This window comes from Saccharothrix sp. HUAS TT1 (assembly GCF_040744945.1).
Taxonomy (GTDB): domain Bacteria; phylum Actinomycetota; class Actinomycetes; order Mycobacteriales; family Pseudonocardiaceae; genus Actinosynnema.
Genome location: NZ_CP160453.1, coordinates 7,063,199 through 7,120,869, shown reverse-complemented (window position 1 = coordinate 7,120,869; position 57,671 = coordinate 7,063,199). Strand labels below are relative to the sequence as shown.

33 protein-coding genes (2 of these 33 running past the window's edge) are annotated in these 57,671 nt (G+C 73.8%); 15 read left to right on the top strand and 18 right to left on the bottom strand.

Features of this window, described 5'->3' with window-relative positions; translation table 11 throughout:
- On the bottom strand, positions 1–75 hold the start of the coding sequence (locus AB0F89_RS31365) for a calcium:proton antiporter (RefSeq protein WP_367139059.1). 966 nt of this gene lie to the left of the window's left edge; 75 of the gene's 1,041 nt are visible here — the first part of the coding sequence; its start codon is at positions 73–75; its stop codon lies beyond the left edge, outside the window.
- A 513-nt stretch (positions 76–588) separates the two neighbouring features.
- Between AB0F89_RS31365 and AB0F89_RS31360 the strand changes: the two genes are divergently transcribed.
- Positions 589–1,608 (top strand): NAD-dependent epimerase/dehydratase family protein, encoded by a 1,020-nt coding sequence (locus tag AB0F89_RS31360; protein ID WP_367129269.1) that lies wholly within the window; start codon positions 589–591, stop codon positions 1,606–1,608.
- Positions 1,608–3,179, top strand: a complete 1,572-nt coding sequence (locus AB0F89_RS31355; protein ID WP_367129268.1) for an AMP-binding protein — start codon at positions 1,608–1,610, stop codon at positions 3,177–3,179. Before AB0F89_RS31360 ends, AB0F89_RS31355 begins: the two co-directional genes overlap by 1 nt.
- 56 nt (positions 3,180–3,235) lie before the next feature.
- On the opposite strand, the gene AB0F89_RS31350 is transcribed toward AB0F89_RS31355, so the two are convergent.
- The 14 genes from AB0F89_RS31350 to AB0F89_RS31285 all read right to left on the bottom strand — a co-directional run bounded on the left by AB0F89_RS31350 (position 3,236) and on the right by AB0F89_RS31285 (position 26,917).
- The gene (locus AB0F89_RS31350) at positions 3,236–3,940 is read right to left on the bottom strand and encodes a thioesterase II family protein (protein WP_367129267.1); all 705 of its coding nucleotides are present in this window, start codon (positions 3,938–3,940) and stop codon (positions 3,236–3,238) included.
- 75 nt (positions 3,941–4,015) lie between these two features.
- Positions 4,016–7,165, bottom strand: a complete 3,150-nt coding sequence (locus AB0F89_RS31345) for an amino acid adenylation domain-containing protein (protein WP_367129266.1) — start codon at positions 7,163–7,165, stop codon at positions 4,016–4,018.
- A 48-nt stretch (positions 7,166–7,213) separates the two neighbouring features.
- Positions 7,214–9,646, bottom strand: a complete 2,433-nt coding sequence (locus AB0F89_RS31340) for an amino acid adenylation domain-containing protein (RefSeq protein ID WP_367129265.1) — start codon at positions 9,644–9,646, stop codon at positions 7,214–7,216.
- Positions 9,643–11,058 (bottom strand): serine hydroxymethyltransferase, encoded by a 1,416-nt coding sequence (gene glyA / locus AB0F89_RS31335; protein ID WP_367129264.1) that lies wholly within the window; start codon positions 11,056–11,058, stop codon positions 9,643–9,645. The genes AB0F89_RS31340 and glyA overlap by 4 nt, the downstream gene beginning before the upstream one ends.
- Entirely contained in the window at positions 11,055–11,747 is a 693-nt protein-coding gene (locus tag AB0F89_RS31330; RefSeq protein WP_367129263.1) for a thioesterase II family protein, read from the bottom strand. Before AB0F89_RS31330 ends, glyA begins: the two co-directional genes overlap by 4 nt.
- Entirely contained in the window at positions 11,744–13,087 is a 1,344-nt protein-coding gene (locus AB0F89_RS31325) for a condensation domain-containing protein (protein ID WP_367129262.1), read from the bottom strand. The genes AB0F89_RS31330 and AB0F89_RS31325 overlap by 4 nt, the downstream gene beginning before the upstream one ends.
- A gap of 5 nt (positions 13,088–13,092) precedes the next feature.
- A complete protein-coding gene (locus AB0F89_RS31320) occupies positions 13,093–13,941 on the bottom strand; it encodes an SDR family oxidoreductase (protein WP_367129261.1) in 849 nt (282 codons plus the stop codon).
- A complete protein-coding gene (locus AB0F89_RS31315) occupies positions 13,938–15,290 on the bottom strand; it encodes an MFS transporter (RefSeq protein WP_367129260.1) in 1,353 nt (450 codons plus the stop codon). Before AB0F89_RS31315 ends, AB0F89_RS31320 begins: the two co-directional genes overlap by 4 nt.
- On the bottom strand, positions 15,287–18,400 hold the full coding sequence (locus tag AB0F89_RS31310; RefSeq protein WP_367129259.1) for a condensation domain-containing protein: 3,114 nt from the start codon (positions 18,398–18,400) through the stop codon (positions 15,287–15,289). The genes AB0F89_RS31315 and AB0F89_RS31310 overlap by 4 nt, the downstream gene beginning before the upstream one ends.
- The gene (locus tag AB0F89_RS31305) at positions 18,397–19,518 is read right to left on the bottom strand and encodes a MupA/Atu3671 family FMN-dependent luciferase-like monooxygenase (protein ID WP_367129258.1); all 1,122 of its coding nucleotides are present in this window, start codon (positions 19,516–19,518) and stop codon (positions 18,397–18,399) included. The genes AB0F89_RS31310 and AB0F89_RS31305 overlap by 4 nt, the downstream gene beginning before the upstream one ends.
- Complete coding sequence (locus AB0F89_RS31300) at positions 19,511–22,552, bottom strand: type I polyketide synthase (protein WP_367129257.1); 3,042 nt, start codon at positions 22,550–22,552, stop codon at positions 19,511–19,513. The genes AB0F89_RS31305 and AB0F89_RS31300 overlap by 8 nt, the downstream gene beginning before the upstream one ends.
- Positions 22,549–25,743 carry an amino acid adenylation domain-containing protein gene (locus AB0F89_RS31295; protein ID WP_367129256.1) on the bottom strand — a complete coding sequence of 1,065 codons (3,195 nt, stop codon included), beginning with the start codon at positions 25,741–25,743 and terminating at the stop codon, positions 22,549–22,551. The genes AB0F89_RS31300 and AB0F89_RS31295 overlap by 4 nt, the downstream gene beginning before the upstream one ends.
- The gene (locus AB0F89_RS31290) at positions 25,730–25,999 is read right to left on the bottom strand and encodes a phosphopantetheine-binding protein (RefSeq protein WP_367129255.1); all 270 of its coding nucleotides are present in this window, start codon (positions 25,997–25,999) and stop codon (positions 25,730–25,732) included. The genes AB0F89_RS31295 and AB0F89_RS31290 overlap by 14 nt, the downstream gene beginning before the upstream one ends.
- A 498-nt stretch (positions 26,000–26,497) precedes the next feature.
- Entirely contained in the window at positions 26,498–26,917 is a 420-nt protein-coding gene (locus AB0F89_RS31285; protein ID WP_367129254.1) for a hypothetical protein, read from the bottom strand.
- A 485-nt stretch (positions 26,918–27,402) separates the two neighbouring features.
- On the opposite strand from AB0F89_RS31285, the gene AB0F89_RS31280 reads away from it, so the two are divergent.
- On the top strand, positions 27,403–29,049 hold the full coding sequence (locus tag AB0F89_RS31280; protein WP_367129253.1) for a hypothetical protein: 1,647 nt from the start codon (positions 27,403–27,405) through the stop codon (positions 29,047–29,049).
- Positions 29,050–29,110: 61 nt separating this feature from the next.
- On the opposite strand, the gene AB0F89_RS31275 is transcribed toward AB0F89_RS31280, so the two are convergent.
- Positions 29,111–29,479 (bottom strand): hypothetical protein, encoded by a 369-nt coding sequence (locus AB0F89_RS31275; RefSeq protein WP_367129252.1) that lies wholly within the window; start codon positions 29,477–29,479, stop codon positions 29,111–29,113.
- A 129-nt stretch (positions 29,480–29,608) separates the two neighbouring features.
- Positions 29,609–32,998 carry a BTAD domain-containing putative transcriptional regulator gene (locus tag AB0F89_RS31270; protein WP_367129251.1) on the bottom strand — a complete coding sequence of 1,130 codons (3,390 nt, stop codon included), beginning with the start codon at positions 32,996–32,998 and terminating at the stop codon, positions 29,609–29,611.
- Positions 32,999–33,265: 267 nt separating this feature from the next.
- Between AB0F89_RS31270 and AB0F89_RS31265 the strand changes: the two genes are divergently transcribed.
- The 11 genes from AB0F89_RS31265 to AB0F89_RS31215 all read left to right on the top strand — a co-directional run bounded on the left by AB0F89_RS31265 (position 33,266) and on the right by AB0F89_RS31215 (position 52,804).
- The gene (locus AB0F89_RS31265; RefSeq protein ID WP_367129250.1) at positions 33,266–33,586 is read left to right on the top strand and encodes a WXG100 family type VII secretion target; all 321 of its coding nucleotides are present in this window, start codon (positions 33,266–33,268) and stop codon (positions 33,584–33,586) included.
- A 28-nt stretch (positions 33,587–33,614) separates the two neighbouring features.
- Positions 33,615–33,917, top strand: a complete 303-nt coding sequence (locus AB0F89_RS31260) for a WXG100 family type VII secretion target (RefSeq protein WP_367129249.1) — start codon at positions 33,615–33,617, stop codon at positions 33,915–33,917.
- 61 nt (positions 33,918–33,978) lie between these two features.
- Positions 33,979–34,608 (top strand): hypothetical protein, encoded by a 630-nt coding sequence (locus AB0F89_RS31255; RefSeq protein ID WP_367129248.1) that lies wholly within the window; start codon positions 33,979–33,981, stop codon positions 34,606–34,608.
- A gap of 30 nt (positions 34,609–34,638) precedes the next feature.
- Positions 34,639–38,268, top strand: coding sequence for a WXG100 family type VII secretion target (locus AB0F89_RS31250; RefSeq protein ID WP_367129247.1), 3,630 nt, complete (start codon positions 34,639–34,641; stop codon positions 38,266–38,268).
- The gene (eccCa, locus tag AB0F89_RS31245; RefSeq protein WP_367129246.1) at positions 38,265–42,248 is read left to right on the top strand and encodes a type VII secretion protein EccCa; all 3,984 of its coding nucleotides are present in this window, start codon (positions 38,265–38,267) and stop codon (positions 42,246–42,248) included. The genes AB0F89_RS31250 and eccCa overlap by 4 nt, the downstream gene beginning before the upstream one ends.
- Entirely contained in the window at positions 42,245–43,633 is a 1,389-nt protein-coding gene (eccD, locus tag AB0F89_RS31240; RefSeq protein WP_367129245.1) for a type VII secretion integral membrane protein EccD, read from the top strand. The genes eccCa and eccD overlap by 4 nt, the downstream gene beginning before the upstream one ends.
- Before the next feature lie 3 nt (positions 43,634–43,636).
- Positions 43,637–44,989: a type VII secretion protein EccB gene (gene eccB, locus AB0F89_RS31235; protein ID WP_367129244.1), complete on the top strand. Its 1,353-nt coding sequence runs from the start codon at positions 43,637–43,639 to the stop codon at positions 44,987–44,989.
- Positions 44,990–44,999: 10 nt separating this feature from the next.
- On the top strand, positions 45,000–47,876 hold the full coding sequence (locus tag AB0F89_RS31230) for a hypothetical protein (protein ID WP_367129243.1): 2,877 nt from the start codon (positions 45,000–45,002) through the stop codon (positions 47,874–47,876).
- Positions 47,873–51,187, top strand: a complete 3,315-nt coding sequence (locus tag AB0F89_RS31225) for a right-handed parallel beta-helix repeat-containing protein (RefSeq protein WP_367129242.1) — start codon at positions 47,873–47,875, stop codon at positions 51,185–51,187. Before AB0F89_RS31230 ends, AB0F89_RS31225 begins: the two co-directional genes overlap by 4 nt.
- 92 nt (positions 51,188–51,279) lie before the next feature.
- Positions 51,280–51,693 carry a YbaB/EbfC family nucleoid-associated protein gene (locus tag AB0F89_RS31220; protein WP_367129241.1) on the top strand — a complete coding sequence of 138 codons (414 nt, stop codon included), beginning with the start codon at positions 51,280–51,282 and terminating at the stop codon, positions 51,691–51,693.
- Between the two features lie 94 nt (positions 51,694–51,787).
- Positions 51,788–52,804, top strand: coding sequence for a hypothetical protein (locus tag AB0F89_RS31215; RefSeq protein ID WP_367129240.1), 1,017 nt, complete (start codon positions 51,788–51,790; stop codon positions 52,802–52,804).
- Between the two features lie 37 nt (positions 52,805–52,841).
- Here AB0F89_RS31215 and AB0F89_RS31210 read toward each other — a convergent pair whose 3' ends face one another.
- Entirely contained in the window at positions 52,842–54,485 is a 1,644-nt protein-coding gene (locus tag AB0F89_RS31210) for a pentapeptide repeat-containing protein (protein ID WP_367129239.1), read from the bottom strand.
- 381 nt (positions 54,486–54,866) lie between these two features.
- Between AB0F89_RS31210 and AB0F89_RS31205 the strand changes: the two genes are divergently transcribed.
- A protein-coding gene (locus AB0F89_RS31205; protein ID WP_367129238.1) for a hypothetical protein crosses the window boundary here: on the top strand, positions 54,867–57,671 show its beginning. Its footprint extends 21,252 nt past the window's final position; only the first 2,805 of its 24,057 coding nucleotides appear in the window; it begins with the start codon at positions 54,867–54,869; its stop codon lies beyond the right edge, outside the window.

Genomic DNA, 57,671 nt, shown 5'->3' with positions numbered 1-57,671 from the left:
CACCGCGGCGCCCAGGACCAGGGCGACGACGACGAGCAGCAGCGAGGGCAGGTCGCGGCCCCAGGCGGCGGCCATCACGGCCACGGCGACCGGCGGCGCCACGAACCGCCAGTCCGTGAAGGACCGACCTCGACGGTCCGGCGCCGTCGACGCGGCTCGCGCCTCGGCGGGATCGGTTCCTCCGTGCCCGCTCACAGGTTGCGGTCCGTTGTAGACACTCGCGCACATCCGACGGTCATATGTCCAGAATATCGGACCCGGGTGTTTTCCGACGTGGACGGCCGACGCAGGGCCTCTGACTGCCGTCGACGCCCGCAGCCGCGAGGCGGCGCGCCACGCCCAGTGGCGCCGAGCAGAGCGGCAGCGTGAGCACGAACACCTCGTAATCCGGACTGTCTACACCGGATCGGGTGACGGAGACCTCGCGCCCCCGAGGTCGATCCGATTCGCCCGCACCGCCCCGGACCTCGAACCGGAACCGCGGTAATGCCGATCTTTCGCGATCCGCATTCGCTCGCAATCGGCTGTGCGCGGTAACGTGAATTCCGAATCCTTGTCAAGTGTTCGTGGTCGTGCGACCATGAAGGGGTGAAGATCCTCATCATTGGGGGCTCGGTATTCCTCGGATGGTTTTTCGCGCAGGAGGCAATCGCTCGTGGGCATTCCTTGACCGTGTTCAACCGGGGGAAGTCCGGACCTGGAACACGGGGAGCGCGGAACATCCGGGGTGACCGGGAGGATCCGATCGACCTGGACGCCCTCGCCGCCGCGGGACCGTGGGACGCGGTGATCGACACCAGTGGTTCCCGGCCCCGCACCGTCGGGCAGTCGGCCCGAGCCCTCAGCGGCAGGGCGGGAGCGTACCTGTTCGTGTCGTCCGTCCACGCCTACGCCGACTGGCCCGCCGGACCCGTCGATGAACAATCGCCGCGCCACCTCTGCCCGCCGGACGCCGCCGTTGACGAGGTGTCCGGCAACGTGCTCAAGGCGGGGTGCGAGCGGGCTTTGGAGAAGTACTTCGAGGGCGACACCTGCGTCCTCAACCCCGGACTGATCGTAGGTCCGCGCGAAACTCCCGGACGGCTGCTGTGGTGGCTGGAGCGCATGGCTCGCGGCGGCGAGGTCGTCGCGCCGGGCCGGGCCGGGCAGCCGGTCCAGCTCATCGACGCCCGGGACATCGCGGCGTTCGGGCTCGACCTGCTGGAGAAGGGCGCTGCCGGGCGTCACGTGGTCACCGGCCCCGAGGGCACCACGACCTTCGGTGAATTGCTGGACCTGTGCGCGCGGGTGACCGGAGCGGGGGCGCGACCGGTGTGGGTCGCCGAGGACTTCCTGGTGGACCACGACGTGCAGCCCTGGACCGAGATGCCGTTCTGGGCGCTGGAGCAGCCCGCCATGGCGGGCGCCTGGGCGGCTTCCCCGGCGAAGGCCGTCGCCGCCGGGCTGCGCTGCCGCCCGTTGGCCCGGACGGTTGAGGACGCCTGGGAGTGGCTGGGTGAGCGCGGCCCGTCCGAGACCCCCTACCGGCAGGGCGACACCGTGCTCGGGATCGACCCGGTGAAGGAGCGCGGAGTGCTTAGCGCGTGGCGGGCCCAGGTGGGCGGCTGATGACCGGACAGGAATCCGGTGCGCCGCGCGACCTGTACGACTGGTTCGCCGCGTCGGCACGGGAGCACGGCGAGCTCGTTGCCCTGGAGGTCGGCGGGGAACGGCTGACCTATCGCGCACTGGACGGCCTGGCCGTGGCGCTGGCCCGGGAGATCCTGACCGCGTGCGACGGCCGTGCTCCGCGTCGGGTGGGCCTGACGACGACGCCGGGCACGTTGACCTACGCGGCGTGCTTGGCGGCGCTGCGCCTGGGCGCGGCCGTGGTCCCGCTCAACTCGTCCTTCCCCGCGGCACGGCTGGCCTCCGTCGCGCGGGTCTCCGGCCTGAACCTGCGCCTGGTCGACCACGTCCCGGCGCCCGAGGTCCCGGACGTGCCGGTCCTGCACCTGTCCCCGGACCTCCTGGCGCGGTTGCGCCAAGGCGAAGCGGTGGGGGAAGTGCCGCCCCGGACCGAAGCAGCCGCTGGGGATGCCGCGTACGTGCTGTTCACCTCGGGATCGACCGGCACCCCCAAGGGCGTGCCGGTCGCGCACCGCAGCATCGACGCCTTCCTGCGGTACGTCATCGACCGCTACGCGCTCGGGCCCGGCTGCCGGATGGCCCAGAACAGCGGCCTGGCGTTCGACGCGTCCGTCCTCGAACTGTTCGGCGCCTGGGGCTCGGGCGCCACCCTGGTCGTCCCACCCCGGAGCGAACTGCCCAAACCGGCCCGGTTCGTGACCCGAGAGGGGATCACGCACTGGTTCTCGGTGCCGTCCGTGATCACGATGGCGGACCTGACCGGGGGTCTCGACCCCGGCTCGATGCCTTCGTTGCGCTGGAGCCTGTTCGGGGGCGAGCAGTTGACGGTGCAGCAGGCCAAGGCTTGGCGCACGGCCGCGCCGCAGAGCGTGGTGGAGAACGTGTACGGGCCGACCGAGCTGACCATCCTCTCGACGCAGTACCGGCTGCCGGAGCGGGTGGAGGACTGGCCGCGCACGGCCAACGGCACCCTCCCCATCGGCCCGGTCTACCCCCATCTCGACCACCGGGTCGTGGACGAGCAGGGCAAGCCCTCCAGCGTGGGCGAGTTGCTCCTGCGCGGCGTGCAGCGGTTCGCCGGATACCTCGACGAGGACGACAACCGGGGACGGTTCCTGGACGCCTCAGGGCGTCCCGTGGAGACCACCGGGCGGTACGTCCCGGACGAGGACCACTGGTACCGCACCGGAGACCTGGTCCAGGTGCTGGACGACGGGGTCCTGGTGCACCTGGGGCGGCTCGACCAGCAGGTCAAGATCATGGGCCAACGGGTGGAGGTCGGCGAGGCCGAGGCGGTGCTGCGCGAGCAGGACGGCATCGGTCAGGTCGCGGTGGTGGCCCTGCGCGGCGAGGACGGGCAGACGCGGCTGGAGGCGGTGTACACGGGGGTCGCCCGGCCTGCGGCGCAGCTGCGCGAGGCGCTCTCCGAACGCCTGCCGCGCTACATGGTGCCGCTCCGGTTCACCCACCGGACCGAGCTGCCGATGAACTCCAACGGCAAGCTGGACCGCTTGGTGCTGGCGCAGCAGCTGGCCGAGTCCCAGGACTGATCCGGACGCGCAGGCGAAGGGCGGTGGGCTCTCTGGAACCGGGAGCCCACCGCCCTTCACCCGTGGGCCTGCACCAGTGCGCCGAGCGTCTTCCAGAACAGCGGCCAGTCCTGGGCGAAGTACATGTGACCGCCCGGCACGTCCACCACGGTGGCTCCGGAGGACGTGTGCTCAGCCCAGCGAGCCGCGTCCTCGTACGGCACCAGTTCGTCCTCGGCGCCGCGCAGGACGCTCACCGGCACGGTCAACGGGCCGCCGGGTGAAGGGGTGTAGCCGTCCTGGATCTCCAGGTCGGCGCGGAGCGCCGGGAGCAGCAGTTCCCGCAACTCCGGTTCGTGCCAAGCCTCGTGGTCGTAACCCACGAGTCCGCGCAACCGGGCGACGAACGCGTCGTCGTCGAGCCGGGCGCCGTCCATCCGGGGGCGGGCCACGCCGGGCGCCGCCGCCCCGCTGACCACCAGGCGCTCGGGCAGCCGCGCTCCGTCGGCGGCGAGCAGCAGGACCACCTCGTACGCCAGCAGCGCGCCGAAGCTGTGCCCGAACACGGCGAACGGACCGGTTCCCGCCGCTTCGCGGATCTGGTCGACGCAGACGCGGGCGGCCTCCGCCATGGTCGTGCAGGGTTCCTGGACGAACCACTCGTCGCGTCCCGGCAGCTGGACCGGAACGATCCGGAACGGCAGACCGGGCTGGTTCTGCCACGGTCGGAAGACCCCGGCCCCACCTCCGGCGTAGGGCAGGCACATCACGGCGATCGTCATCGTGACTCCAGGGGAGCGCGGGAGGAGGGAGGGTGGGGCGCCCCGAAGACCGCGGCACGGGGAGCCGTCGAGCGGTCAGCGACGGGACCGGCCGGCCCAGCCGCTCAGCGCCTGGGCGCGGCGCGCACCGCGCTGCGCGCCGGTCGGCGCCGGGCTCCGTCCGCCGCCGGCGGGAGACTCGGCGCCGTCAAGAGGAGCGTTGTCAAGGCCGTCCAGGAAGCCGGCCAACGCCCGCACCCTGGTGTGCCGGAACAGGTCTGCCGCGTGCAGTGAGGGATAACGGGACCGCAGCAGGGTCAACACCTGGAGTATCCCCGAGGACGTGCCGCCGAGTTCGAAGAAGGTGGCCCCGGTGTCGGTGACCGGTTCGCCCAGGACCCGTTCCCAGACCTGCGAGACGGCGGCAGCGGCCGTCCCGGGCAGTGCGGCGGCGGCGGAACCCACCGCCTCGGCACTCGCGGCGGCCCAGTCGGCGAGGACCCGCCGGTCGAGCTTGCCGTTGGGCGAGCGGGGCAGGTCGGCCACGCCGTGCCACTCGGTGGGCAGCATGGCCCCGGTGAGCCAGTCCGCCGTGCCGCGCCGCAGCTCGGCCGCGACGGCGGCGGGCAGCGGGCGGGGCGACGGGCCCGCTCCGGGGTCGTCCTCGCGCACGAGGAAGGCGATGACACCGGTGTGGTCCGGCAGCGGGGCGACGGCGGCGTCCCGGACGCCGGGACGCCGGCGCAACGTGGTCTCGATCTCCCCGGTCTCGATGCGCTGCCCGAGGATCTTGACCTGGTCGTCGGCCCGGTGGAGGAACTTGAGGCCGGCGCCGGGGGTGAAGGACACGACGTCGCCGCTGTGGTAGCCGGGGACGCCACCGGCACGGGGCAGCGCGGGGAAGCGCTCGGTGGTCAGGTCCGGGCGCCGCCAGTAGCCGTCACCCACACCGGCGCCGGAGATCAGCAGGTCGCCGGGGCACCCCGGCGGCAGGTCGCGGCCGCTCGCGTCCACCACGTGGCAGCGCACGCCCGGCAGCGGCAGGCCGATGTGCACCGGTGCGCCGGGGGTGACCCGCCACAGCGTGGTGTACACGGTGGCCTCGGTCGGTCCGTAGCCGTTCAGGACCGGACCGGGGACGAGTCCGGCGAGGTCGTCGGCGAGGTCGTCGGCCAGCGGCTCGCCCCCGACCAGCAGGCCGCCGAGCCGGGCGAGGAACGCGCGCCCCTGCGCGGAGGCGGTGTGCAGCCGGGCGGCGGACGGGGTGCACTGGTAGAACGCGCCGTCCGGGTCCGGCACGTCCTGGAGGACCGTGCGGTGGCTGGTCAGGTGCGCGGTGCGGCCGTTGGTCAGCGGCCAGACCAGCTCGATGAGACTGATGTCGAAGGAGGAACTGGTGCCTGCCAGGACCACGCCGGGGCCGTCGGGGAACTCGGCGTCGAAGGCGGCGAACAGGGCGCACAGGTTGTCGTGGCGGATGACGGCGCCCTTGGGGCGGCCGGTGGACCCGGAGGTGTACATGACGTACGCGGGGGCGTCGGAGGCGATCTCCGGCCACTCCGCCGGCGCCGGTGAGGCGGAGTCCGGGGTCAGCGTCCGCAGGCCGGGCAGCAGGGGAGCCCTGGCGATCAGCGCGGCGGGCTCGGCGTCCCGCAGGACGTAGCGCAGCCGTTCGGCGGGGTGGTCGGGGTCCAGCGGCACGTAGGCGGCGCCCGCCCACCAGGTGGCCAGGACCGAGACGACCAGGTCCGGTGAGCTGCCCAGGTGGATCCCGACCCGGTCCCCGGGGCGCACGCCCGCTTCCACGAGGGCGGCGGCGAGGGCTCGGGCGCGGTCGGTCACGGCGGCGTAGTCCAGTTGCCCGGCGGCGCTGCGAACGGCGACGGCCGCCGGGTCGGACTCCGCCCTGGCCCGGACGAGGTGGTGCACCGGCACGGTCGCGGTGGCGACCGGAGGACCCGTCAGCGCCGCGAGTTCGGCGCGTTCCCGCGCGCCGAGGAGGTCGTGCGCGGTCAGCAGCCGGGCCTCCGGAGCGGTCAGCGCGTCGAGGGCCGCGACGAGGTGGTCCAGGAAGCGCTCCGCGGTGCGGGCGTCGAGGGCCGAACGGGGGTGGGCGACGGCCAGGTGCTTCCCGCCATCGGGGGCGTTCAGCAGGGTGACGCTCAGGTCGTACTCCACCTGGTCGGACTCGGGCGGTTCCATCCGCCACCGCAGGCCCGCCGCGTCGACGGTCTCGGTGTGCAGCTCGCCCTGGGTGCACAGCAGCTGGGTGAAGGGCTTGCGGTCGGGGTGGCGCGGCGCGCCGGTCACGGCCAGGATGTCCTCGATCGGCAGGTCCGCGTGCTCGACCGCGTCGAAGAGGGCTTCCAGGGTGCGGTCGAGCAGGTCCTCCGTGGTGGCGCCGGTCAGGTCGACGCGGACCGGGATGGTGTTCTGCAGGCAACCGACGACCGAGACGCCGCGGGTGTCCCGCTCGGCTCCGCTGACCGTGGCGACGACGACGTCGTCGGTGCGCCCGTACCACCCCGCGACCCAGGCCAGGGCGCTCATCACCTGGGTGAACGCGCTCGCCCCCGTTTCCGCCGCGCGGCGGGACATTTGGTCTACGAGGGCGTCGGGCAGCCGCGTGGCGAGCGACGCGCGGGCGCGGTCCGCGCCGGGCGTGAGCTGTGGCAGGGCGCAGTCCTCCGGCGCCCCTTCGAGCGCGGTCGTCCAGAACCGCCGCAGCAGGTCGAGGCGTTCGGCGGACGGGACGCCCTCCGGCGGCTCGGCGTCGGCGAGTTCGCCCGGCCCCAGCCCGTGGGCGGTCGTCAGCGAGGACAGCAGGGCGGCGGCGGAACCGTCGTCGAAGACGCCGTGGTGCACGGCGAACAGCAGGTGCGCCCGGTCGGCGCGGTGCAGGACCGTGATCCGGCACAGCGGTGCACCGGCGTGGTCGAAGGGAGCGCCGAGCGCGGACACGTGGTGCTCAAGGGCTCGGTGTGCCAACTCCTCGTCCTCCGGCAGGGGGTGCACCGCAAGCGGAACCTCGGACACCGGGTGGACGCGTTGAACCAGGCCCTCGGGCTCCATGTGCAAGGAGACCCGCATGGCCGACTGGGCGCGCAGCACAGCGCGCACGGCGGCCAGCAGCCGGTCGACGTCCACCGCTCCGGAAACGGCCAAGGAGTGCACGATGGCGGGCCGGGGCTGCTGCATGTCGAGCACGAAGAAGCGGAGCTGCCCTGGGGTCGCGGGTTTCTGCATTCGGAGTCCTTGTCAGGAGTGGCCCGGGATGCGGGGGTCGGGGGACGCTCAGCGCGGCAGCGGCGGGCGTCCGGTGGCGGCGACGTGGGCGGCGAGCCGGCGGACCGTCGGGTGGCGGAACAGCTCGGGCCAGCGCAGGCCGCCGTCGATGCGGGCCAGGCAGCGCAGCGCGGACATGGAGTCGCCGCCGAGCGCGAAGAAGTCGGCGTCGCGGCCGACCGGACCGGTGCCCAGGACGTCCTGCCACACCGCGGCGATGTGCTCCTCCCAGGCGCCGACCGGGGCTTCGAAGGCCACCGCTCCGGGCTCCGGTGCGCCGGGCGCCGCGGCGAGGGCGCCGAGGGCCTTGCGGTCGAGCTTGCCGTTGGGGTTGAGGGGCAGTTCGTCCAGGACGAGGACCGCCGCGGGAACCATGAAGGAGGGCAGCACCCTGGCCAGGTGCGCGCGCAGTTCCTCGGGGCGCGGGGTCCGGTCGGGGAGGGGGACGACGTGGCCGACCAGCCGCCGGGTTCCGGTGGAGTCCTCCCGGGACGTGACGACGGCGTCCTTCACGTCGGGGTGGGCGCGCAGCACGGCTTCCACCTCACCCGGTTCGACGCGCAGGCCGTGCAGCTTGACCTGGAAGTCCTTGCGGCCGAGGAGTTCCAGGACGCCGTCCGGGCGCCAGCGGGTGAGGTCCCCGGTCCGGTAGAGGCGGTCGTGCACGTCGCCGCAGGACCAGTCCAGGAAGCGCTCGGCGGTGAGGTCGGGGCGTTCCAGGTAGCCCCTGGCCAGCCCGACGCCGGCCAGGTGGAGCTCGCCGACGACCCCGGGCGGGACCGGCTGCAACGCGTCGTCCAGGACGTACACGCGCTGGTTGGCCATGGGGCGGCCGTAGGGGATGCTGGTCCAGGCCGGGTCGGTCTCCGCCACCTCGTGGATCGTGGAGTGGATCGACGCCTCGGTGGCGCCGCCGAGGGCCACGAAGCGGACCCGGGGGGCGAGCGCCCGCACCCGTTCGGGCAAGGACACCGGGACCCAGTCGCCGCCGAGCATGACCAGCCGCAGCCGGCTCAGGGCCGTGCCACCGGTGTTCTCCAGGTGTTCCGCGAGCAGTTCCAGGAGGGCCGGGGCGGAGTTCCAGATGGTGACGTCGTGCTGCGCGAAGAGGCGGGCCCAGTGCGCCACGTCCTTGGCGCGGTCCGCCTCGGGCACCACGACGACGCCGCCGGCCGCGGTGATCCCCAGGAATTCGTAGACCGACATGTCGAAGCTCGGCGAGGACAGGGCGAGGACGCGGTCCGAGGGACCCACGGCGAAGCGGGAGTTGAGGTCCGCCAGGTTGTTCACCACGCCGCGGTGGCGCAGGGCGATGGGCTTGGGCAGACCTGTCGACCCGGAGGTGTGGATGACGTAGCACAGGTCGTCGGGACCCGCGATCCGGCCGAGGCCGGTTCCCGGTCGTGCCGCGAGGTCGGGCGCGGCGCCGTCGAGGAGCCCTTCGACCAGGACGACCGGTCGGTCGGCGCCGGGCGGCGGGGCGGGCAGCGCGGCAGCCCGGACCCGGTCGGTGACCACGGCGGCGCAGGAGGCGCCCTCCAGCATCGAGTCCAGCCGCTGGGCGGGGTAGTCCGGGTCGAGGGGCACGTAGGCGCCACCGGCCTTCAGGATGCCCAGCACGGCGGCGAGCAGGGTGGCGGAGCGCTCCAGGCACAGCCCGACCCGCACGTCGGGCCCCACGCCCTCGTCCCGGAGCCGGTGCGCGAGCCGGTTGGCGGCGGCGTCGACCTCCCCGTACGTCCAGGTGCGCGCGGCGTCGACGACGGCGGGCGCGCCGGGGTCGGCCGCGGCCCTCTCCTCGAACGCCGTGTGCAGGCAGGTGTCGTGCGGCAGGTCGGCCGTCGTGTCGTTCCACTCGACCAGGACGCGGTGCGTCTCCTCGGCGGTGAGCAGGGCCAGCCGGGAGACCGGCGTGCGCGGAGCGCGGGTGGCGCCCGCCGTGAGGGTGCGCAGGTGGGACAGGACGCGACGGGCGGTGTCCGCCGTGAACAGCCGCTCGTCGTAGCGCAGTTCGGCGGTCCAGGCGTCGTCCTGCCGGTCCAGGGCGAGGTGCCACTCGAACGGCGGGGCGCCCTGCGGCCCGGTGCGGTGGTCGACCGCCACCACCGGCGTGCCGAGGTCGGCGGCGGGCGTCACGAGGGTGCTGCGGGCCACCAGGTCCGCAATGGTGGAGTCCGGGTCGACGGTGTACCCGATGACGCCGCCGGGAGTGGCGAGGGCGATCAGGTCCTGACCGGTGAGGCGGTGCAGCAGTGCCGCGAAGCAGGCCGTGAGCCGTTCGCGGGCGGCCGTCCCGTCCTCGTGCGCGACACCGGCCAGGGCGTCCCGGACCAGACCGGTCGCCCGGGGGTCTGCCCCGGCGCGGCGGGGTCGGTCGGCGCGGATGAGCACGGCCGGCCAGGTCGCCGGAGCTTCGGTGGTGGTGGTGCTGTCGGTGCTCACAGGAGTGCTCCTGTCCGGAGGGCGCTGTGGGCTTCGGCCAGGGCGGTCGAATGCGGCAGGGGGTGGCGGGCGCACAGCGCCCGGACGTGCTCGCGCAGGCGGACCCGCTGGTAGGGGTCGATGCGGTACTCGGTGTCGCTCAGCGGGGTGGTCGCGGTCAAGGCGGCGTGCATCAGCTCCGCGCACTCGCGCATGTGCTCCGGGCCCATGCCGCGCTGGGCGAGGATGTTGCAGCCCAGCCGGATGCCGCTGGTGATCAGGGGAGGTCGGGCGTCACCCGGGACGCGGTTGCGGTTGACGAGGATCCCGCACTCCTCCAGCGCCCGTTCCGCGACGACCCCGGTGAGCCGGCTGTCGCGGAGGTCGATCAGGGCCATGTGGTTGTCGGTCCCACCGGTGAGCACCTCGTGGCCCAGGCGGGCCAGTTCGGCGGCGAGCGCGCGGGCCCCGGAGACGGTGAGCCTCGCGGTCCGGGCGAACAGGGGCTCGGCGGCGAGTGCGAAAGCGCGCGCCTTGGCGGCGATCGACGCGGGGGCCGGGGTGCCCTGGTTCTGCGGGAAGACGGCCCGCTGCATCAGCTGGTCCAGCGGGGTGCGCCCGTCGGGACCGGGGGCCTGGTGGTCGCGACCGCTGAGGATGAGCCCGCCCCGCGGTCCGCCGAGTTGCTTGTAGGTGCTGGTCGTGGTGATGTGCGCGTGGTCGATCGGGCTGGGGTGCTCGTTGGCGGCGACCAGGCCCGAGATGTGCGAGATGTCGGCCAGGAGGTAGGCGCCGACCGAGTCGGCGATCTCCCGGAACCGGGCGAAGTCGAGGGTCCGGGAGTAGGCGCTGGCGCCGGCGATCAGCACGGTGGGGCGGTGTTCGGCGGCGAGTTCGGCGACGTGGTGGTAGTCGATCCGGCCGTTCGCGTCGAGGCCGTAGCGCACGGCCCGGTAGTGCCGTCCGGTGACCGAAGCCGGGGAGCCGTGCGTGAGGTGGCCGCCGGCGTCCAGGTCGAGACCGAGCAGCGTGCCGCCGGGCGGCACGAGGGCGGCCAGCACGGCCAGGTTGGCGGAGGAGCACGAGTGCGGCTGGACGTTGGCGTAGCGCGCCCCGAACAGGGCCTTGGCGCGCCGCACGGCGAGCCGTTCGACCTCGTCGAAGTTGCCCGCGCCGGGGTGGTAGCGGGCGCCGGGGTAGCCCTCGGCGGTGACGTTCGACAGCGCGGACCCGCTCGCGGCGAGGACGGAGGGCGCGGCGATGCTGGCGGACGCGATCATCGCCAGGGTGGTGTCCTGGTGGCGGACCTCCGCGTCGAGGAGGCCCGCGAGCTCGGGGTCCTCGCGGCGCAGCTCGCCCAGCCCCGCGTGGGTGAGGCCGGCCTGCCCGTATTTCACCCCGTGCAGGTTCGGGGGGAGGTCGGCCAGGGTCACAGCTGCTCCTCGATGACGCGCCACAGCTCCGGCATGGAGTCCAGCAGGTAGAGGTGTCCGCCGGGCATCTCCACTTCGGCGTAGTCCTTGGTGGTGAAGGTCTTCCAGTCGGCGACCCCTTCCGCGGAGGCCACCGTGTCCGACACGCCGCGCAGCGCGGTGAGGGGGATCGGCAGGGGGTCGAGCACCTGGGGCCGGTAGTCGCTGTACTGCTGCAGGAGCCGTGCGTCGGAGCGCAGCACGGGCAGCAGCAGGGCGCGCAGTTCGGGGTGGTCGAGTGCTTCGAAGCCGCGCAGGCTGTCCTGCTTCAGCGATCTGACGGCTTCGTCGTCGTCGTCGCTCAGGCCGGTGTAACCGCGGTGGCGGGGGCTGCGCGCGCCGCTGACGATCAGCCGCTCGGGCAGCGGCCCCCCGGTGTCGTAGAGGTGACGGGCGGTCTCGAAGGCGAGCAGCCCGCCGAAGCTGTGGCCGAAGATCGCGAAGGGTTCCCCGGCGGCGGCTTCCGTGACGCGGCGGGAGAGGTCGGTGACGCACTCGTGGAAGGAGGCGTAGCAGGGTCGGGAGAACTCTTCCTCACGCCCCGGGAGCTGGACGGGTGTGGCGCGCGCCCGGCCGGTGCTCAGGGCCTTCCAAGGGCGGTAGATCCCCGCACCCGCCCCGGCGTACGGCAGGCACATCACTCGTGTCATCGGGCGTCCTCCTCGGTGGTCGTCGTGGGTGCGGGCCGGGACGGTCCGGAAGGGGTCGCAACGGTGTGTTGCTCTTCCGCTCCGGTCAGCGCGGCGAGCCGGTGCCGGACGGCGGCTGACAGCCTGGCCAAACGCCCCGCCCAAGGGCTGCCGGCCGGGGCTTGCAGCACCCCTCCGAGGCGGTGGCCGGGCAGCTCGTTCAGCTGGAACAGGACCTCGGCCTGTCCGCCGAGCGGCACCACGGGCTCGGTGCGCATGCGGACCCCTCCGGCGGCGTGGACGGGGCGCGGCCAGCTCTCGTACGCGAACAGGGCCTGGTACAGCGGCATGCGGCGCCCTGGACGGGTGCGCACCGCGCGGATCAAGTCGTCCTGGGGCAGGTCCATGTGGAACAGGCCGTCGGCGACGGTCCTCCAAGTGCGCTCGCACGCGGCGGGCCCGGTGGGCCGCTGCACGCGCACGGGCAGCGTAGTCAGCAGGCAGCCGATGGCGTCCGCGAGGTCCGGGGTCCGGGTGGACACCGGGGTCCCGATGCAGAAGTCCTCGGCGCCGCACAGGTCGTGCAGGGCCTGGGCGTACGCGGTGAGCAGCACGGCGAACGGCGGGCACGCGAGGCGTCGGCCGGCTTCGCGCGCCGCGGCGCCCGCCCCGTCGGGGAACCGGACGGCGTGGTGGTGCAGCTCCGCCTGGGCGAGCTCGCGCTGGGTCGGGCCGTCGCGGTCCCCCGGCAGGTCGGGCACGCCGTCGAGCGCCGTCCGCCAGTAGGCGGCGAGTTCGGCCCGGCGTTCGGCGTCCGGCGGTTGTGGGGCGGGGTGGGCGAGCGGCGGCGGTTCGGGGTCCCCGGCGACGACGCGGGCGTAGGCCCGGGCGAGGTCGGCGGTGAACACCTCGTGGGACAGCCCGTCGTACACGAGGTGGTGCGTGAGGACGTACAGGGTGGCGCCGGAGGCGTCCTGGGCGAGCGCGAGGACCACGTGGCGCCCGGTGGCGGGGTCGAGGAGCCCGGTCCGGGCCAGCTCGTCGGCGGCCGCGTCGAAGCCGGTGCCCGGGGGGAGTTCCAGCAGCGGCGGTGCCACGGGCGGCACGGTCGTGCACCGCAGTTCCCCCGCCTCGGGCGTGAAGACCGAGCGCAGCGCGGGGTGGCGGGCGACCACCCGCGCCGCCGCCGCGGCGAGTGCCGTCGAGTCGAGTGCCGTCGAGTTCGGGGAGCCTTCGACGCGCACGGTGCTGAGCACCCTCCAGGCGGGTGCGCCGGGGGCGATGCGCTCGGCGAACCAGAACTGGCGTTCCGTCGCCGAGGCGGCGCGCGGTTCGGCAAGGGGCGGTGAGGGGGTGTCCACGGGCGTCACCGGGCCGAGTAGCCCGCGTCAACGGTCAGGGTGGTGCCGGTGACGCGTTGGGAGGCGTCGCAGGCGAGCCAGAGCGCGGCGGCCGCCACGTCGGCCGGCTCGACCAGCTTGTGCATCGGCTGGTCGGCGGTGAACAGCTCCTCGTGCTCGGCCGGCGGGACGTCGAGCGCCCGGGCGACCTCGGAGAGCATCCGCCCCTCCATGGCGGGCTCGTCCCGGATGTTGCCGGGGCACACCGCGTTGACGCGCACGCCGTACGAGGCGTAGTCGAGGGCGCTGGCCTTGGTGAGGCCGACCAGCCCGTGCTTGGCCGCGACGTACCCGGCGAAGTTGCGGTACCCCACCAGACCCGCGGTGGAGGCGATGTTGATGATCGTCCCGGAGCGGCGTTCCACCATGGCGGGGGCGAACACCTTGGTGGCGCGCCAGGCGCCGCCGAGGTCGATGTCCACCATCAGCTGCCAGTCCGCCTCCGACGTCTCGTGCACCGGCCGGCCGGAGGGGGCGACGACGCCCGCGTTGTTGACGAGCACGTGCGGCGCGCCGAACCGGTCGTGGGTCCGCTCGCGCAGCTCGGTCAGGGCCTCCAGGTCCCGGACGTCGACGGCCGCGGTGAGGACGTCGGCGCCGTGGCGGCGGCAGGCGTCGGCGGTGTGGTCGAGCTGGCTCACGGTGCCCATCGGGTAGGGAACGCCGGGCACCGGGGCGGCCACGTCGAGCAGGACCAGGTCCGCGCCCTGGGCCGCGAAGGCCAGCGCGCAGGCGCGTCCCGCGCCCCGCGCGGCGCCGGTGATCACCGCCGTCCGTCCTTCGAGGACGCCGACGGTCGGGTGCGCCGCGGTCATCGGACCGTCGCCCCCCTGCCCGACGTGGGCTCCGGGTCCGCGTCGGGCGAGATCCGCGCGGCGGGCTCCGGTGCGGCGGGCTCGTCCGGACCACCTCCGGCGCCCGGCCGCTCGTCCATGGCGCGCAAGCCCGGCCACCGCCAGCTGACGGCGATCAGGACGAGGTAGACGAGGGCGAAGCAGAGCATCGGCACGCGCAGCCCGGCCAGGTCCACCAGCCACCCGGCGGTCAGCACACCGAGCGGGGCGGAGGTGAGGGCCATGGCGCCGGTGAGGCCGAAGACCCGGCCGCGCAGCTCCTCGGGGACGCGTTCGAGCATGACCGTCGAGAGCATCGGGTTGAGCGGTCCGCCGGCCACCCCGACCAGGAAGCAGATCACCGTCACCCCGAGGGCGCCGGGCTCGAAGTAGAGCAGCAGCCGCAGCACGGCCACGACCGCGAAGCAGCCGAACAGGGTGTAGCGGCGGTTGGACAGGATGTTCCGGCTGGCGGGGCCGTACAGGAGGGTGCCGACGATGGCGCCGACGCCGACGGCACCGAGGAACCACCCCATGGCCGCGCTGCTGTGCAGGACGTCCCGGGCGTAGACCGGCAGGAACAGCGGGGTGAAGGCGTCGTCGAGGAAGTTGGTGACGACGACGAAGGCGGTCATCGCGCCGATCACCGGCATCGTGCGGACGAGCGCCACGCCTTCGCGCAGCTGGCCGAAGAAGCCGGGCCCGGCCGCCCGGTCGCCCCAGGACTTCCCGCTCCCGGCGACCGGCACCGCGAAGGCGACCAGCGCGGCGGCGATGAGGAAGGTCGCGGCGTCGACGTACATGCCGACCGCCGACCCGCTCGCCGCGATCAGCACGCCGGCCAGCGGCGCCCCGGCCACCAGGCCGAGCCGGGGGGCCGCCTGGTACCAGGAGTTCACGCTCTCCAGCCGGGCTCCGGCGCCTTCGATGACGGGCTTGAGGAGCGTCATCCGGGCGGCGGTGGCGGGGGTCGCCACGATCGTGCGGGCGAACAGCAGGGCGAGCAGCAGCGGGACGGGCAGCCCCGTGGTGGCGTCCAGGAGCGGCACGAGCAGCACCAGGACCCCCGCGCCGAGGTCGGACAGCACGCTCAGCCTGCGTCCGCCGAACCGGTCGACCAGGACGCCGCCGACGGCGCCCGCGAAGATCAGCGGCAGGGCGCCGATGAACCCGGCGAGACCGGTGGTGACGGCCGAACCGGTGGTGTGCAGGACGTACAGGGGGACCGTCACGATCGTGATGGCGTTGCCGAAGGCCGACAGGTACTGGGCCGCCAGCAGGAACACGAGCGGGCCGCGGCGCCGGAGGACCGGTGGGGTGCTCTCGGTCATGCCTGTTCCCCCTGCCGTCCGCGGCGTTCTCGGCTGAGCCGTGCGAAGAGACGTTCCATCGTTTCCTCAGTGACTCCTGTCGTGCCCGGGACGCCGACCGGACCTCGGTCCTGCCGCGCCACCTCGAACAAGCCGCGCAACTCGCGGGCCGCCGCCTCGGCGGCCGCGCGGACCGCGATCGGGTCGACGGCGTGGGGGTTGTGCAGCCAGCGCAGCACGGCGTGGCCGTCGCGCACCCCGACCGCCACGTCCACGTCCACTTCGCGCTCCACCTCGGCGTTGCCGGCGGCGGCGACCTGCTCCGAGGCGGTGAAAAAGCCGTCCGAACCACTGAGGGGGGCGGCCAGCTCGCCCAGGTGGTTCACGATCACCCGGGGCCGCTCCAGCGCGGCGAACTCCGCGCGCAGGTCGGGGTCGGCGGCGCAGGCCAGCAGGCCGAACGTCTTGCCGGCGTCGGGGACACCGCGCAGCGCGGCGGCCGTGGCCCGCAGGTCGTCCCGGGCCGGACCGCCGGTGAGCGGCACCAGGAAGGGGTGGGCGGCCGAGTAGAACCCGACGGCCCGGTCCGGGTCCCAGTCGGGCAGCGCGGCCAGCGGGTCGCGGCCCAGGCCGATCAGCCACACCGACGGCTGGTCGTGCGGCGCCCAGTGCCGCAGCGCGCGGGCGACGGCGGTGAGCGCGGCGGCCCGCAGCGTGCCGTGGCCGTCGGGCGGCAGCGCTACCGACACCTCCAGCGACCGCTCGTCGGCGTAGGTGTTGGGGCCGTCCAGGCGCCAGCCGTAGTGGCCGGTCCCGCTCAGCTGGGCCCGCCAGTACCCGGCGTGCGGCGCCGGGTCCAGTGCCCGCACGACGGCGGCGTGCTCGGCGTACCCGGCGCGTTCGGCCGCCGGCGGTCGGCCCCGGTAGGCGGCGGCCAGGTCGGCGATGAGGATGCCCCAGGACATGCCGTCGATGACCAGGTGGCTCGCGCTGAGGACGACGCGGTCCGCCCCACCCGGTGCTCCGGGCAGGAGGCTGACGGCGAACAGCGGCCCGGTGACGCGGTCGAAGCCCGCCCGCTGGGCGTCCACCACCCGCTCCGGGTCGGCGCCGGCGGGCTCCACCGACCAGTGCCAGTCCGAGCCGGGCACGAGCCGGGCGCCGAGGGTGCGGTCGGGGCGCAGGGTGGTGGTCAGCGTCGGGTGGGCGCGAACCACCTCCTGCGCCGCCTGGCGCAAGCGCTCCGGGTCGAGCCGGCGGTCCGCGGTGAGGACGTGGCTGTGCGAGAAGTCCTCCACCCGGGACAGCCCGCGGCTCAGGAGCATGTCCTGCTCGGGGCCGAGAGGTCCGGGCGGGGGGACCGGCGCGCGGTCCGCCGGGGCAGCGCGGCGCGTGCCGAGGACGCGGGCCAGTCCGGCCGGGGTCGGATGGGTGAAAACGTCCTTGAGGGTGACTGCGAGGTCGTCACCGCGCAGGTGGTGGGCGAACCGGACGGCGAGCATCGAGGTGCCGCCGCTGGTGAAGAACACCGCGTCGGGGTCGGCGTGCTCGACGCCGAGAACGCGGCGCCAGGCGGCGGTGACCCGGTCCAGGATCGCCGCGTCGACCGGCCCGTCGGCCGCCGTGCCGGCTTCGGCGCCGTGGCCGAGCAGAGGGGTCGGCGGCGCCGGCAGCGGTGGGGCGGGCCGCCGCAGCGGCTCGTCGGGGCGTTCCGCGAACTGCTCGACGAGCTGGAGCAGCCGGTCGGCCATGGCGGCGATGGTGGCGTGCTCGAACAGCGCCGTCCGGTACTCGATGCGCCCGTAGACGACCTTCCCCACCCGCCACCAGGCGGTGGTCAGGTCCATGGTGGAGATGCCCTCGGGCACGGCGTTGGCGTACACCTCCGCGCCGGGGAGTTCCAGGGCCCGCGAGTCGTCGAGGTCCAACTGCACCAACATGGTCTGCAGCAGCGGGTACCGGGTGGCGGACCGGTCGGGGGCGGTGGCCTCGACGATCTCCCCGAAGGGCACTTCGCGGTGGTCGGCCACGGCGGCGGCGGCAGCGGCCGTGGCCGCGAGCACGTCCAGCGGGGTGGGGTCCTCGGGCAGCCGGATCCGCAGCGGGATGCTGGTCAGCAGGAACCCGATCAGCGGCGCCGCCTCCGGCTCGCCGCGGGTGGCGGTGGGGATTCCGATCACCAGGTCGCGCTGCCCGGTGCGCTCGTACAGCAGCGCGGCGTACGCGGCGGTCATCGCCGTGGCCGGGGTGGTGCGGACCTCCCGCGCGCGGCGGAAGAAGGACTCGGCGACGGCCCCGTCGAGGATGAAGCTGTGGTGCTCGCCCGCGTGGTCGGAGGTGTCGGGACTGCGGTCGTAGGGCAGGGCCAGGTGCTCGGGGACGCCGTCCAGGAAGGTGCGCCAGAAGTCCCGGTGGCGGTCGCCCTGTGGACCGGCGAAGTACTCGCGCTGCCAGTGGGCCCAGTCGCCGAACTGCACCGGCATCTCGGCGACGCGCGGCGCACGCCCTTCGGCCAGGGCGCGGTAGTGCTCCAGGAGTTCTTCGTTGAGGCGCACGTACGACCACTGGTCGACGAACGAGTGCGGCATGGTTTCCACGACCTGGTGGTCGCCCTCGGCGACCTTGGCCACCGCGAGGCGCAACACCGGGTCGGTGGCGAGGGCGAACGGGCGGCGGACCTGTGCGGCGATGAACTCCTGGCGGCGCCGCTCGGCCTCGTCGGCGGGCACGGCGGTGGTGTCGGCGGCCGTCAGGTCGGTGTAGCTGAGGTCCGCCCGCCGGTCGGGGTGCACCCGCAGGTAGGGGCGGCCGCCCTCGGCCTCGGCCCCGGAGCGCAGCAGGTCGTGGCGGCTCACCAGGCTGTCCGCGGCGCGGCTGAAGAGGTCCGGGTCGAAGGCCCCGAGCACGCGCAACCCGTAGCCGAGGGTGTAGGTGGTGGTTCCCGGGTCGAGCTGGTCGAGGATCCACAGGCGTTCCTGGTCCATGCCGAGCGGGAACCGGTCCCGCGGCCCCGGCCTGGGCCGCAGCACCGGGCCGTGGCCGGCGGCGAGCCGGGCGGTGAGCGCCGCGCGCTGAGCGGGGGTGAGCCGGGCGAGCCGGGCCGTCAGCCGCTGGTCGGCGGAGGTGTTCACGCGGACCTCTCCACGGCCGCGACACCGAGGTCGAACAGGGTGGGCAGCGACTCCAGGACGTCGGCGGCCGGGAGCCCGAAGTCGATCAGGCAGCCGACCTCGTCGGCGCCGGCCGCGGCCAGGTCGGCGAGGACGGCACGGGCCTTGGCCGGGCTGCCGAGCAGCGAGGGACCGGTCAGGAAGTCCAGGTAGGCGTTCTCCAGGAGCACGAACTCGTCGCTTCCCCCCGTCTGCTTGCGGAAGGACCGCAGGTAGGCGTGCATGGCCGGGCGGAGGAAGTCCTCCAGGTCCGGCCGGTCGCTGACGTACGCGTGCGTCATGACCACGACGTCGCCCTTGCCGCTGTGCCCGGCGTCCTGCCACTCCTGCCGGTAGCGGGCGATGTTCTCCCGCAGGGCGGGCATCGTCTGCCCGAGGAGCGCGGTCGCCACCCCGTAGCCGGCCCGGGCGGCGGTGACGAAGGTCTGGGGTGTGCCGGTGGCGGTGAGCCACACCGGCAGCTCCTCCTGGACGGGCCGGGGGCGGGTCGAGGCTTCGGTCGTGGTGCCCGCGGTGGACGGGTACGGCAGGGTCTCGCCGCGCCACAGGGCGCGCACGTCCTCGATGGTGCGACCGGTGACCTCGCGCCGTTCCCGGTAGTCGTCGCGGGCCAGGGCGAAGTCGTCCGGGTGCCAGCCGCTGCCGAAGGAGAGGCCGACGCGGCCGCCGGAGAGGTTGTCCACGACCGCCCACTCCTCGGCGATGCGGGCCGGGTGGTGCAGCGGGGCGGCCACGCTGCCCGCGTGGATCCGGATGGTGCGGGTGCGGGTGGCGACCGCGGCGGCCAGCAGCGCCGGGTTGGGCGAGAAACCGCCGAAGTCGACGAAGTGCCGTTCCGGGAACCACACGGCGTGCTGGCCCGCCGCGTCGGCCTCGGCGGCGGCTTCCAGGACGAAGGCGTAGTAGGAGCCGGCGTCGGCGTGGTCGGCGCTGGCGAAGAAGTAGAGGCTGCGGCGCAGGTGCTCGGGCAGCGCCACCGGGGCCCGCACCTGCTCGGCGCGCTGGGTTCGCAGTCCCGCGCTCAGCCGGCGCCGCTGTTCCGGGTTCAGCGCGTCGAGGCGCGCGGAGAGATCACTCATGGTTCTGCCCGTTCTCGTTCTCGATCTCCGCCAGCAGGCGCAACAGCGCTTCGTCGTCGCGTCCCGCGACGAGTTCTTCGGTCCGGGCGGTGAACCCGGCGAGGGAGGAGTTCTCGTAGAGGTCTTGGAGCCGGATCTCCACCATGAGGGCGTCGTTGACGACGCTGACCAGGTGGGCAGCGTGCAGGGAGGTGCCACCGAGGTCGAAGAAGTTGTCCTCCGGCCGCAGCCCGGTGACCCCGAACGCCTCCTGCCAGATGTCGCGGACGGCGTCGGCCGTCGACGCCTCCGCGGGCGGTTCCGCACCGGCGGCCGGAACCGGGTCGGCGCCACCGGCCACGAGGACCGGGTCCGTCGGGGTCGCGACGGCCGGCGGGTGGACCTCGGGGGCCGGGGGCGTCGAAGACTCCACCCAGTGGCGGTTGTCGGCGAAGGGGTAGGGCGGCAGCGGCACGGCGCGCGCGGGTCGTGACGGGTCGGCCAGCGGGTGACCCGCTGTCCACAGCACCGCCAAGGCGTCGTGCCACTCGGCGGTCTCGTCCGAGCCGCGGCGGTCCGACGCGTCGACGACGGGGATGTCGCACCGCGCCGCCAGGGCCGCCAGGCGGATCTCCGCGGTGGCCGCGTGGGCCCGGTGCAGGCCGAGGACGGTGTCCGGGCGGGCTTCGAGCAGCGTGGCGACCGCGTCCGCGAAGCGGACCGGGTTGCTCATCTGGCGTCCCCAGTAGGCCGGATCGACCGCTTGGGCGTCGGTGAGCAACGACCCGGTGAGCCCGGAGATGATGGGGACCGCGGGCGCGGACAGGGGCAGGGAGGCGACGAACGCCTCGAACTCCTCGCCGGGGCCGACCATCGAGCGCGAGTGGGCGGCGTGGGCGATCGGCAGGCGCTTGGTGCGGATGCCGGCCTCGCCGCAGCGGGCTTCGAAGGCGGCCAGAGCCGTTTCGCGGCCGCCGCAGACGGTGTTGTCCGGCCCGTTGAGCACGCACACGTCCACCTCCAAGCCGGCTGCGAGCCGCACCGCGGTGGCCTCCCCGGCGCGCACGGCGGTCATCGCCCCGGGCTCCGCGGTGGCCATCAGGCGTCCTCGGCGCACGATGGCGGCTGCCGCGTCGGCCGTGGAGAAGACACCCGCGTGGGCGGCCGCGGTCAGCTCGCCGACGCTGTGGCCGAGCAGCAACCCCGGAACGAGGCCGTGCCGCTCGGCCTGGCGCAGGCCGGCCAGTCCGAGGACGAACAACAGGGGCTGGACGAAGGCGGTGTCGACCAGGCGCGGGTCGTCGGCGGGCCAGGTCCGGGCGTCGGCCAGGTCGGGTCCCCCGGCCCGGCGCACCTCGGCGGCGAGTGCGGCCAGGTCGGCGGCGAACCGGTCGTCCCCGGCGGCGAGGCCCGCTCCCGCGCCGGCCAGGTCGACGCCCTGGCCGGGCAGCACGGCGGCGAGCGACGGAGCGGTCACGGCGCGGCGTCCGCCGTTGCCGGCCACCGCGGTCAGTTCGGCCACCAGGCGGTCGCGGGCCTCGGCGGGGTCGGCGGGCAGGACGGTGGCCCACCGTTCGGGCAGTGCCCTGCGGTGGTGCCACAGGGTGCCGGTGATCTCGCCCAGGGGGAGTTCGGCGCCGTCGCCGTCGAGCCACGCGGCCAGGTCGCGGGCCTTGTCCCGGAGGGCTTCGGGGGTGGCCGCGGACAGCACGGCGAGGTGGGGCGCGCCCTGCCCCGCCGGGTCGTGCTCGACCGGATCGGCGGGTCGGGACGCCGCGGACAGCAGCACGTGGCAGTTGGTGCCGCCGAGTCCGAACGAGCTGACCCCCGCGGTGCGGGGCTGGTCGACGGGCCACGGCCGGGCGGCGCGGGGCAGTTCGAAGGAGGCGCAGCCCAGCTCCGCGTCGGGGCCGTCGCCGGGTTGGGACGGGATCGGCGGCAGCACGGCCGCCTCGACCGCGAGGACCGCCTTGATCAGGCCGATGACGCCGGCCGCCGAGTCGCAGTGGCCGATGCTCGGCTTCACCGCCCCCAGCGTGAGGACGGAATCGGCGGGCCGCTGCCCGTAGACCTCGGCCAGCGCCGCGAGCTCGACCTGGTCGCCGAGGGTCGTGCCGGTGCCGTGGGTCTCGACGTAGCCGACGTCGCGCGGTTCCAGCCCGGCGACGGCCAGCGCCTCGCGCAGGACGTCGGCCTGGCCCTGCGGGCTCGGCGCGGTGAGGCTCATGCGAGCGGCGCCGTCGTTGTTGACGGCGCTCCCCACCAGGTGGGCGCGGGCGCTCTCGCCGGTGCCGGGCAGGTCGGAGACCCGGCGCAGCACCACGATGCCGGCTCCGCTGGAGGGCACGGTCCCCGCCGCGCCCTCGGTGAACGCGCGGCACCGGCCGTCGGGCGAGGTGACGCCGCCCTCGGCGAACGCGTAGCCCTGCTCCGCGTCGAGGTGCACCGTCGCCCCGCCGGCTATCGCGATGTCGCACTCGTAGGTGAGCAGGCTGCGGATCGCCTGGTGGACCGCGACGAGAGAGGTGGAGCAGGCGGTCTGCACGGTGATGGCGGGGCCGGTCAGGCCGAGTCGGTAGGCCAGGCCGGTGGCGAGGAAATCCCGGGAGTTCCCGAGGGCGAGCTGTTCGGCGCCGAGCGCGCGCAGGATCTTCTCGTCCTTGAGGACGTGGTCGCGGTAGTACGTCTCGCTACCGCACCCCACGAACACCCCGATGCGGCCCTGAGCGCGTTCGGGGTCGACCCCGGCATCCTCCAGGGCCTGCCAGGCCACTTCGGTGAGGACCCGGTGCTGGGGATCGGTGGCCGCGGCCTGGGAGGGCAGCATGCCGAACAACTCGGCGTCGAACCGGTCGAACCGGTCGATCTGCCCCGCGCGCAGCCGGTCGCCGGGCGCGGTGGCGGCCGGCAGGGAGACCACCCCGTCGGCGATCGCCGCCCAGAAGGTCTCGGGGTCCGCGCTGCCGGGCACTCGCAGGGCCATGCCGACGACGGCGACGGCGTCCCTCTCCGCCGGGGCCGTGTCGGGGTCCTCGTCGTGGCTGTGCTCGCTCACGCTTCCTCCTGGCGGGCGCGCCCGTCGGAGGGCGGGCCGATGACGTCCGCGAGGCGGCGCGGGGTCGGGTTGCGGAATATGTGCTTGAGCTGGGAACCGCGGAAGCCGTTGGAGCGCTGGAGCGTGTTGAGGCGCACCGCCAGCAGCGAGTTCCCGCCCAGCTCGAAGAAGTTGTCGTCGTGTCGCACCGGGACGCCGAGGAGTTGCTGCCACACCCGGGCCAGCAGGCTCGCGACGTCCGCCGGCTCCCCGGGAGGCGCGTCCGGGCCCGCGTCGGTGGCCGCCTTCGGCGCGTCGGCGTCGTGGCCGCGCGCGGGTTGGGGCAGTCGGGCCGCGTCCAGCTTCCCGTTGACGGTCAGTGGTAACGACGGCACCGGCGTGAGGGTCGCGGGCAGCATGTGCGCGGGCAGGCTCGCGGCCAGCCACTGGCGCAGCTCCGCGAGGTCGGGAGCGGCGCCGGAGCCGACCACGTAGGCGTCGATCCGCGCGGTGGCCGCGTCGTGGGCGTCGCGGACGACCGCCGCGGCTCCGGTGACGGCGGGGTGGGCCAGGAGCGCGCCGCGGATCTCGCCGAGCTCGATGCGGTGACCGCGGATCTTGACCTGGTCGTCGAGCCGGCCCAGGTGCTCCAGTTCCCCGTTCGGCAGCACCCGGCCGCGGTCGCCGGAGCGGTAGAGGACTTCTTCCGGGAGCCCGGTGAGGCTCCCGGGCAGGAAGCGCTCGGCGGTGAGTTCGGGCCGGTCGAGGTACCCGGCGGTGACGCCGCTTCCCGCGACGTGGATCTCGCCCGGGACCCCGGGCGCCACCGGGCGCCTCTCCTCGTCCAGGACGTACAACCGCCACCCCGGCAGGGGGAGCCCCACCGACCGGGTCCCGGCGAGGGCGTCCGCCCGGGTCAGGTCCCGCCACGTGCAGTGCACGGTGGTCTCGGTGATGCCGTACATGTTGACCACGCGGCAGGTCCGCTCCGGGTAGCGGTCCATCCAGGGCAGCAGCACCCGCGCGTCGAGCGGTTCACCGCCGAAGATCAGCAGGCGGACGGAGAGCGGGTCCGGCGCGGTCGCGTCCGCGGTGAGGAGCTGTGCGAACGCGGAGGGGGTCTGGTTGAGCACGGTGACGCGTTCGGCGGCGAGCAGGGCGTGGAACGCCTCCGGGTCGCGGGCGGTCCAGTGCGGCACGACGACCAGGCGGCCACCGGTCAGCAGGCACCCCCAGACCTCCCAGACGGAGAAGTCGAAGGCGAAGGAGTGGAAGAGGGACCACGTGTCCCGCTCGGTGAAGCCGAACCCCTCCGGGCCGGCCGTGGCGGCGAGCAGGGCGACGACGTTGCGGTGCCGCACCAGGACCCCCTTGGGGGCGCCGGTGGAGCCGGAGGTGTGGATGACGTAGGCCACCCGCTCCGGGTCCGGTTCCGGTAACGGGGTTCCGGCGTCGGCGGGGGCGGCGTCGACGGGGAGCAGCGTCACGTGCGGCGGCAGCAGTGCCGGGTCGCGATCGGTCACGGCCGTGGTGAGACCGGTGTCCTCGGCGATGAACGCCAGCCGTTCGCGCGGGTAGTCGGGGTTGAGGGGCACGTAGGCGGCGCCGGCCTTGAGCACCGCGAGGAGGGCGACGACCAGGTCGGCGCCGGGCTGCAGGCAGACACCCACCCGGTCACCGGCGCGCACACCTGATCCGGCCAGGGACCGGGCGAGCGCGGTGGCGCGTTCGTCCAGTTCGAGGTAGCTCAGCCGCTGATCCCCGCAGCTGACCGCGGTGTGACCGGGCAACCGCGTGGCCTGCTCGGCGAAGAGCGAGACGAGGTCGGTTCCGGCGGTGTCGGCGAGCGGCGGTCCGGCGGTGACGACGCGGTCGGTCGCGGGGACGGTGGAGAGGGGGGCGTTCGGGTTCTCGACCATGGTGGTGAGCGTGGCCTCCAGTTGGCGGCAGAAGCCGGCGGCCCCGGTGGCGTCCACCTCGGTCGGCCGGTGGCGCAGCAGGCCGCGCTGCTCGCCACCGAGGTCTTGCCGGAGGTAGAGGGCGAGCGGGAACTGGGCCGGTCCGAACCCGGGGTCCGGCAGGGGACGCGCCACCAGTTCCGGCGTGACGACGTCGGGCAGCGTCCGGCAGGGGACGACGACCAGGGACAGGCCGGCGCGGTCGGCGGGGGGCAGCACCGCCGACAGCGGCAGGTCGGCGTCCCGGTACGCGGACATGGCGGACCTGTGGGCCTGGCGCAGGTAGCTCGTCACGGTCTGGTCGCCGCCGGTGTCCAGCGGCACCGGCACGGTGGCGCTGAAGTAGCCGACGGCGGTCGCGTGGCGAGGGGCGCGGCGGGAGACGGTGGTGCCGAGCACGGGGCGCGCGGCCGCGCTGTTGCGGCTCAGCACCAACCCGGCGACGGCGAGCACCAGGGAGTGGCGGGTGAGGCCGAGCCCGGCCGCCAGTTCGCCCGCGGCGTCCCACACCGCGTCGGGGATCAGCAGGGGCGCCGTGTCGGGAGGCCCGGCCGGGACCGGTCCGGTCCTGCGAGCACCGGGGGTGCGGGCCCACTCCAGCGCGGCGGACACCCCGGGAGCGAGGTCACGGGCGAGGTCGGCGGCTCGTCCGAGCCGTTCGGGCGGCAGTTCGTGCTTTCCCCGGGACCACTGCGTGAAGGATTCGCCGGGAATGTCCGGAACATCACCGAGCAGCCACTGGGCGAGCACCGCCATGGACGTTTCGTCCACGAGCAAATGGTGAACCACCAGGCACAGGTGTGCTGTCCGGGAGCTGTGCCTGACCAGGACGACGCGCAGCAGGGGGCCATTGTCGAGGTCGAAGGGGCGCAGTGCTTCCCGGCGCAGTCGGGCTTGCGCGAGTGGCCCGTCCGGGTCGACCGGGGCGTCGGCGACGAACAGCTTCGGGGGCCGGTGGGCCGGAGCGAACACCAGTCGATCCCGGTTTTCCGCCACCCTCGCGCTCAGCAGCGGATGGGCGGCGAGCACTTCGTCCATCCGGGTTTGCAGGAAGTCCGGGTCGAGGGTGCCGTCGACGCGCAGGAACAACGCGGAATTGTACGTGGCGGGGTCCTCGGCGCTCCGGTCGGCCGCGTACAGGTCGCATTGGCCGAGGGTGAGCGGCAGCACCGCCGGGTGCCCATCGGCGTCCAGGATTTTCCCGCGAGGCTCCGGGCGGCTGTCCTGGTTCGCCGGGCCGCTAAACGCGGCCATCGGGAACGGCCCGTGCGAGGGTGGCGGCGTCCGGGGCGTCCAGAACCTCCAGGTAGTCGACCTCGTGGCCGGTCAGCCGGAAGATCCGGTCGGCGAGCAGCACGGCCTTGAGCGAGTCCCCGCCGTTGGCGATGAACCCCGTGTCCACCTCGGCGTCGGCTCCGAGCACTTCCTTCCAGGCGGCGGTGATTTCCACTGTTGATTCCTGTGCCGCGAGCCCGTTCGCGGCGTCCTCGAACAACTCTTCTGTGGACATGCAGAAGTCCCCCGTTGGTGGTTCCCACTCTCGGCAGCCCTTTTTTCCGCAGTCACCCCAGGGTGTACAGGAACTGCCTGCCGTGAAATGTGCGCGACGAGCAGCGACGTGCTTCGGCGACCGCCGGATTACCCGGGGAACACTCGCGAGGCTCGTTCGCGTCAAGGATTTGTGATCGTTCTCAAGGCATCGCGTTGCGGACGAGTGATCAAGAATGTCGGCAAGCTCGACAACCGAGCTGGATGCAAGAACTCAATGAGACCCCTACTTCCGGTCGACGTGCCGCCGGCCCCCGTCTCGGGCAGTAGGGGCGACGTTACCGGCGATATCGGGGGTCGGTAAGTAACGAGACGTGAGATTCACTCGGATGGCCGCACTTCGATCTTGTAGGGGGTAGCGGGTCGGTGCCGCGCCTTTGCGGCGGCGCTGCGGCCTGGAATCGTGATGTAGGAATATCAGTGCGCCGATCTTCGTACCGGCGGGCGGGTCGCGTGCCGGTCAGCCGAACGCCGTCACCAGCAGAGGTGTTCGGCGCACGTCGTCGAGGACGCACGTGAGCCCCGCCAGGGCGCAGACGGCGCGCAGGCCGACGGCGAAGTCCGGTTCGCCGGGTTCACCGGGTTCGGCGTCGGCGAGTTCGGCGGTGCCGGCCGCCTCGAACGCCGCGCGCAGGTCGACGGGCATGTCGCGGAGGTCGGTTTCGAGGTCGAGGTCGATGACGTTCGCCCAGAAGACCTCCTCGCCGTCGACGGCGTAGGCGACAGTGGCGTTCCCGTTGGCCAAGTAGGCGCACGTGGCCGCCGACCTGCTGCCGGCGGAGAGCGCCGTCGTCGCGCCGTCGAAGGTGAACCCCGAGTCGTCGTAGACGAAGGTCCACGTGCCCAAGCGCCCCGCCAACAGCGCGGCAGGGAAGTCCACCCGTCCGGTTTGTCCACCGGGAGCTCGCAGGGGCGGAACAACCGCGGATTGGCGCCCAGCGCCTCCAGCGCCTCCGCTGGTTCGAGGCCGTCCACGACGTGCAGGATGTGGTTCGGCTCCTCGCAGGCCAACTCGCTGACCCAGACCGGGTATCCAACCGGGTCGAGGGTGTGCGGGGGGAATCCGGGCGCGGGCACGAGCGACCTCGCAATCGACGGCGGTGGCGCGCGAGCAGGACGGCGGTCGTGTCGGCGCGACGCGTGGCACCGCCACCGCAACCACCACCCCGTGCCCGTGCCGCGCATCCGGCGGCAACCGTCCCGACAGCCGTGGCGAGGTGCCTGAACAGGCATGACCGGGACACCGGTCCGGACACGGAAGCGGTTCCTCTTCGGGCACTCTTGCGCTCGCGGCCGGGGTTCCGCCGAACGGCTCGGGACATGATGGCGGGCGGATTGCACCGAGCAGCACGGAGGTCGACCGCCATGAACGGTGACGAGGCGCGGACCGAGTCGATCGCGGTCTGGCCGGCGCACGACTGGGCGACCGGGTTGTTCAAGAAGCTCGACCCGCTGCCGAGCGGGCGCGAGCCGCTGCGGGTCGTGGTGGCGGGAGGCGGACCCGTGGGCCTGTCGTTCGCGTGCGCGCTGAGGGCCATGATGGGCGACCAGGTGGAGGTCCGCATCCACGACCGGCGGTGGAAGCGGCAGGGCAACCGCGTGGTGTGGCTCGGGGAGTCGGAGGGCAACTTCCGGCGCGAGCAGGTCGTGACGCTGCAGAGCAACGTGTGGTCGACGTTGCCGCGCCTGGTGCAGAAGCGCCTCTTCACGGCGGGCGAGTACGCCGAGATGTGGCCCCTGGGCCCGGATTCCCCGCAGGACAGGGGACGACCGCGCAACGTCCGGATCCGGTGGGTCGAGGACTGCCTGCTGGACATGGCGCAGGGGCAGTACGACATCGAGCTGGTGCCCGGCCGGTACGAGGTGCCGGAGACGTGGGGCGACACGCACATCCTGGTCGTGGCCGACGGGGCGAACTCGCCGACGCGCAAGGCGTTGGGCGACCACTTCGGCACGCCGGACCGCAACTTCTACTCGGTCGACGGCGAGCAGCTGGTCGAGACCGTCCTGGGCATCCGGATCAGGGGCGTGTTCCCCGACGAGCACACGGTTCCGCTGACGGTGTCGCAGAACCGCTACCTGTTCAACTCGTTGAGCGGCGGGTTCATCAACATGCGCCTGACCGCCGAGGAGGCGTCGGAGATCGTCGCCATCGGCGAGAACGCGCCGGTGGACTGCATCCGCACCCACCGGTGCATGATGCTGCCCCGCGGCGACCGGTTCGTGTGCGACCGGCACCGGGCGATCTTCAAGCCGTCGGTGGACCGGCTGTCGTTCCTGTGGCCGCGGATCATGGAGGGCGTGCGGTTCTTCGGCGCCGGGCCGCGGGACGTGCTGGGCATCACCATGTTCAACCTGTCGATGACCCAGACCTCCCGGTTCACCGCCCAGCTGGCCCCGACGACGTTCGGGTTCCTGATCGGCGACGCGGCCAACTCGCTGCACTTCTGGCCCGGACGCGGCCTCAACACCGGGGTCAAGAGCGCGCTGTCGCTGGCGGGCGCGCTGCGCTCGCGCTGGCAGGGCAAGCAGTTGCGCGCGTCCGACTTCTCCTGCCACGAGGGCCTGATGCAGCAGTTGCAGTACCGCGAGAAGTCCCGGGCGTGGACCACCATGCTCATGCCCGACGACGACGGGGTGCCCCGCCTGATCGAGGACCGGCTGCGCGACGGCCTGGCGGGTCCGCACGACCGGGCCGCGCTGACCGAGGCGCTCTTCGCGCGGGTGACGGACGTCAAGGCCCGGTTGGCCGCCCGGATGGGGCCGATGCCGCCGGACGAGTGGTACCTCCAGCGGATCAACGGCCTGCACGTCAAGACGTTGAAGCAGTTGGTGGAGACCGGCGCGTGGATCACCCGCGAGATCGGCGGCGACGAGGTGGCCGTGGACGTCGAGTCCTACCTCGAACCGCTGCCGTTCGCCGAGCCGCTGCCGCCGCTGGTGGAGCAGGTCGATCCGAATCAGACGGTGATGACGTCCCTTCGCGACCTGCTGCCGATCACGAACGCCTGAGAGCGAACGCGGCCGCCGCCGTGGCACGGCGCCACGGCGGCGGCGAGGAGCACCGCGCCCGCTACCTGTGGGCGTGCGGCTTGATCACCGGCGAGTAGTAGCTGCCGGAGGTGTGGAACACGTCGTTGGACCAGTCGGTGGGGTAGGGGCGCGGAGCCAGGACCTTGTTCTGCGGCGTGTCCGGCCGGATCACGATCTCGACCCGCTCCCCGCCCGCGTGGGTCGTCACGACGCACTGGTTGGTCCACGCGGTCGGCGAGGACTTGCCGCGGCTCGGGAAGTGGGCGTAGCTGTGGAAGTCGCCCGCGTAGTTGCAGAGCGTGAAGCTGTAGTAGACGGCCGCGGCAGCCGTGCCGGTGGTGGCGGCCGCGACGAGGGCGCCGACGGCGAGCGAGGCGATCGCGGTGCGAGTGGCGCGAAGGACGGACATGTCGCTCCTTGCGTTTCGGGACGTGGCCGGCTGCAGTGTCACCGAGCCGTGCGGCCCACCGCTGCGATGCGCGTTCCGCGATGCCCGAACAGCCGCACCGCGCTTCCCCGTCGTGCGACCGGGGCCGCGTCAGCCGCCGGCCGCGGCCAGCCGCCGGTGGCACCGCCGCCGGTCCCAGGAGGCGCCGAACCGCTGGTGGAGCAGGTCGACCTCGGCCACCAGGGCGTCCGCGGCGCCCGCCCCGGGATCGCGGGCGGTCAGCAGGACCGCGGCGTCCTCCAGCACCGCCGCCAGCTCGACCGGTCGGCCGACCGACCGGTAGTGCGCGGCGACGTCGAGCAGCCCGGACGGGTCGCCCGCCAGCAGCGCTCGGCAGTGGGCCGCGGCGGCGGTGGCCCGCGCCGGCAGCACCTCGTTCGCGGCCTCCTCCTCGCACACCACCAGCGCTTCACCCGCCACGTCCGCCATGTCCGCGTCCGCGGCGAGCCGCACCAGGTACGGCAGCCACTGGTGGCGCAGCGCCATCGGCGCCTCCTCCGGGCGCAGCAGCGGGGAGAGCACGCGGATCGCCTCGTCCAGCGACTCCCGCTGCTCGGCCGCCAACGCCCAGGCCACCAGCAGGAAGTCCGCGCTCTCCCGTTCGGCGGTGGTCATCCTGGTGTAGGGGCCCACGGCGTCCAGGTGCACGGCCGCGTTGGCCCGCTCGTCGCGGCGCAGCGAGATGAGCGCCGACAGCCCGTGCAGCAGCGCGGCGCCGGGGCCGGGCTCCCGGATGCGGTGGAACGTCAACCCGGCGGCGTCGCGGTTGACCCCGCTCAGCTCCACCAGCGCGCGTTCCCAGTCGCCCGTCCAGTAGTGGTGCACGGCGAAGGAAGTCTGCATCCTGGTCGACAGCCCGTGGCGCGAGATCGCGTCGCGCGCTTCCCGCAGGGTGGCCGCCGCGTCGTCCAGGCGGTCGAGGTTGTGCAGGGTGAACGCCCGGTTGTCCAGCAGGTCGCAGCGCGCCTCGATCAGCTCGGGGCGCTCGTCCAGCGACGCCAGCCCTTCGTCCAGGTGCCGCAGCGCGCGCTCGTGGTCCCGGCGCAGCGTCGCGACCGACCACCTGCTGCGCGACGCGTAGGCGGCCTCGCAGGCGTCGCCCGTCGCGTCGGCCCTGGCGCGCACCCGGGCCGCCTCGGCGTCGGCCTCGTCCAGGTCCGCCGCGGCGGCCCGGCGCAGGCCCGCGAGCAGGGCGTGGTGCCGGATGCGCCAGATCGCGGGCAGGCCCGGCGCCCGGATCGCGCCCTCCAGCACGGCAACGGCCCCGGCGGTGTCGCCCGCGCGGCTGCGGACCAGCGCGAGCAGGTGCCTCGCCTCGGCGGCGTCCGCCGGGTCGACGACCTCGGCCAGGGCGCCGGCCACCTCGGCGCTCACGTCGTGCCCGAGGTCGAACAGGGCGCGGACCAGCGACATCCACAGCGCCGCCCGGTCCTCGCCGTCGACCAGGCTGGTGGCGAGCACCCGCCGCAGCAGGTCCACCGCGAGCCGCGGCGCGCGGTCCACCAACCCGTCGCGGTGGGCCAGCAGCCACCGGGCCACCCAGGCGTCGACCACCGAGGACTCCACCGCCAGGTGCTCCGCCACCCGGTCGGCGGGGACGCCCGCCCCGTCCAGCGCTTGAGCGGCCTGTCGGTGCAGCGCCACCCGCAGCGACTGCGGTACCCCCTTGTACAGCGTCCATCGCACGAACGGGTGACGGAAGGCGAGCAGGTCGTCCGACTCGGCCACCAGGCGCGCGGACACGGCCTCGTCCAGCGCGCGCAGCAGGTGCAGCGGCAGCCGCCCGGTCACCGCGGCCAGCTCGCCCGCGTCGAACCGCATGCCCAGCAGGGCGGCGGAGCGCAGCACCTCGCGCGTGTCCTCGGACAGGTGCGCCAGGCTCTTCCGCACGCCGTTGCGCAATTGGTAGACGCCGTCGGAGGGCACGGTCTCGTCCACCTCGGCGACCCCGTCGACCACCCGCACGCAGCCGTCGCGCACCATCAGCTCGGCGATCTCCAGCGCGTACAGCGGGTTGCCCGCGGCGATGGAGGCCAGCGACCGCAGCGCCGGCCCGGACGAGGCGCCGATCACCGCGCCCACCAGCCGCTCGGCGTCCGCCGGGGCCAGCGGGGCCGGTTCCAGCACCAGGCCGCCGCCCGCCACCACGCTGCGCCGCAGGTGGTCCACCCCGGCCCGGGAGCGCTCCGGGCGGGTGGCGCCGACCAGCAGCAGCGGCAGGTGCCCGGTGGCGCCGACCAGGCGGTCCCAGAACAGCAGGCTCGCGTCGTCGGCCCACTGGAGGCCGTCCAGCACGAGCACCACGGGCGCCGTGGCGCACAGGTCCGCGACCAACCCGAGCAGCCGGTCCACCGGGGCCACCCGGTTCCACCAGCGCTGCGCCGACGGGTCGTGCAACTGCGCCGCCAGGTCCGCGCGCTGCCGGTCCGCCGAGGCCGACGTGACGTCCAGGGCTTCCAGCACGACCTGGAGCGGGAAGCGGGTGCTCAGCTCGTCGGTCGTGCCCCAGGCCAGGTGGTGCGCCGGGCCCGCCACCCCGGCCAGGGCGGTGGTCAGCAACGCCGTCTTGCCGACGCCCGCCTCGCCCTCCACCCAGATCGCCCGGCCCCGGCCGGCGAGCACGTCGTCCAGCGCGCAGCCCAGGGCCTCCAGCTCCGCCGCCCGCCCGACCAGCCCGCCGGGCGGCGTGGACGTCGGCGTCGGCTGGACCCGCAGCAGCGCGACGTCGGCGGTGCGGGCCGAGGAGCCGCTGAGGACGACCTGCTGCAGGTCGCGCAGCGCCTGCCCGGGGATCAGCCCCTCCCGGGCCAGGGCGGTGCGCGCCTCGCGGAAGCTCTCCAGCGCCTCGGCGTGCCTGCCCCCGCGGTGCAGCGCCAGCATCAGCAGCTCGCGCAACGACTCGTCCAGGGGGTGCAGGCGCACCAGCGAGGTCAGCTCGGCGACCAGCCCGGTGTGCTCGCCCGCCTCCAGCCGCGCCCGGGCCCGCAGCCGCACCGCCTCCAGCCGCAGGGCCGCCAACCTGCGACGGGCCTGCTCGGCGAACGGGCTGCGCAACCCGGCGTAGCCCTCGCCCGACCACAGCTCCAGCGCCTCGTCCAGCAGGGCGACGGCGCCGGGCAGGTCACCCGCGGCGTACCGGCGCTCCGCCTCCAGCCGGGTGCGGTCGAACACCTCGCTGTCCAGCGCGGAGCGGTCCAGCCGCAGGGAGTAGCCGTCGGAGCCCGACACCAGCGCGTCCCGCGCCGGACCCAGGGCGCGGCGCAGGCCCGACAGGTAGGTGTGCAGGTTGCCCGTGGCGCTGGCGGGCGCCGAGGAGCCCCACACGCCGGTGATCAGCGCCCGCTGCGACACCACCTGGTCGGGGTGCCCGGTGAGCACCGCGAACACGGCCTGCTGCCGGTTCGAGCCCAGCGGCACCTCGTGGTCGTCCAGCCACACGCGCAGCGGTCCGAGCACCTCCACCCGCAGCCGACCGCTCAAGTCCTCCACCACTGGGCCTCTCCGATAGGCGCCGCCCCGGCGGCGACACGTGCGGGATGCCATCTAGCCGAGATCGCGATCCTATTTTCACCCGCTTGAGCGGAACTTGATGGATGGGCCGCCTGTCTGCGCACTCCTGGTCGGACTTTTGGGCACCGCCGGGTGACGGCACCTGCTCCGCCGGGTCGCGGCTGCCCAAAACTGGATCGGTGCATCGCGGCGCCGTCCGGCGCGTGGATCTATCGCACATCCATCAAGGGGAAGCCCATGAATGCACCGATTTCCACCACCACCCCAGGCATGCTGCGGGCCGCCGGGTTGTTCCAGGAGACGCAGAACCTCGCGACGCAAGGTGTGCGCAGCGTCGAGGAGACGCTGGACGTCCTCCGGGCCAGTTGGCGCGGCGACGCGTACAACGCGTACCGGACCTCCATGAACAACTGGTTCGAGGACTGCTCGGTGATCATCAAGGCACTGGGCGACATGATCAACCTGGTGCAGGACCACGCGGTCACCACCACCCGCGGCGAGGACAGCAACGTCCAGATCGCCTCCGCCATCCCCACCGGCCCCGGCCTGGGCATCTGACGACCCGCCCCGCGAAGGAGACCACGACGTGACGAGCTACACCTTTGACCAGCGCATGGCCGACCAGGCCCGCGACCAGATGGCGGAGATCAGCACGCGGCTCCGCACCAAGCTGATCGAGATGCACGAGCAGGTCATGACCACGCTGCAGGAGTGGGACGGCCCGTCCCGCGACCAGTACCAGGTCGCCAAGAGCAAGTGGGACGCCGCCGCCAACCGGATGCCGCACAGCCTCAACGCCGCGGAGGTCGCCCTCCAGAACATCACCGGCGGGTACGTGCGGGTCGAGCACACCGGCGTCAACGCCTTCGGCGGGTTCGACATCAGGTGATCCACCGGTCGCGCCGGGGCCACCCCGGCGCGACCGGCCCACGAGAGGAGAAGCTCGCCCGATGAAGCTCGACTGGGACCGGGTCGACGACGCCAACCCCTATACCGGCGACACGACGGCGCCGCCGACGAGCACCTACGCCGGCGACACGCCCAACCTGGACGGCAGTGTTCCGCAGCCGCCCCGGACGACCGGCACCACCGGCACCACCGTGGTCAACACCGAGGCGCTCAAGACGTTCGCGCGCAACCTCCGCCAGCTCAAGGAGCTGCTGGTGGAGGCGTTGGGCAAGGTGCGGAACATCCAGCTCGCCCCCGGGGCGTTCTACCACGCCGGTCAGCTGGTGGGGAAGGTCACCGGGCCCGGTGGCCTGGTGCCCTCGGTCGAGGAGTTCCTGCTCAAGGCGATCGACGCGCTGGAGGTCACGGCGCTGGACCTGGAGCAGCTCGCCCACGACTACGACACCACCGAAGAGCTCAACGGGCTCACGGCGGTGAAGCTCGACGAGCACATCCAGGACGCGGTGGACTACATCGGCAAGACCACCGGGCTCGAGGTCAACGGCCTGGGCGAGGGGAGCTTCGACCCGACGCAGCTCGGCCTGGGCGGCGGCGGCGCGGGTGGCGGGACCACCGACCCGGACGCAGACCCGGACGCCGACCCGGACGCCGACCCGGACGCCAAGGACTGACCCACCAGGACGAGCTGAAGGCGATCGAGGATGCCCGACCCGGAAGAGAAAACGTCAGGCCCCGAAAACGGGACGGTCCACGACCCCAAGACCGACGGTGTGTACGGCGTCGGCAACGGCGTCGGCGAGGGGTCGGCGGCGGATTACGACACCATGGACTGGAAGCAGATCCAGGCCGTGATCACGGGTGCGGCGGCGGTCGGCAAGACCGACTCCGACGGTCGTCCGATCGACCGGGCGGCCATCGAGCAGCGCATGGAGACGGTGTCCAACCCCGCGTCCCTGTGGAACGCCGCGGAGGACCTGCGCTGGGTGCAGGAGGCGCTGAAGGCGGTCGGCGTCAACCTGGAGCAGCAGGTCAAGTCCCTCACCGGCGAGGACGGGCCCTGGCAGGGTGAGGCGTCCGAGGCGTTCCAGACGCTGATGAAGCCGCTCACCGACGCGTTCCGCTTCGCCGCCGAGCAGATCGCGGGTGGTCGGGCGGGCTCGCAGTCGGCCCCCCAGCAGTTGTGGGCGGCCGGCGACTACCTGGACTGGGCCCGTCGGACCGTCTGGGACATCAACCGCCACTACTCCGCCGAGATCGCCCGGATCGCGAACGCGTACAACGGGATCGAGACGCAGTTCGACCACCGGACCGGGCGGCCGGTGATCGAACCCCGGTCGGGCGAGGAAGGCCACATCCGGTACCGGATGGACAACGGCAACATCTGGATCAACTGGAACCAGCAAGTCGTCACCATGATGAGCAACGACATGCGCAAGGTGCTCAAGACGCTGGCGGCCCAGTACGACAGCGTCACCCTCCAGAAGGCGCCCCGGCAGGTCACGACGCCGAAGGGGGACGGCAACCTCGGCAACCTGCCCAACCCGTCCGGCAACGGCGACCCGAACGAGGAATACAAGGACCTCGTCGACCGGCTCCTCAACCGCGACGGCCCGAGCACGCCGGACTGGGACGAGCTGTTCAACCGGCTCGGCCCCGGTGACGGGTCCAACTCGCCGGACTGGGACGAGCTGTTCAACCGGACCGACCCCGGTGACGGCTCCAATACGCCGGACTGGGACGAGCTGTTCAACCGGACGGACCCCGGCGGCGGTTCCGGTGGTCCGGGCCCGGAGATCCCCAACGCGGCGGACATCGAACTGCCGCCCGGGACCGAGAAGTCCCTGGACAGCGCACCTCCCGGCATCAACGACTTCGAGGGCATCACCCCGCCTCCAGGAGTCGACATCCCCGACCTGAGCGGTTCGGGGCAGCCAGGTCCTCCCACGTCCTTCAACCCCGGAGAACTGCCGGGAGGCGCCCCGCTGCCCGGGCTGGACGGCCTCGGCCCCGGCGTCCAGACCCCGCCGCTGCCCGACCCGGCCGGGTTCACGCCGGGGGAGTTCGGCTCCGGTGCGCCGGGAGGGCTGCCGGGCGGCATCCCGCTGCCCACCCTGCCCGGCGGCCTCCCGTCGCCCGCCACCGGCGGCGTCCCCCGACCCGCGCCGTTCACCCCGACCGGTGGTCCGGGCACGGGGTCGACCGGGCCCGTCGACGTGACGCCCGCCGAGTTCACCGCGGTCCCGCCGCCCGACCTGGACAGCGCGGGACCGCTCCTGCCGCCGGAACTCCCCTCGCCCGCCGACTGGGCGGCCGGGCAGCCACCCGGTCTGGGCTCCTCACCGGGTGACCGCGGTGTGCCGCCGATGATGCCTCCGATGGCTCCGATGTCGCCTCCGCAGGGTGGTGGCGCCGGTGATCGTTCCGACGCCTCGGGTCTGATCGGTGGCGAGGTGGAGCCGTGGGAGGGCGCGGGTGTGCCGGGCCTCGGCGATCCGCAGGGGCTGGTGGAGCTGCCTTCGGTGGAGCCGCAGGAGTGGGCGGCGTCGCCGCAGGCAGGTGGTGTTCCGGCCGGTGGTTTGGGTTCTGGTGTGCCGCCGATGATGCCTCCGATGGCTCCGATGTCGCCTCCGCAGGGTGGTGGCGCCGGTGATCGTTCCGACGCCTCGGGCCTGATCGGTGGCGAGGTGGAGCCGTGGGAGGGTGTGGCGCCTTCCGGTGTGGGCGACCCGCTGGGGTTGGTGGAGCTGCCTTCGGTGGAGCCGCAGGAGTGGGCGGCGTCGCCGCAGGCGGGTGGTGTTCCGGCTGGCGGTTTGGGTTCTGGTGTGCCGCCGATGATGCCTCCGATGGCTCCGATGTCGCCTCCGCAGGGTGGTGGCGCCGGTGATCGTTCCGACGCCTCGGGCCTGATCGGTGGCGAGTCGCAGCCCTGGGAGGGTGTCACGCCCGCCGGTGTGGGTGACCCGCAAGGACTGGCGGAGCTGCCTTCGGTCGAGCCGCAGGAGTGGGCGGCGTCGCCGCAGGCGGGTGGTGTTCCGGCCGGTGGTTTGGGTTCTGGTGTGCCGCCGATGATGCCTCCGATGGCTCCGACGCCGCCTGCTCCGCAGGGTGGCGGCGCCGGTGACCGTTCCGACGCCTCGGGTCTGATCGGCGGTGAGTCGCAGCCCTGGGAGGGTGCCGCGCCCGCCGGTGTGGGTGACCCGCAGGGGTTGGTCGAAGTGCCTTCGGTGGAGCCGCAGGAGTGGGCGGCATCCCCGCAGCAGCAGGCGGGTGCCGTTGGTTCCGGTGTGCCGCCGATGATGCCTCCGATGGCTCCGACGCCGCCTGCCCCGCAGGGTGGTGGCGCCGGTGACCGTTCCGACGCCTCGGGCTTGATCGGTGGTGAGTCGCGGCCCTGGGAGGTCGGAGGGTTGCCGGGTTCGGGTGATCCGGGCCAACCGGGGGACGTGGCCCCGACCACGCCGCAGGAGTGGGCCGTGGCCGGGGGAGCGGGAGTGGTGCCGGACGCGGTGCCGGCGCAGCCCGCCGTGGAGCCGGTCGTGGCCGCCTCGGAACCGGAACCCCCGTCGCTGCCCGCCGACGGCCGGATCGCGCCTGGGGAAGGCGATGCCCCGCTCGTGGTTCCCCCGGCCGGTGCGGCGCCCCCTGCCGTGGCGCCCCCTGTCGCGGTGCCGCCCGTCCTGACGCCTCCTGTGGTCGTGCCACCGGCAACCGGCACGCCGACGACCGGCACGCCGACGACGGGAACGCCTTCCGGGAACCAGCCCGCGGCGAACCAGCCCGCCAGGCAGCCGGACCGCGCCGGCGGCGAGGGCGCGTCGGGCAACCCGCGCAAGGACCGGGCCGCCGTCGCGCCCGTCCTGCTGCCCGGCCACGTCGACGCCCCCGCGACGCCACCCGTCGACGAGGACGTCGTGCCGGTCATCGACCTCGACGTGGAGGAGGACACCAGCGCCTGGGGCGCGACCGGGGCGGTGGGACTGCTCTGGGGCGCTTCCAAGGCGACCCGCCGCGACGACGACGATGACGAACCGGCGCCGGCGCCGGACTACGCGCTTCGCGACAGCGCGCCGTGGCAGCACTCGTCCAGCACCGCGGTCCGGGTGCAGCCGCCGCCCGCCACCCGTCCGCGCGACGGCAGCTCCGTCCCGAAGCCCTACTTCCCCGACGACGACATGCCGATGGCCGGTGACCAGGAGGTGCCCGAGGAGGTCGAGGAGATCGGCGAGCCGGAGGCCGACGAGGAGGCCGAGCGCACCGCGAGCGACCTGCTGAAGCAGGACGAGCGGGTGTGGGGCGCCCCCGCGCCGCGCGTCCCGGGGGTCATCGAGTGAGCACCACCACCGTCAAGCGGCGACCACGCGCGTCGGGCCCCGAGCTGCCGGAGGGCGAGGAAGAGCTGCAGGAGCCACCGGTGATGCCGGAGCCCGCCGCGCGCGACTTCGGCTCCGCGCTGATGTTCATCCCGATGGCCATCGGTCCGATCGCGATGATCCTGGTGTTCTCGTCGGCGGGCGCCGGCGCGTCGCCGATGATCTACGTGATGGGCGGCGCGATGGGCATCGCCATGATCACGATGGGGCTGAGCCAGCTCGGTCGCGCCGGTTCCGAGCGCAAGCGCAAGCTCAATTCGGAGCGGCGCGACTACCTGCGCTACATCGACCAGTTGCGCACCCGGGCCCGCAAGACCGCCGACGAGCAGCGCGCCGCGGTGGCCTGGAACAACCCGGACCCGTCGTGGCTGTGGTCGGTCGCGAGCGGGCCCCGGCTGTGGGAGCGGCGCGGCAGCCACGACGACTTCGCCCGCATCCGCATCGGGTTGGGCACGCAGCAGGCGGCGATGGAGTTCACGCCGCCGTCCACCAAGCCGATCGAGGACCTGGAGCCGCTCTCGGCGATCTCGCTGCGGCGGTTCAGCGAGACCTACCGCACCGTGGGCGGCATCCCGATCTCGGTGGGGCTGCGCAGCTTCACCAGCGTGGAGTTCGCGGGCGACCCGGACGCCGCGGTCGAGCTGGTCCGCGCCATGCTCGCCCAGCTGGCCACCTTCCACGCGCCCGACGAGCTGCGGGTGGCGGTGCTCACCGGCGAGGCCAACCAGGCCGGCTGGGACTGGGTGAAGTGGTTGCCGCACAACGCCCACCCGACGGCGCGCGGTGCCGCCGGCCCGCTGCCGATGCTGGCGTGCGACCACGACGAGCTGATGACCCTGCTCGGCCCCGAGGTCACCGGGCGCGGTGAGCACGACAAGTCCGCCTTCCCCAGCGTCACCGAGCCGTTCCTGGTGGTGGTCGCGCACCTGGCGCACGTGCCGGAGTCGTCACCGCTGTTCGGCGGGGGCCTGCGCAACGCGGTGCTGCTCGACGTCACGGGCGTGATGCCCGGTGGCGCCAAGGTGCTGCGCCTGACCTGCCGCGACGACGTGGTGGAGTTCCCCGTGGGCGAGGGCGTCGGCAGCGCCACGCGCGACCGCCTCAGCGGGACCCGCGCGGAGGCGCTGGCCCGGCTCCTCGCGCCCAAGCGCACCAGCGGCACCGTCGACGTGGTCGAGCGACCGTTCGAGCAGGACTTCGAGCTGACCACGCTGCTGGGAATCCGCGACCCGCACACGTTCGACGTGGCCGCGCAGTGGCGGATCAAGACCCCGCAGCGGGCCCGGTTGCAGGTGCCGATCGGCGTCACCGAGGACGGCGAGGTCGTAGAACTCGACCTGAAGGAGTCGGCGCAGGGCGGCATGGGGCCGCACGGCATGCTGATCGGCGCCACCGGCTCGGGCAAGAGCGAGCTGCTGCGCACCCTGGTGTGCGCGCTGGTGGCCACGCACTCGTCGGAAGTGCTCAACCTCGTGCTGGTGGACTTCAAGGGCGGCGCGACGTTCCTCGGCATGGACCGGCTGCCGCACACCTCGGCGATGATCACCAACCTGGCCGACGAGCTGCCGCTGGTCGACCGGATGCAGGACTCGCTCAACGGCGAGATGATCCGCCGCCAGGAGCTGCTGCGGGAGAGCGGCCACGCCTCGCTGTTCGACTACGAGAAGGCGCGCCTGGCGGGCAGCCCGCTGCCGCCGCTGCCGACGCTGCTGGTCGTGGTGGACGAGTTCAGCGAGCTGCTGGGCAGCAAGCCGGAGTTCATGGAGCTGTTCGTCTCCATCGGACGTTTGGGGCGCAGCCTCGGCGTGCACCTGCTGCTCGCCTCGCAGCGCCTGGACGAGGGTCGCATCCACCGCGTGGAAGGCCACCTGTCCTACCGCATCGCCCTGCGGACGTTCTCCTCGATGGAGTCGCGCAGCGTCATCGGCGTCGGCGACGCCTACGAGCTGCCGTCGGCCCCGGGCAACGGCTACCTCAAGATCGACACGACCACCCTGGTGCGCTTCAAGGGCGCTTACGTGTCCGGGCCGACGGCCGTGGCCGCGCCGGTCGGCACGACGGCGGCGCCCACCACGACGCACGACCGCGTGCTGCCGTTCCACACCTACGCGCATCCCCTGCAGCACGTGCAGGTCACCGAGGAACCGGACGAGGCCGAGGAGCGGGCGAAGCCGGAAGCCCCGGTGGACGCGCCGAGCCTGGCCGAGGTGCTGATCGACCGCCTGTCCGGCGCGGGCGCGGCCGCGCGGCAGGTGTGGCTGCCGCCGCTGGCCAGCCCGCCGAGCCTGGACAGCCTGCTGCCCAGCGTGCTGCCCCACCCCGAGCTGGGCATGACCGTGCTGGACCCGGCGGTGCGCGGGCACCTGCGCATCCCGGTCGGCGTGGTCGACCGCCCCTACGAGCAGGTGCGCGAACTCCTGGCCGCCGACCTGTCCGGTTCGGACGGCCACGTCGGCGTGGTGGGCGCCCCGCAGACGGGCAAGTCGACGCTGCTGCGCACCCTCGTGCTGGCCCTCGCGACCACCCACACCCCCGAGGAGGTCCAGTTCTACGGGCTGGACTTCGGCGGCGGTGGCCTGATGTCGATCGGCGGCCTGCCGCACGTCGGCTCGATCGCCACCCGCATGGAGCGCGACCGCGTCACGCGCACCGTGCAGGAGGTCACGCAGATCATGGAGCGGCGGGAGCAGGCGTTCGCCGACCACGGCTTCGAGTCGATGAACGCCTACCGCAAGGCACGACGCACCGGCGTGATCGAGGACCCCTACGGCGACGTGTTCCTCATCGTCGACGGCTGGTTCACGCTGCGGCAGGACTTCGCCGACCTGGAGGGCAGCCTCACCGAGATCGCCGCGCGTGGCCTGTCCTTCGGCATCCACCTGGTGGTCAGCTCCTCGCGCTGGTCGGAGATCCGCCCGTGGCTGCGCGACGTGCTCGGCACCCGCTTCGAGCTGCGCCTGGGCGACCCGATGGAGTCCGAGGTCCAGGGCCGCAAGGCCGCGACCGTGCCCAACCAGCCCGGCCGCGGCCTCACCAGCTCCGGGTTCCACTTCCTCGCCGCGCTGCCCCGGCTCGACGGCAGCTCGGACACCGACGACCTGACGTCGGTCACCAAGGCGATGGCCGAGGAGATCCGCACGTTCTGGCCGGGCCGCAGCGCACCGGGCGTGCGGTTGCTGCCGACGAAGCTGCCCGTGGTGGAGCTGCCCCCGCCGGACGGGGACCTGCGCGTGTGCCTCGGGCAGGACGAGCAGCGGCTGGCCCCGGTGTGGCACGACTTCTCGGTGGTGCCACACCTGATCGCCCTGGGCGACGCGGAGACCGGCAAGACCAACGCGCTGCGGCTGGTGCTGCGCTCGGTGGTCCAGGGCTACCGCCCCGACCAGGCCAAGGTCGTGCTGGGCGACGCGCAGCGCGACCTCGACGGCGTCGTGCCCGACGAGTACCTCGTGGGGCACGCGGTGAGCACCGACGCGCTGACGGACCTCGCCACCAAGGCCGCGGTCTCGCTGCACAAGCGCGTCCCCGGCGCGGACATCTCCTCCGAGCGGCTGCGCCGCCGCGACTGGTGGGAGGGCCCGCAGCTCTTCGTGGTCGTCGACGACTACGAGCTGATGGGCGCGGGTTCCGGCATGGGCACGCCGCTGGACGCCCTGATGCCGATGCTCGCCCAGGGCGTGCACATCGGCTTCCACCTGATCGTCGCGCGCAGCAGCGCCAACGCCATGAGAGGCATGATGGACCCCGTCCTGCGCCGGCTTTGGGAGCTGGGCACCCCCGCGCTGCTGTTCTCCTACCCCAAGGAAGAGGGCAAGTTCCTCGGCGAGGCCGCGCCCCGCACGCTGCCGCCCGGCCGGGCGCAGCTCGTCACGCGGCGCGGGGTGAAGCTCGTGCAGACCGGCTTCGTGCCCGTGCCGCAGCCCGCCGGGAGCCTGTCGTGACGGCCCCGGCGGCGCTGTGCCGCGTCACCGTGGTCGGGCCCGCGGGTCGGGCCGACCTCGCGGTGCCCGTGGCGACGGCGGTCGCCGACCTCGTCCCGGTGCTGGTCGAGCACGTCGTGCCGGAGGAGGAGCGCGGGGTCGAGTACGGCTCCTGGGTGCTGCAGCGGCTGGGAGAGGCCCCGCTCGACCCGGACGGGACCCCGGAGACCCTGGACTGGCTCGACGGCGAGCAGTTCCACCTGTCGCGCGCCGAGGACCCCCTGCCGGAGCTGGACTTCGACGACGTCGCCGAGGGCATGGCCACGGCGATCGGCAGGCAGGGCGACCGGTGGAGCGACGCGGTCAACCGCAGGCTGTTCCTGGGCCTGGGGGCGACGGTGCTCGCGACGGTCGGCGCGGCCCTGTTCGGCGCGCCCGCCACGATGCCGTTCGCGGCCACGGCGGGAGGTCTGGCCCTGGTGCTGCTCGTCGCGTCCATCGCGGTGGCCCGCACGAGCGGCGACCGCGCGCTGTCGGCGGTCGCCGGGGTCGCCGGCTGCGGCTTCGCCTGGCTGACCGGCGTGATCGGCCTCGCCGGCCCGGACGACGCGGTCACCCCGGCCGGCGTGCTCGTCGGCGCGGTCGCCGCCGCGGCCTGCTCGGCGCTGCCGCTCGTGCTGCAACGCCTCGTGGTGCGCGACCTGCCGGTGGTGCCGTTCGGCGTGGTGGTCGTGACCGCGCTCGGCGCGGTGCTCGCCGGCTGGCTGCACCTGGGCCTCGACCTGGGCGGCGCGCCGACCGCCGCCGTGGTCGGCACGGTCTTCTTCCTGCTCACCCTGTTCACCCCGAAGATCGCCACCCGCGCCGCCCGGCTGCGCGGCCCCCAGCTGCCCCGCACGGCCGACGAGCTCCAGATCGACGTCGAGCCCGAGCCCGCGGCCGACCTGGTCGCGCGGACGCGGCAGGCCGACCGGTACCTCACCATGCTCGCCGTGGGCGCCTCGCCGGTGTTCGCGGTGGCGGTGCCCGCGCTGTTCGTCGACGCGGACTGGGCCGGGCACGTCATGGCAGGACTGCTGACCGCGCTGCTGCTGTTGCGCGCCAGGGAGTTCCGCAACGTCGTGCAGCGCACCGCGCTGGCGTTGGCGGGCACGTGGTGCGCGCTGGCGCAGGCGGCGGTGCTGCTCGCGCTGCTCGAACCGGTCTGGCGGATCACCGCGCTGGTGGGGCTGCTCGGTGTCGCGGTGCTGCTGGTGACCGCCGCGCTGCGCCCGCTGCACCGCCGCCCGCTGCCGCTGTGGGGGCACCTGGCCAACGTCCTGGAGATCTGCGCGGGGGTCGCGGTGCTGCCCGTGCTGCTCCAGATCCTCGGCGTCTACGCGTGGGCACGCGGATTGGCCGGGTGAGCCGTGCAGACCCAGCGGGACCACCTCCACGCCTACCAGACCATGGTCGGGCGGATGAGCTCCGCCCTGCTGCTCGGCGACACCAGCCACGGCGAGCCACCCGCCCGGCGCGCGCTGTTCGGCCTGGTCATGGGCATCGTGCTGGCCCTGCTGATCGCCATCGGCTTCGGCGTCTACGGCCTGATCAAGCCGGGTGGCTCGCAGGCGTGGAAGCAGCCCGGCGCGATCCTGGTCGAGGAGGAGACCGGCGCGACCTACGTCCACCGCGGCGGGGTGCTGGTGCCGCTGTCCAACCACGCGTCCGCCCTGCTGCTGGTCGGCGAGGGCGCGCACGTCCGGACGATCAAGCGCGCGTCGCTGGCGGGGCTGGAGCGGGGACCCGAGATCGGCATCGCGGGCGCGCCCGACGCGGTGCCCGACCGCGCCGCCCTCGTCGGCGGGCCGTGGCTGCTGTGCCTGGCGAAGTCCGGCGGCGGCATGGGGCTGGACCTGGTGCCCGGCGCGCAGGCGGCCACCGCGGGTGACGACGAGCACCTGTGGGTCGTCTCCGGCGACCGGCAGTACCTGGTGTGGCGCGACCGCAAGCACCTGCTGGCCGACGACACCGTCCCGGTCGCCCTGGGCCTCGGCGCCGGACCGCCCGTCACCGCGCCGCCCGCGTGGTTGGACGCCCTGCCGGACGGCCCGGTCATCGGCGCCGCCGAGGTGGCGGGCGACGGCAAAGCCGGGCCGTCGATCGCGGGTGAGCGGCACCGGATCGGCGACCTGTTCGAGCAGGCCACCTCGGGCGGCGTTCAGCACTTCCTGCTCCGCGAGGACGGCCTCGCCCCGCTCTCGCGGGTCGAGGCGCTGCTGGTGCAGGCCAAGCTGCAGCGCGACTCGACCCCGCTGGACACCGCCGCGCTGGCCGCCGCACCCCGCTCGGCCGACACCTCGCTGGTCTCGCGCCTGCCCGACCTCTCCGGGACCTCCCCGCTGGTGCGGGACGGGGTGACCGAGCGCGCCCTGTGCCTGCGCCAGCGGCCCGAGGGCGTGCGGGTGGTCAGCGAACTGGTGACCGCGGACCCGGGGCACAGCCCCGCCCAGGCCACCGCGGACAGCGCCGCCATCCGGCTGAAGCCCTCCTCGGGGGTGCTGGCCGCCTCCGTGCCCGTGGCGGAGGGGCGCAAGCCGGACCGCTTCCTGATCACCGATCGGGGTGTCAAGTACTCGTTGCCCGACGACGGCTCGGTGGCCGCGCTGGGGTTCGGCGGTGTCGTGCCCACGCCCGTCGCAGCCGAAGTGCTGGCCGCGGTGCCCAGTGGGCCCGCGCTCGCCCGCGGCGCCCTCGGCGTGGTGGAAAAGGGAGGCAGTTGACATGGGCCTGATGACCAGCCGACGCGGCGGCGTGGAGATGACCAGCCGGATGATCGGCAACGCGCTGGTGGTCCACCCCCGGGACCAGTTGACGACCGAGGCCCGCAACCTCGCCCTCGTCGTGGCCGTCGACCCCCACCACGACCTCGTCGTGGTCGACCTCCCCACCGGCAGCCCGTTCTCCGCCTGGGAATCGGTGGCGGACCTGATGCCCCGGCCCCGGCGCGGGGTGCGGATCGTCATCGGCGGCCGGTCCCGCGAGACCACCGCGCTGGCCGGGCAGTGGTTGGCCGAACGCCTCAACCGGCCGGTGATCGCCCCCGACGGCGCGATCCTGCCGGGCGCGGGCGGTTCGCTGTTCGTGGACGCGGGCCGCAACAGCGGGTGGATCAGGTTCCAGCCGGGCAAGCCGCCGCGCTGGGAGTCCAAGCGGTTCCCCAAGCCCAACTGGGAGTCCGAGGTGGTGGCCGACGCGCTGGCCACCAGCGCGACCGGCATCGCCGAGCCGCTGGGCGGCGGGGTGTGGATCAGGCCCGCCTGCGACGACGGGCAGCTGCGGGCGCACCGCGCCCGGTTGCAGGAGAACCTGCCGTGCCAGCCCGACCTGCTCACCCTGGTCCTCGGCTGCCCCGACGCGCCGCCCATCTCGTTCGACGACGTGGCCCGCTTCTGGGTCGGCCTCCCGGCCGCGCTGAGGGCCAGGACGCGGTTGCTGCGCTACGGGCGGCTGTCCGACTCGGACGGCGGTTCCCCGGAGCAGGCGCTGACCAACTTCGTCGGCGAGGAGCTGGTCTGGTACACCGGCCTGCCGGTGGGCTCGGTGGCCGACCCCGACGTCTACACCATCCGCGCGGGCGGCGCGCCGGGCTGGCGCAGCGCGGCCCGCGAGCTGGCCTACACCCCGCAGCCCGCCGGTGCCACCCCGCCGCCCCGGCTGGTCAGCCACCGGCCGCCCGTGCACGGCGTGTCCGAGGTCGGCCCGGCGGTGTACTGGTACGCGCCCGACGCGGTGGTGGAGGTGGTGCCCGCCGGGATGTGGGTCCGCCCGCCCGCGGCGCCGGAGCACGCCGACTCGGTGCGGGCGACGCCGATCGACCCCGAGCGGCACCTGATGCTGTTCGAGGCGCCCGACGAGGCGACCGGAGCCCGGATGAAGGTCCTGGCCGACGACCTGGTCGCCCGGCTCGACCCGGCGACGCGCTGGATGAGCGACGTGGTGCCGGCCGCCGCGCGCCCGGCCGGGGTGCTCGCCCCCACTCGACCCGCCGGCCGGGCCATGGCCGAGATCGACGCCGAACCCGACGGCGCCGAGGTCGTCATCCTGGAGGTCGTCTCCCCGGAGAGCGCCGCCCAGCCCGGCTCGCCGGCGGTCGGTCCGGCTGCCGAAGCGGTGGCCAGGCCGGTGCCCACGCCGGTGCCCATGCCTGTCGTGGACCTGGTCGTCGCGGGTGACGACCTCGACGCGGAGACCCGGCGGCAGCCGAGCATCGACCAGCGGTTGACGCCCGGTCGGCCGGAGTCGGCCATCGCGCCGCCACCCGCCGCGCTGCCGCCCGCCGCGTTGCCACCTGCCTCCCTGCCGCCCACTTCGCCACCACCTACTTCGCCATCCCCCGCCGTGCTGCCGCCCGCCGCGCCGCCGCGCACCGAAGCGGCCTTCGCCGCGACCCCGCCGGTCGATCCCGACCGGGTGCCGGTCGACGTGCCGACCGCGCCTCCGGCCGCGACGCCTCCGGGCGCCGCGCCACCACCCGCCGCGCCTCCGAGTGCCGTGCCTTCAGCCGGCACCCCGTCGGTGGCCGAGCCTCCGGTGGCCGTGCCGCCGGCTGTCGGCCCGCCCGCCGCCCTCGCCCCGGTCGCCGCGCCTCCGGTCGGGGGGACCTCCCCGGCCGTCCCGCCGGCCGGCGCCCGACCGGTGGCCGCGCCACCCCAGAGCAGCGAGGCCGACGTGCCGTCCCCCGACACGTCGGCCCCGCCCCCACGTGACCAGCCACCCGCCGGCGCCGTCCAACCCGCCGAGGCTGGCGGGTCCGCCGGCGACACCCGCTCCGGCGCGGACACGGCGGTGCAGCCCGTGCCCACCGCCGCCGCGGCGGCCGTGGTGCCCAAGCGCGGGCTGGACGAAGAGCGCGCGTGGTTGCGCAAGAGCCTCAACGAGCAGTTCTCGTCGGTGGCGAACTCGGTGGCCCGCGTGCTCTCCGAGCACCCCAGCTTCCAGGGCTCCAGCGGCCGGCCGGCCGACCTGCTGACCGACGCCGTGGCCGTCCGCCTCTACCTGTCCGCCGACGGCGACGGCGTGGACGACGCGCTGCGCAACGCCGTCGTCGGCCCGCACGTGCCGTTCGCGCGCTGCGTGGTCTCCGGTCTGAGCCGCCTGCCCTCGCACCGCGGCATCGCCGTGTTCACCACCTCGCTTACCGAGCCCGAGTGGGAGCTGTACCGGGGCCGCAAGCTGGTCACCGAGTGGGGGTTCCTCAACGCCCTCAGCGAGCCCTGCGCGCGCCAGGAAGGCGACGTGGACGTCGTGGTCTGGTCGATGACCGGTCGGCGCACGCGGCTGCTGGAGCCGGAGGTCGGCGGCACGGCCGACCGCGTGCTGTTCGTCCCCGGCACCAGCTTCAAGGTGCTCGGCCTGGCCGAACCCGAGCAGGGCGGTCGCGGCCGGGTGCTGCTGCGCGAGCTGGCCGCCGGGGAGATCGACGCCAACGGCCGGGTGGACCGCAACCGCGTGTCACTGGACGAGCTGGCGGCGGTCGCGCTGCGCGCCGGCGCCGACAAGTGGGCCACGGCCCGGCGCGACCCGCGCACCCCCGCGCACGCGGTGCCCAGGTTCCACACGTTGCCGGGCCTGGTCCGCCGCGCCCGAGCGGAGAGGTCGCAGGCATGAACCGACAGTTGCTCGTGGTGGCGCAGAACAGGTCGGACGCGTACCCGACCATCGGCGCCGCCCTCGCCAACGCCCGCGACGGCGCCATGATCAGCGTGCTGCCGGGCCGCTACGACGAGAGCCTGGTGCTCACCAGGATGGTGACGCTCAGCGCCGAGGAAGGGCTGGGCACCGTCGAGGTGCACGCGGCCACCGGCAGCGTCGTCGTGGTCGACGCGGAAGCCGTGCGGCTGACCGGCCTGGTGCTCACCGGCGCCGCCGACGACGTGGCGGCGCTGGACGCCCGGCGCGGCGAGGTCGCGCTGGACGGCTGCCGCGTGTCCAGCGCGTCGTGGGCCGCCGTGCTGGCACGGGGGCGCGGCCGGGTGTCGCTGCGCGGGTGCGCGCTCACCGCGACCGGCGGCGCGGCGCTGGTGGTCACCTCGCCCGACCAGAGCAGCGTCGAGGACACCGAGATCGCCGACGCGGCGTCGTCGGGCGTGGTGGTGGCGGAGGACGGCGCGCTGGTGCTGCGCCGCGTCCGCGTGCTGCGCGCGGGCGGCAACGGGATCTGCGTCAACGGGCGGGCCCGCGCCGTGGTCGAGGACTGCTCGGTGGTCGACACCGGCAAGCCCGCCGTCGTGGTGGAGGGCGAGGCCGCCGCCGACGTCCGCAACCTCCAGGTCAGCGGCAGCGGCAGCCTCGACCTGTACCTGACCAGCACGGGCGAGGTGACCGTGGCCGAGTCCCGGTTCACCGGCGCGGGGGTGCAGTCGGCGCACCTCGCGGGCGGCGCCAAGCCCCTGCTGCGCGGCTGCCGCTTCGAGGGCGCGGGCCGCAACGCCGTCCAGGTGACCGGGACCGCCGCGCCGCGCTTCGAGGACTGCCGGGTCGACGACAGCCCGATCGGCGTCGTCGTGGACGGCGAGGCCGCGCCCCGGTTCACCAAGCTGTGGGTCGGCGGCTCCACGCACGGCGCGGTGCTGGTGCGCGCCGAGGCCAGGGCCGAGATCCGGGGGCTGCGCGCGGAGCCGTCGTCCGGCCCGGCCCTCGTGCTGTCCGGGCGGTCCACCCTGGTGCTCGCCGACGCCGAGGTGTCCGCGGGCGACGGCGTCGGCCTCGACCTGTCCGGCGAGGTGATCGCCGAGGTCGGCGACCTCAGGGTCGCGGGTCGCGCCGACCACCTGGTCACGCTCTCCGGCGGCGCCCGCGCCACCCTGGCCTCCGCGCTGCTGCGCGGTGGCGGCCTGCACGTCGGGGAGAACAGCCTGGCCACCGTCCGCGACGGCGAGGTCGTCGCCGCCGCCGCGGACGGTCTCGAAGTCGCCGGTGGAGCGCTGCACGCCACCAGGTGCCGCGTCCGCGACGCCCGGCGGCACGGCGTCCACGTGCACAGCGGCGGGCGCGCCGACGTGCACGACAGCGAGGTCACCGGCAGCGCGGGCGACGGGGTGCTGCTGGACACCGAGGAGGACGCCTCCGTCGTCGGCTGCACGGTCACCGGCAGCGGCGGCACTCCCGTGCACCGGCGCGTCGAGCACGACCGGCTCACCGTCACCGGGCTGGTCACCGACGAGCGCCAGGTCGCCGTCGGCATCGGTCCCGCGCCCGCGGACCGGCCCGCGGACGACCGGCTGCCCGGCGTCCGGCCGACCGGCGGCCAGGACGGGGACCCGGCCGGCGGGGTCGCCCTGGACGGGCCGCTGGCCGACCTGGACGGGCTGATCGGCCTGCACGGCGTGAAGCAGGAGGTCATCGGCCTGATCAACCTGATCCGGATGAGCCAGCGCCGCAAGGAGCTGGGCCTGCCGATGCCACCGATGTCGCGGCACCTGGTGTTCGCGGGTCCTCCCGGCACCGGTAAGACCACGGTCGCTCGGCTCTACGGCTCGGTGTTGGCGGAGTTGGGCATTTTGTCGCGCGGGCACATGGTGGAGGTGGCGCGGGCCGACCTGGTGGCCCAGTACATCGGCGCTACGGCCATCAAGACCGCTGAAGTGGTGAACAAGGCCATGGGCGGGGTGCTGTTCATCGACGAGGCGTACACGCTGTCGAGCCAGTCCGGTGGCAGCGGACCGGACTTCGGGCAGGAGGCCATCGACACGCTGATGAAGATGATGGAGGACCACCGCGACGAGATCGTGGTCATCGTCGCGGGCTACTCGGAGCTGATGGAGCAGTTCCTCGCCTCCAACCCCGGCCTGGCCTCCCGCTTCACTCGCACCATCGAGTTCCCGAACTACAGCGTCGAGGAACTGGTCACCATCACCGCCAACCTGTGCCGCAAGCACTACTACGAGCTGTCCGACGACGCGGTGGGCGCGCTGGCCGACTACTTCGACCGGGTGCCCAAGAACGACACCTTCGGCAACGGCCGCGTCGCCCGCAAGCTGTTCGAGGCGATGGTCAACAACCAGGCGTCGCGCCTGGCGAACGAGCCACCGGCCAAGGACTCCGACTTCAACCGGCTCACCGCGGCGGACCTGGTGCCGGAACTCGCCGCCCTCGGCGCGGCGGCCCCGTCAACCGGCGGTCCCGACGCGGGCACGGACCCGGCCGCCGCGCTGGCCGCGAGCCGCGCGTGGGCGCGGTTGAGCGCCCTGCAGGGCTTGAGCGACGTGCGCGACGCGTTGGGGCGCAACACATTGCGGCTCTGCGGGCTCAAGCAGCGCCGCAGGCCCGTCGCCCGGCAGGCGAGCGCGGTGCTGACCGGCCCGCGCGGCACCGGCCGCAGCGAGGTGGCCCGGCTCTACGCGCAGGCCCTCGCCGAACTCGGCCTGGTCGACGCGGGCCACGTCGTGCGGGTCCGGGTCGGGCTGGACCTGTGCCCGCGGTGGCCCGGCCAGGCCGCCAGCCTGGTGGGCCGGGCGTTCGAGGACGCCGCCGGCGGCGTGCTGGTGCTCGACGTCGACGCCGGCTGGCTCACCGACTCGGTGGAGCGCCGGGCGGAGACCGCCGAAGCGCTGGTCGAGGCGGTCCGCCGGGACGCCGACGGCGTGGTCGTGCTGCTGCTGGGCGAGCGGAGGCCGGTGCGCGACCTCCTCGCGCTCGACCACCTGCTGGCCGAGTGCTTCGCCGAGGCGTGGGAGTTCACCGAGCACGGCGTGGACGACCTGGTTCGGATGGCCGTGCGGCACCTGGCCCGGCGCGGTCACGACGTGCCGGACGACGCCGTCACCGCGCTGCGCACCCGCATCGAGGGGTCGGCGGACCGCACGGCCCACGGCGCCCACCAGCTCGCGGACCACCTCGCCGCCACCGCGGCGTCCCGCACCCTCACCGCGGCGGACCTGCGCTCGCCGGCGTCGGGCGGGTTGGCCGCCGTGGGCTGATCGGGCAGACGCGACTTCGCAAACAGGCTGTCCGAACCCGCGCGCGCCACCGGTGGGCGCGTCCACCCACACCCTTGATCGAGGAGGTCGACATGTCCGATCAGCACACCGAACACCTGGAGCAGCTCTTCGCCCAGCTCCGCGAGCAGCAGCGGCTCATGGCGGAGACCCAACAGCGGTTGCAGGAGATCCAGGCCACCGTGACCGCGCCCCGCAGGGTGGTGTCGGTGACCGTCGGGCACGGGGGTCGCGTGACCGACGTCAAGTTCCCCACCGCCGCCTACAAGAAGATGCCGCCCGCCGAGCTGGCCGGCGTCCTGGTCGACACGATCGCCGAGGCGCAGCGCAAGGTCGGCGACGAGGCCGCCGAGCTGCTGGCGCCGCAGATGCCCGCCGGCCTGGACGCCAAGGCGATCTTCTCCGGCGAGTTCGACGCGAAGTCGTTCGTGCCGCCCGAGTCGGGCCTGCCGGAATCACTGCGTGCCGCGCTGCGGACCAAGAGCTGAGGAGAAGACGATGGCGGCAGACAGGCCCGGCACCGGCGGTGGTCGACCGCCCGGGGGTCAACCCCTCGGCGGAGGAACGCCCAGGACACCCGACGTGCCACCACCGCTCGCCGGCGACGGACCCATCGTCGGCGACCCGGCCCTGCTGCGGCGCGCCGGGGAGCACTTCGGCGTCCAGGCGGGCATCTTCAGGTCCATCCTCTCGGATTACGACTACCTGCACAAACCCCCGGTGAAGACCTCCGTGCCCGACGCGATGGAGACCAGCACGGGCAAGACTTTCCTGCCGCCGTACATGGAGATCACGCACGCGTTCATGACCGCGGTCCGCGGGATTTCCCGCGGTTTGACACTCACCCAGGACAAGCTCGACAAACTCGCCCAGAGCCAGGAGGACGCCGAGGAGACCAACACCCGGTACGCCCAGAACGCGGTGGTCGTCCCCCCGGGGCAGGGCCCCGGTGCGCCCCTGCGGAAGGGGACGACACCGCGTGACGTCGATCAGCCGAGCGCGATCACCCCGGCGAGGACCGGGCCGATCCGGAAGGGCGTGGTGCCCAGGGGGGAAGCCTTGGACCAGCGCGTGCCGTCGGACATCGGAATCCCGGTGTCGCCCCAGGTCCTCGTCAACGCGCTCGGCGAGCGGATCGGCGTGCTGGCGCCCATGGGGGCGGAGGTGCCCGGCGAGGACGGGCGGGTGTTCCTGACGGGCCCGGACGGACGGCTCAAGGGCTTCTTCCAGCCCGATGACGAGCACACCCTGGACGAAGTGGTGCGGGGCGTGCTGCAGCCGGGCTTCGTGCCGAGCCGGGAGGAGGAACCGGTGGAGCCGTTGTCGAGCACGCCGTCGCTGAGCTTCCCGGCGGAGCGGGTGGACGGGCCGAACTCGCTCTTCGAGCCGCCCGCCACCGAGCCCTTGCGGGCCGATTCGATCGCCTTCCCAGGTGAGCCGGGGGCTCGACCGGTCGACGACCTCGGCGAACCGCTGCCGGTGGAGGTCCTGCCTGACGGGACCGAGCTCTACGCGCCGGTCTGGGCCACCCCGGCCGAGTCGCTGCAGACCCCTCCGGTTGTCGTGGTGCCGGAAGAGCGGGATCCGAACGAGTCGTAGGACGTCCGACCGACCACCCCGCCCACCCCGCCCCTCCTCATGCCTGACGGGATTCCTCGCGATGCCTGTTGATCTTGATCCGTCGTTGGTCGGCGATATCGGCATGATCTTGTTGGCGGGTCAGGAGATCCCGCGGATCAGTTCGGCCGAGGCGTATGAGTTGGCGCGGGGTTGGGCGGGGTTGTCGGCTGGGTTGGTGGGGGCGGCTGGTGGTTTGGCGGGGTTGTCGGGTGTGGTGGAGGGGGGTGTTGGCGAGGCGGCGGGGCGTGCGTTTCGTGGGTATGTGGCGGGTTTGGGTGAGGTGGTTCCGCGTTTGGTGGTGGTGGCGGGGGAGCAGTCGCGGAGTTTGCATGCTCTGGCGTTGCAGGTGGAGCATGCGGAGTATTCGATCGTGATCGAGTTGGCGTTTTTCGGTCAGATGGTGTTGTGGGCTTTGGCGAGTCCTTTCACGGCGGGTTTGGTGCCGCAGATCGTGACGTACGGGCGGTTGGCGGTGGGGCGGATTCTGGAGCGGTTGAACTGGTCTGTGCGGTTGTTGGTGGAGGCGGTGCAGGAGGCTGCGCAGGAGATGGCGCAGGACGCGTTGGCGCAGTGGTGGCAGTTCGAGGACGGGAATCGTGAGGAGTGGGATGTCACGAGCACGTTGTTGTCGGGTGCGGGTGGTGCGTTGGCTGGTGGGTTGATCGGTGGGGGTTATTTGTTGGGTCGGAAGTTGGCGCCGGATTCGGTGGACAGTCCGTTTTTTGCGGCTGGTGTGGAGGGTGCGGGTGAGGGTGGTGCGGGTGCGATCATGGCGGGGGCGACGGGGCAGGGTTTGGAGGATGTGTGGATGGGGGTGGTGAGTGGTGCTTTCACGGGGGGTTTCGAGGCTGGGTTGGATCGGTTGGTCGGTGAGAATTATCTGGATGAGGAGGAATCGGGAGAGGAGGCTGACGACACCGGGCAGGAGGTCGGGCCGGAACCCGAACCGGGAGTGGGAGAACCGGCGCCGGAACAACCCGGTCTCGACGTCCCCGCTCCCGAAGTTCCCGCTTTCGAGGTGTCGCCCGCCGAAGAACCTGGTTCCGAGCAGCCCGGCGCCGAAGAACTCGGCACCGAAGAACCCGGCGCCGGAGAACCGGGTACTGGCGAGCCTGCTTCCGAGCAGCCTGGCGCCGGAGAACCGGGTTCCGAGCAGCCGGGCACTGGACAACCGGGCACCGGAGAACCGCCTTTCGAACAGCCGGGCGCCGGGGTGCCCGTGGACGACGTGGTGGACCCGGTCACGCCCGGGGTCGATGGCCGGGACGGGTTCGGACGCGACGTCGGCATCGGCGCGGGCGTCGTGCTCGCGGGTGGAATGGTTGCCGGTGGTGCGGCGGCCGTCACGACCGGTCCGGGTGCGCCCGGGATCGCCAACCCGCAGCCCGAGCGGCCACAGGCGCCGGTCCCGACCGCGGAAGTGCCGCGGGAGCAGGTAGGCGGACCGGACCAGGGGACCACCGCGCCGCCGGTGACGGTGGTCGACCCGCGGACTTCGGAGATCACTCCGCAGGCCCCGGTGGTCGAACCGCGCGAACCCGTCGGGGGCGTGCCGGATCCGGGCGATGGGAAGAACCTCGGGGAGGACCGACCGGGCGCCGGGAACGCGGCGGGCGATCAGCTCCGGCCCCCGGGGTTGAACGAGCGGTTGCCCCTGCACCAGGGGCCGGCCGACGCGGTCGGCCTGCCGGATCTGGAAACAACGTGGTGGTCCTCCCTCGACCCGCGTCCGGTCGACGACATGTCGACGGCACCGGAGGCGAGAGGGCCTGAGGTCGTCCAGTCCCCGGCGCCACAGCCCTCGGTGACACCGACGCCGCAGACGCAAACACCCCAGCCGCCGGCTCAGGCCGGGCCGACTCAGACCGCGCCGACTCAGACTGGACCGGCTCAGGCCGGGGCGACCCAGGCCGGGCCGACTCAGGCTGCGCCGACTCAGACCGGGCCGACTCAGGCCGGGCCGACCCGGGAGCAGACGGGTGCCTTGCCGGTCGACCCGGTGGACGCGGGTCGCCCCGCTTCGGGCGCCGGGATCGAGCTGGTGGCACCCGAACCCCTGATGACCGACCTGCCCGTGGTGGAGGACCCCTCCTCGCCGGAGACTCCGGTCCCGACCCACGAGGACGTGGTCGAGCAGACTCAAGCGGTCGTGGACGGCGGCCCGTTGCCGGGGCCGGTGACCCACCAGGACGCGGAAGCGCTCGCGGTGCCGGAACCGGCGATGTCCGCGATGGGGCAGGGCGCTCAGCAGGTTCCGCAGCGGGACGACCCCCGCGACAGTTCGGCGCAGTGGACGCCGGAGGTGGTGCGGACCGCCGGCCACCGGGCGATGGCCTACCTCGACGGCCTCGACCTCCCGGCCGCCGACCGGAAGTCGCTGTTCGCCGAAGCGGGCGTGATCGTGGTCCAGACCCACGACATGTCGGGGCTGACCGACCCGGACGCGTTCGAAGACGTCGTCAGGGTCGTGGCGAGCGTGCTGCAGAGGGCGGACACCGAAGGCGCCAGGCAAGCCTCCCTGGAGGTGGCCGCGGGCCTGGGAACCGCCCTGCCGCCGATCGCCGGTCCCACCACCGGGCCGAACCGGGCCATCCGCGACCTGCGTGCGCGCAAGGGGCCGTCGCAGGACTCGCCCTGGACGGTGGAATCGCTGCGGCTGCGGGCAGACCTGGCGCGCGCCGCCTGGCTGGACGAGCAGACCCGGTTCACGCAGGACCTCGTGCTGCGGCGCGCGGAGGGGATCGTGACGTCGGTCGTCAGCGCCGGTGCGCCGATCGACCGCGACGTGCTCGACGACCTCCTTGTGGTCGTCGCCGACGACTACAAGGAGGAGCACTACTACAGGCGCAGCGCGAAGCTCGCCGTGCAGATCGTCGGCGACCTGGGCATCACCGCTACCGCCGCACCGCTGGAGGATCCCGCCGAGGCGGGGAACCGCGCCCTTCCGCCGGAGTTGGCGTTCACCTCCGGACCGGGCTCGAAGGCGCTGGACGAGGCGCAGTCCGGCCGCGTGGAGAAGCTCGGGGAGGAACTGGCCGAGGCCGCGGGCACCCGCGCCGAACTGGGCTACCTGCCGCCGGTGGTCCGGATCTCCGGCCACCCCTCCACCGTCCCGGACGTCCAGGAGCTGTTGCGCAAGCACGTCGTCGACGTCGACATCGCCGTCGAGCTGGACGAGAGCCGCGACGGCGCCGCCGTGTTCGTGCAGTGGGACCTGGTGCGACCGGGCGGTACCGCCCCGCTCGACGCCCCGCGCGTCACCCCGCTCGACGCGCCGCCGGTCACCGACGTGGTCGGTGACCCGGAAACCGAGCAGTCCGACCAGGAAGTCGCCGCGCCCGCGGTAGTGAAGTCGGTCCTGGACGACGAGAGGTGGCGGCACAGCAGGCGCTGGGCGGCGGAGTGGTTCGACCCCCGCGACCCCGTGTCGTCGCACCGCGTCGCCTCGGCACGGGTCGGGACCCCGGTCACGGCGTGGGTGCGCGGCGAGGGCGTGAAGCCGACCTCCAAGTCCGACATCAGCATCGTGGGCAAGCCGCGGCTCGACCTGGTCCGCGACCCGATCGCCTACGACGTGCGCGCCCTCGACCTCGACGGTCGCCGGGTGCTCGACATCACCACCAGGTACTTCCTGGACACGACCGACGTCGCGGCGACGGAAGAGCAGCTCGACGAGCTGAAGGACCGCTTCCTCGGCGGCGTGGACAAGATCTTCAACCAGGGGTACCGCCTGCCCGGCGGGGAGCAGTTCCACGTCACGGTGGAGTTCACCGACGACCCGGCCGACGCGCACTCGGTGATCTCGGTGATGGACGACGACGCCCGCGCGCGCCACTTGGCGTGGCCGTTGAACGCGTCCGAGATGACGTTGGGCCACGAGCACGGGCACCAGTTGGGCCTCGTGGACGAGTACGTCGAGACGATCGACGACGAACCGCTCTTCCAGGTCGAGGCCGGCCGGGGACAGGTCGTCGACGACGACGGCATCATGGGCATCGGCATGCTCGACGGCAGCGGACGGCTGCTGCCGCGCCACCTCTGGCTGTTCGCGCACCACCTGAACGCGTTGGCCGCCGCCAACCCGCCGGTCGACGCGGCGCCGGACGTGACCGGCGGGCAGGGGGCATCCGCCCCTGCCGGAGGCCGGTGGAAGAGGCCCGCCAGGTTCCTCCGCGCCCTGAACGGGATCTTCTCGCGGTCGGACCGCACGGCGGTCACCGGTCCGCTGGTGGTCGCGGAGGCCCCGGTGCGGCCGTCCGCCGGGGACCGGGCCCCCTGGACCGGGGCGCTGCTGCGAGCCGAAGCCGTCCGGGCGCGCGCGGTGCTGGCCGAGCAGCGGGACCCGGCGAGGCAGCGGTCGGCCGTGCGGCGGGCCGACTGGATCACGTCGCTGGTCGCCGACCCCGCCGCGGCGCCCGACCCGACCGCGCACCTGGACCTCACCTTCGTCGTCGCCGCAGCACTGGTGGACGGGCTCCGCTTCCGCGAGACCGCGGAGCTGGCCCACCGGATCGCGTCGGACCTGGGCGTCGCGTCGCCGTCGCCGCTCGGTGGCCACGAGGTCGTCGAGCTGCCCGCGCCGGGAGCCACCGGGGGCCGGGTGGGCGCCATCCTGAGGAAGACGGGGCCGCTCGCCGCCGGCCCCGCCGCCGAGTGGACGTCCGAGCAACTGACCGCGCGGGCGTCGGCGGCCCACCGGGACCTGGCCGGGCGGCCCGAGTCCGTCCAGGACGAGGCGTTCCGCCGAGCACAGGGGATCGTCGCCGTCGCTGCGGCCCCGAACGACCCCGAGACGCTGGAAGGGCTGACCGCGATCGTCGCAGCCGATCTGCTGAAGCACCACAGC

What these genes read in the sequence shown, in the direction of transcription:
- AB0F89_RS31355 (WP_367129268.1), top strand. Translation starts at nt 1,608, where the DNA reads ATGACCGGACAGGAATCCGGTGCGCCGCGCGACCTGTACGACTGGTTC.
- AB0F89_RS31350 (WP_367129267.1), bottom strand. Translation starts at nt 3,940, where the DNA reads ATGACGATCGCCGTGATGTGCCTGCCCTACGCCGGAGGTGGGGCCGGG.
- AB0F89_RS31345 (WP_367129266.1), bottom strand. Translation starts at nt 7,165, where the DNA reads ATGCAGAAACCCGCGACCCCAGGGCAGCTCCGCTTCTTCGTGCTCGAC.
- AB0F89_RS31330 (WP_367129263.1), bottom strand. Translation starts at nt 11,747, where the DNA reads ATGACACGAGTGATGTGCCTGCCGTACGCCGGGGCGGGTGCGGGGATC.
- AB0F89_RS31320 (WP_367129261.1), bottom strand. Translation starts at nt 13,941, where the DNA reads ATGACCGCGGCGCACCCGACCGTCGGCGTCCTCGAAGGACGGACGGCG.
- AB0F89_RS31315 (WP_367129260.1), bottom strand. Translation starts at nt 15,290, where the DNA reads ATGACCGAGAGCACCCCACCGGTCCTCCGGCGCCGCGGCCCGCTCGTG.
- AB0F89_RS31305 (WP_367129258.1), bottom strand. Translation starts at nt 19,518, where the DNA reads ATGAGTGATCTCTCCGCGCGCCTCGACGCGCTGAACCCGGAACAGCGG.
- AB0F89_RS31295 (WP_367129256.1), bottom strand. Translation starts at nt 25,743, where the DNA reads ATGGCCGCGTTTAGCGGCCCGGCGAACCAGGACAGCCGCCCGGAGCCT.
- AB0F89_RS31290 (WP_367129255.1), bottom strand. Translation starts at nt 25,999, where the DNA reads ATGTCCACAGAAGAGTTGTTCGAGGACGCCGCGAACGGGCTCGCGGCA.
- AB0F89_RS31280 (WP_367129253.1), top strand. Translation starts at nt 27,403, where the DNA reads ATGAACGGTGACGAGGCGCGGACCGAGTCGATCGCGGTCTGGCCGGCG.
- AB0F89_RS31275 (WP_367129252.1), bottom strand. Translation starts at nt 29,479, where the DNA reads ATGTCCGTCCTTCGCGCCACTCGCACCGCGATCGCCTCGCTCGCCGTC.
- AB0F89_RS31265 (WP_367129250.1), top strand. Translation starts at nt 33,266, where the DNA reads ATGAATGCACCGATTTCCACCACCACCCCAGGCATGCTGCGGGCCGCC.
- AB0F89_RS31255 (WP_367129248.1), top strand. Translation starts at nt 33,979, where the DNA reads ATGAAGCTCGACTGGGACCGGGTCGACGACGCCAACCCCTATACCGGC.
- AB0F89_RS31250 (WP_367129247.1), top strand. Translation starts at nt 34,639, where the DNA reads ATGCCCGACCCGGAAGAGAAAACGTCAGGCCCCGAAAACGGGACGGTC.
- AB0F89_RS31230 (WP_367129243.1), top strand. Translation starts at nt 45,000, where the DNA reads ATGACCAGCCGACGCGGCGGCGTGGAGATGACCAGCCGGATGATCGGC.
- AB0F89_RS31225 (WP_367129242.1), top strand. Translation starts at nt 47,873, where the DNA reads ATGAACCGACAGTTGCTCGTGGTGGCGCAGAACAGGTCGGACGCGTAC.
- AB0F89_RS31220 (WP_367129241.1), top strand. Translation starts at nt 51,280, where the DNA reads ATGTCCGATCAGCACACCGAACACCTGGAGCAGCTCTTCGCCCAGCTC.